Genomic DNA, 55,589 nt, shown 5'->3' with positions numbered 1-55,589 from the left:
CGGTGTGTAGCCATCGGGTGCGCGCTGGCGTAGAAACGGGGCGTAAGGCGGAACCGTTCGGTTACGCCCCGACGACGGGAACCGAGATGACCGATGAACCCCTGTTCTTTGCCTACGAGCGGGTGAGTACCGAGGAACAAGCCGAAAGCCGCAATGGCCTGGAATCCCAGCACTCAACCATTGACGCCGAAGCCACCCGCCGAGGCTGGACCGTGGAGCACTACGCCGACGAAGGCGCCAGCGGCAAATACATCAACCCCAAACTGCGGGAAGTCTTGGAACTCTTAGCAACCGGGCAAGGAGACGGTCTTATTGTCGCCAAGATGGACCGGCTTGCCCGCTCGATCATCAACGCCGCCAACATTATCGAAGCCGCACACGAGCAAGGGTGGTCGCTGGTCGTGCTGGACCTAGGCGTAGACCTCACGACCCCGGCAGGAGAGGCAATGGCACACATGATGGCGACCTTCGCCCAATTCGAGAGGCGGCTGATCTCAGAGAGGACCAAAGCGGCTCTTGCCGCTAAGAAGGCACGCAATGAGCCCATCGGCAGGCCACGACTCGCCAAGCCGGGTGTTATCCGTCGCATAGTGATGGACCGCACCGCAGGCCTTAGCTTCGCCAAGATCGCGACCGCCCTGGAAACCGAAGGCGTCCTGAGCCCCGCTGGTCGCCCGAACTGGCAGAGCAGCACCGTGCGCCGTATCTACCAAAGTGCCACAGCAGCAACAGAACTGGTGGTCACCGCATGACCGCTGAGATGGGTAACGGCACACGCGCACGCCGCCAACTACAGGACTACCACATACAGGAGATTGGCGACCTATACGCAACCGGCAACTGGACGCACGCAGAACTCGCCCATGTCTTTGATGTCGGCATGGCAGTTATTGGGCGTTCGCTCGACTACTACAACGCCCACCTCAAGCCCACAGAAGGCGACGACTGACATGGCGTACATACGGGCGCACAACACCACACAGAAGCGCAAGGGCAAGGCGATCAAGCGTTACGAGGTTGTCTGGCGTGAGCCGGTCACGGATGCGTTCGGCGTGCCTATCCCCGGTGAGTTCCGTTCGCAGCAGGAGACTTGCCATACCCGCGAAGAGGCCGAGACGCGCCGCGACGAGCTCAATGCGGCGAAGCGCACATGCGCCACTTCCGCCCTGGCGAAGGCCAAGGAGGCAGGCCAGCTCCCATTTGGGCAGTATGCGCGGCTATGGCTTGCAGCGCAACAGGTTCGGGTGGCCGATGGAAAGCTCAAGCAGTCCACCCTTGATGGCTATGAACGGCTGTTGCGGTGCTATGTGCTCGATGTATTCGGGCCGCGAGCCGTTGCGTCGATTGCGGCAAGCGATTGCGAAGAGTTCCGGGCACTCCTGGTCTCGCAGCCGTCGCGGCAAGGTGACCACAAGCCCCTCTCGCCTGCCACGCGTAAGCACGTGTGGAACGTGCTGCGCTGGGTACTGGCCTACGCGATGAAGCAGCACGGCGCAATTCCATCCAATCCAGCTGACGCGACAGACAGCCCCAGCGCTCGGGGCACGGGTGACCATGAGAAGTTTGAGCACCACCCGCTCACTGCTGAGCAAGTCGGCACGCTAAGCGCTGCTATCGCGGGCGAGCTACCGGGGCTACCCGAGTACCCGGTGTACGCACTCATGGTGGAGTTCTTGGCCTACAGTGGTTTACGTGCCGCAGAGAACAGCGGCCTTGAGATTGGCGACCTCGTGTTCTCGCCAGGGCCGAAGTGCGCGGTGAAGGTCCAGCGGACCAAGAAACGCAAAGACGGGCAATGGGTTACGAACACGCCCAAGTCCAAGAAGTCCCGGCGTACGGTCCCGGTACCGGACTGGCTCGCGGAGCGTCTGGCCGCGCACCTCGCGGAACACCCCCGCGCTGACGACCCGACTGCGCCCTTGTGGCCCTCACGGAAGAACGGGGGCGGTTATCGCGCAGCAGGGGAGCGATACGCGGTACCGCTGGACTGGTCCCAGCCGCTCGCAATGGGCGCGTTCTACGACACCATTTTTCGCCCAGCCTTGGAGGCAATCGGCCAGCCGGCCACCCGCCCGGCCACAAAAGACACGCCCGCGCTAAGCGGCGTGCGGCTACACGACCTCCGACACACATTCGCGGTGTTACTGCTTTCGGCGGGCGTCCACTTCATGCTGGTGTCCAAATGGCTAGGTCACAGCACCTTCACGCTCACGCTTGACGTGTACGGCGACTACATCCCCGAAGAGGATGGCGGAGCACTCAACACCCTGCCAGCACCACCGGCCCCGGCGAAGCAAGCCGACAACGAGCTACCGGATAACGTAGTCAGTCTGTTTGGGCGACAGGCGAATTAGATTGGTTCCTCGACCAGCTCGGATAGGTTTAATCTTTTCGCGGTCTGCTAACGTGTCGCCAGATGGAATGATCCAGTGCAGCCGCAGGCATATCCAGCCGCCCAGCAGCCTCGGTCACCACACGTGTCACATCTTTATCGCTGACCTTGCGGCCCAATGCTTCTGACGCAAATCGCGTTACAAGCGTGTCCGGCTTCACTCCGTCATACCCGACAAGCATCAGAAAATAGTCCCAGGTGACGGGGCCCAGCCCACGGGTACCGCAGTAGGCGCGACGTTGCTCTGCCGAGTTTCGATCAATGTCGGATGCATGGACTGCGCCGATGTCAGAGAGTCGCGCAGCAGCCGAGATGATTGCTTCAGCCTTCGTTACTCTGCCCGTCTTCTGCCGGTTGGCGAGTACCTCCTGGAGCCAAGCAGGCTCGGCACCGCCGAGCGCGGAGAGGTTATCCCAACCATTCCGACCGGAGTCACGCTTGTATCGCTTGATCGCACCGCGCACGCCGGTATCCGCGGATGTGCCATACACCGCGCGTATTGACAACACAGCATCGATCAGCGCGAGTTCTACGTTTCCTGGCCATCCGTCGGGAGCGCTGAACATCTTGGTGACATTCGACTGCACGCTGTCCACTAGTCGTTCGATATCTTCATCTGAGATCGAAGTACCCATTGAAACGCCCCTCGTCTTGCTGGTTTCACCGCTAGTCGGAGGGACCGTACCGCGCGCTACCGACAACAGGTGGGCACTTTGGTTTTAGGTTCGGCGCAACCACGGGTGCTCACCGCTTCACCCCGGCGAGACCCCGGCGACTGAGGGCGATATGGGGCCGTACCTAGGGCGTACCGATACCGTACTGGCAGCGGCCTAATATGATCTCCTACAGGGCTTTTGCTATCTTCCGCGACGGTGTTTCGCCTGGTCGCGCTAGGCGGCCCGTACGTTCTTAAAATCCGCCAAGTGTCGGTTCGAGTCCGACTGGGGGCACTCAGTAATAAGCGGTTGGGCGGGCTGGCCGCTTCATTGGCTGGCAGGCGCGGAATGGATTTACCGGCGTCGGGAGATGCGCAAGACTCTGACAGCTAACTCCCGTCCGCGCTGGCTACCGCGTATAGTTCCCGCTAGCAGGGGCGGGCATCGCTGCATCAGACTGATGAGGGGTTTTCGGGGTGACGGATCGGATTAAGGCCGATTTGGATGCGTTGGGGAAGCTACGTCCCCAGGTGCAAGAGCTTGCTCAGTCGGTTCAATCTGAGGCGTCGTCTGTCGGAGCGGCAGCCGGGGGCGCTGATCCGGCGTTGGCAGCGATTGCGTCCTTGACGGGCCGGACACTCCCAAACACTCAGAAGGTCGTTGCCAGTTGGATGAACGTATTCGGCGAGGTATGTGAGGCGGGTCGCCAGGGCTTGATTGCGAATGAAGAGCACGGGGTGGCGTTGATGAAAAGCGTTCCCACCCTGGGGCGCAAAGGCTGATCAGGGCACACCACGATGTCTCCGACCAAGCAGCTGATTCTGAGCACGGACCAAAACGCGTACTTGGCTCCTGTGCAGGGCTGGAAGCAGTCCGTGCAAAAGCTGGAGTCACGCACGGAAACCTTCAAGAGCTATGTGAACAAGCCGGGCGGCACCTACTGGGAGGGGCACTTCGCCGAGGCGGCCCAGCAGAACGCTGGCGATGGTCTGAAAACTGTTGGCTCCATTCGTGACACGGTCGATGCTCTTGCTGATCAAGTCACGTCCACAGTCACTTATGGCGTGTTGCCGCCGTTGACTGCCGCCAAGGCGATCATCAACCATGCCGAACAACAACAAGGTGTGATGGTCAACGACGATCTCTCGATGACCTACACCCCACCTAGCGGTATGAGTGATGAGGCGGTCGAAAAGAGTCGTCAGGCCGTGGCGACTATGGCTAAGGAGCTTAAAGACAACGCCGATAAGTGGTGGGCAGCAACACAAACTGTCAAAGGCCAGATAGAGGCAGGCGAAGGTAAGGTCGCGGGCGAGTTGAATCTTGCGGCCGCCACATTCAACGTCAACAACGCTGTCGCCCAGACGAAATCAGCCGACGTTCCGGGCGCCCAAAACGGCAATTTCTACAAGGACTGGTACCCACAGTCCGAGGCGCCAGGAGCCACTACAGCCGCCAACGCCGCTGTCGACCCGAACGCGCCCAAACTCGGCCCGCCGTCCCCAGGCGATAAGCCGCTTCAAGCCGACCCGCGAGCAGGCAGTTTAACCGGGAACTTGGGGGCGCTGGGCATCGCCGAACCGAAGAGTCCTTTGGAACAGCCACGCCCGGTCGATCCGCGCACCACGCTGGCACCCAAGCTGGACCCGAACAGTCCACAAGGCAAGGCCGCCATTGATCAAATGCGCAAGACCCTGCACGGCATGTATCCGCCCGCCGAAGCAGAGCAGCGGCTTCAGGACGCGATCAAGGGTGCGCAACAAGACCGGCCTATGGTTGCAGTGCCCGAGCCTGGTGCACCAGAGCGTGTCAGGGAGACCTTCGAAGACGCCTACCGTGCGAGCTGGGATGAGGGTATCAAAGGCATTCAAGACATGTTGGGCGCCAATGGGTTTGAAGATTTCAAGGACGCCTGGAAAGGCACAGGCGAGGGCCTGCTGCACGTGGCGAACCCGGTCAACGTCGCACCAGATGCCATTAACGAGTTCAAGTCATTCGTCGACAATCCTGAAGCGGCTCTGGGGCACAAATCCGCGGTAGTCACGCAGATGGTTCCAGGTCTAATTCTTGGTGGAGAAGGCGCAGCGGTCAGGGCCGGGCTGCCCGCCGAACTAGTCACCGAGGGCGGTGCACCAGCAGCGGTAATGCGTGGTTTGGACCCCAGCGGGGGAATGCCATGGAAAGACTTCGATTCCCAATACGGCTCAGCGGGTGCCCGTGATTGGCCCAAGAACGACGGATTCCCGCCTGGCTACACCCCCCAGCCAGCTCACTTGCCCGCGGGAACGATCATCGACCGATTCGGCGCCGAAACGGGCAGCTATCTTGCCCCAGACGGCGCACCTTTCGCGGACCGCGCACTGATGCCAGAATCGGTGGGCAGTCCATACCATCGCTACATGGTCACCGGCGAGACACTTCCTCCAGGCTTGCGGATTGTGGAAGGACCAGTCGCCCCCTGGTTTGGACAGACACCCTCGCCCGGAGCTACCCAGTACATGATCGTTGGCTCAGACGGGGCCGCCCCATCCGTTGAAGAGCTGATCCGCCGGGGATACTTGATCGAGGACGGGCCACCCCTTGGACGATAAAGCGCAAGCACTGCAATCCGAGATCGACCGATTGTCGGAATCTCTAGGAGTTGACACCGTCCCTGTTGGCCTACGGACAAACGACGGTCTCAACATCTACATGGACGACTCGGGTGCGTACCACTACACGTTCTTCGAGCGTGGCAAATTGAGCTTTGACAAGATAGGCGACCTAGATGATGTTCTGTATTGGTATTGCGGCGGGATCGTCTTCAGCATTGCTTCGAGATCGACTGGTAACAGGAAGGATCTCTTCTATGTCGAGTACGAAATACTGAGCAAGTTAAACCCCGAGTGGGGAAAGAGGCGGGTCCGTGAAACAGCGGCCATGTTCCGCAACGGGCAACCACAGGACATAGCACTACTGCCCGACATCGGCGAGCCTCTGTAACTATGGGGTACCTCAGCCGGCGGGTGTCGATGGGCAGAAGGCCCGCCCCGACTGACTATGTTTCGCGTGGTCCCTCGGGTAGGTCCGCGTTCCGGCCTGAGATCCGCCAAGTGCCGATTCGAGTCCGACTGGGGTCACAGAGAGTGAAGCGGTAAAGGCGCTGAGCTGACGGTCGTTTCGCTCCAGTCGCCAAAACCTATACAACGCGCTCGTCGCGGTCATACATTGAGCCCGTGGAGCCAAAACGGCTCACGAGCCGACCCACGAAGCTGATGCCAGCAGCGAAGGCGCCGTCGTTGCGGGTCCTGGTCGTCGGCGCCGGTGTCGGCGGAATCTCCATCGCGCGGGGGTTATTACGCGCCGGCCATGACGTCACCGTCTACGAGCAGCGCCCCGATGTACAGGCCGGTGGCGGTGCGGTGACCATCTGGTCTAACGGCGCGACGGTGCTAAGACAGCTGGGCGTGGACATGGACCGGGCCGGCCAGCAGCTGTCCACTGTGCGGGTCATGACGTCGACGGGGCGCCCACTGGCCACCTTGGACGTGGCCACGATCGCCGACCGGCTGGGCGAGCCGGTTCGGATGGTCCCGCGTCATGTCCTGCTTGAGCGGCTACTGAAAGATTTTCCAGCGGAACGTATTCGGTGTAATGCCCGGGCCGTCGGAGCGGTGGGCAACGGCGACGGGGCCCGGGTCGAGTTCGCAGACGGCAGCGTGGCGCAGGGAGACCTGGTGATCGGAGCCGACGGCAGGCATTCGATGGTCCGCGATGTTGTCGGTGCGGGGCGCGGGGAGCCGACGGGCTGGTGCAGTTGGCAGGGACTGACAACCCTCCCGGATGGCGCCGATGAGCGCGTCGCCTTCGTCATCATCGGTGAGCGCGGAAGCCTCGGCCTGTGGCCGGCCGGAGGCTCCGAGGTGCAGTGGTGGTTCGACCTGCCCTGGTCGTCCGGCTTTGTCCGGCCGGCACGCCCGATCGACATGATCCGGTCCACGTTCTCCGGGTGGTCCGAGCCCGTCGATCGAGTGCTTGCCACGCTCACCGACGACGATTTGGCCCATTCGCCCTATCCCCATTTCCGTCATCCCATTCCCCGACCGGGTCACGGCGCGCTGACCCTGCTCGGCGATGCGGCCCACACCATGCCGCCCACCCTGGCGCAAGGGGCCAACCAGGCACTGCTCGACACGATGGTGCTGTGCAAGGCAGTTTCGGAATTTCAGCGCGGCGCCAACACTGACCTGCCCGATGCGCTGCGCTGGTATGAGAAGACCCGCCGACGCCGTGCTGCGGCCGTGTCCCGGGTTGCCTCGCTTCAGGTTTCGCACGGTGAGGCCGTGCTGAGGACGGCGGCGATGGTCTCGGACCGTTTCATGACATGGGCGCTGGCGACGTTCTTACAGTCGGTGAGTCATCGCCGGATGGCCGCTGACATCAACCGGGGCCATGCCGCCGACACAGCTTGCCGGCCGTGATGGCCGTGCCGTCCGGCGCCGTCCGCGTGCGAGGCGCGATCGACGCGCCCTCGCGTTGGCTCTTTCTCGTCAAATGGTGCGTGCTGGCGGCCCCGCACTACCCCATATTGATCGTCCTCTATGTGGTGTATCCGGTGCTGACCGTCGTCGCCGGTATCGCGATCTTGTTCACCGGGCGATATCCGCGGAGCATCTTCGACTTCAACGTCGGGGTGCTGCGCTGGTCCTGGCGGGTGATGAACTACCGGTTTCCGATGAACAGCACAGATAGGTATCCGCCTTTCACGCTCGCCGCGCGACCCGACTATCCCGGCGAACTGGACGTCGACTATCCGGAACAACTCACCCGTTGGGCGGTGCTGGTGAAACTGCTGCTGGCACTGCCGCAGATCATCATCTGCTGGGCCATGGAGCCCCTGCTGCAGGTTCTGGCCGTAATTTCCGCGGTGCGGTTGTTGGCCAGAGGAACGGTGTCGCCAGGCATGTTTGACCTCCTCATGGGAATCGTGCGGTGGCGTTACCGGGTGGCGGTGTACGTCTCGTTGATGTGCGACGAATATCCTTCATTCCGAATGGATTTGGGTGGTGGTGACACGTGAAGCACCGTAATCCGTTGTTCCCATACGTATATCGGCTCGGCATGCCGATATTCGACCGACTGTTCTATCGACGATACCGGCGTGAGGCGATGAGTCATGCGACGGGCAGACTGCTGATCGTGGGCGTTGGCCCGGGAACCGACCTCATGTTCCTTCCGCCCGCGGTGACATCGGTCGCGGCGGTCGAGCCGGAGGCGGCGATGCGTCGGATGGCCGGCGCCCTTGCACGCCGCCGCGGCGTGGACGTCGAGATCCTGGATGGGGTCGGGGAGTCGATACCGTTCCCGGACAATAGTTTCGACTCGGTGCATGTCGGGCTGGTGCTGTGCTCGGTCGACGATGTGGCCGCAACCCTCGGCGAGATCCGGCGGGTGCTCGTCCCGGGAGGCAGGTTGGTGGTCCTCGAGCATGTCCGCGGGGACGGCGTGATGGGGCGATTCCAGGATCTGATCGCCACGCCATGGTCGTGGCTTGCCTCCGGGTGCGAGCCGAACCGCCGGACCGTCGAAGCGATTGCCGCCGCCGGATTCGATACCAGGGGACTGCGCAACGTTCGGCGAACCATGGTGCCGCCGCCGTGCACACCTCACCTGCAAGGCGTCGCTACCGTAGCCGAGGAGCGCTGTTCCACATAGTTATTCGACACTGACGGCCTCGATGATGTTGAGCCGCGCCGCGCGCCGTGCGGGTGGGACCGAGCCCAACAGGCTGATCGCCAGCGCGCCCACGGTGAAGACCATCGCCATCGGGCTCGTCCGGAAGGTGACGTTGAAGTTCATGACGGTGCCGCTGACGAGGCTGAACAGCCACTGATCGACCAGACCGACCAGCAGCCCCGAGGCACCGCCCACGACGCCGATGGCCGCGGCCTCGGCAAGAACCATGCACAAGGTGTACCGGCGGCTGGATCCCATGGCCCGCAGCACACCGATTTCCCGGCGTCGTTCGAGTACCGAAAGCGTCAGCGTGTTCAGCAGCGCGACCGCGGCGACGAACACCACGATGATCCACACGGCGTTGGCGATCAGCATGCTCTGGTGCAGTGGAGCTTCCAGACCGGCCAACGCCGCGCGGCCGTCGTACACGTAGTTCGGTGCGGGCACCACACCGCGGACGTCGGCCAGCAGCCGTCCCGGATCTGCGCCGTCGGCGGCGGTGATTTGGAGTGTCGTCGTGCCGGGGCGGTCAAACCATGCCCGCAGGTGATCCAGACTCATCCCGACGGTGCCGATGACCGTCGAGAAATAGGGCACCAGGGCCAGCACGGGCGTCCGCTGAGGGCCGTGGGGTGTTTGCAACTGCAATTCGTCGCCCACCTGGACGCCGAGAGTCTTACCCAGGTTCTGGGAGAGCACCACGCCCCGGCCGTCGAGCACGTCGTGGCGTACCCATTCGTCGAGCGCGCGAAAGAGCGGATCGTGGGTACCGGGGGAGAATCCATCGAGCATCACGCGTGTGCCGCCGACCACGGCGAATCCGGAGGCGCCTTCGGCGACGTTCGCGACACCCGGCACCGCTACCACCTTCTCGGTAAGACCTTGCGGCAGAACGTCGGTGGGATAGCGGTCGGGTGAGTTGGCGCTCACCCAGACATCGACATCGGCGACGGGTGCGAAGATGGCGCGCGCGGATCGGATCATGTCGTTGTTCGTCCCGGTGATCACCACGGTGGTGACCACGGCGATGAGCCCGGTCATCACGGTGGCCCAGACCCGCCGTGGCGCGCGCTGGACTGTCGGCGCCGCCAGCGCCCCGGGTGAACCGAACATTCGTGCCACGGTGGCTGTCGCGCTGACGATGGGTCCGGCGAGCGCGAAGCCCAGCGCGATCTCGGCGACGAACAGGGCGGCGATCGCGACGAAGGCGAGCGCCCCTGGTTGGTAGAGCACCGTCAGGAGCGATGCTGCCAACACCGCCACGGCCACGACTCCGCTGGCGATACGCAGCCAACGCGGCACGTTGTCGGCCACGGAAACTCCGACGGGTGCCAGCGCCTCGATCGGTGACACTTTGTATACCTGCCGCGCGGCCATCGCCGACGCGGCCACGCTGGTGAGTGCCGTCGCGGCGACGGCAGCCGGGATCGCGTAGTCGGGCAGCCAGTACTCGATGCGGGCTTCGAGCCCTTGGGTTACCGTCGGCGGCAAACGACCAATCGCCTTTTGGCCCAGCAGTATTCCGAGGGTTGAACCGATGGCGCCGCCGATCAGCCCGAGGATCGCGGCCTCGGCGAGCATGTCGCGCACGATCGTCACGCGGCGGCCGCCGATTGCGCGCAGCATAGAGATGACCGGGCGGCGTTGGGCAATCGCCATGGTCATCGTCGTGTAGATCAGGAAGGCCCCGACCACCAACGCGACGGCCGCGCCCATCAGGGCCATGTAGTTCATGAGCTTGACACCGTCGCCGGCTCGCACCGCCCGCAGGCTCGGATCGGCGACGATCGCCCGGCCGTTCACGGCGGCCGTGACCGCATCCCGGACCGCGGCCAGATCCGCACCCGGTGTCGTGGTGACCAGAATCGAATCGAGCTGACCGCGCCGTCCGGTGACCTCCTGCGCCAACGGCAGTGCGGCGAGCACATAGTGCCCGCCGTTGAGATCCGCGAGTTGCTTGCCCGTGAGCACCTCGGCGACGGTCACCGAACCTGAGCCAAGCCGGAATGTATCGCCCTTCGCGTGACCGACGGACGGCCCGATCTGCACACCGGCGGCCGTCCGCGAGGGTGCATCAACCTTGACTCCGACAGCATCTTTCAGGGCGCCTTCCAATGCGGCGCTGCGGTCGTCGGCGCCGAATAGCAGAACCGGTTCCGAATCTGTGGGTGCGGACATCCGGATCATCGGTGCCGCGGTCGCGACTCCGGGAATCTTGGCGACATCGGCCAAGACCGCTTCGGGGAACCCCGCATCGGTGATACCCGATACCTCGAGTGCGGCGACGCCGGCGACTCCGTCCGCCAACCGGTTGACCGATCCGGTGATCGACCCGAAGATTCCGAATATCGCGACGAGATACATTGCAGAAACTGCCATTACGGCGATCGAGGCTATGGTGCGTCGACGATGTACGGTCAATTCGCGCAGACTGAACACACGTAGCCTGCTCGCTGCGGCGGCGATGGTGGCTCCGGTGCCGTGCTGCTCCTGGCGTCCGCGGCCACTCACCCTGGCGCCACCGACATCTCGTCGGAACCGAGCCGACCGTCCTGCAGTGTGATGACCCGATCGGTTGCCGCGGCGGCGTCGGCGTTGTGGGTCACCATCACCACGAGGCGGCCGGAGCCTTCTTCATGGGCGACCTCGGCGAGGAGGGCCAGGATGGCGGTGCCCGTGTGGGAATCCAGGTTCCCGGTGGGTTCGTCGGCAAGGATCAGCGGTGGGTCCATCATCATGGCTCGCGCCACCGCGACGCGTTGCATCTCGCCACCGGACAGTTCGGCCGGGCGGTGTTCGGTCCGCTTACCGAGGCCGACCCGGTCCAGCAGTCGAACCGCGTCCGCTTTGACCTTGCCCAGCCGGATGCCGTCGAGCAGCTTCGGCACCGCCACGTTCTCCCACGCCGACAGCGTCGGCAGCAGGTTGAAGAACTGAAAGACAAACCCGACCCGATGATGGCGGAACTCCGACTGCTGCACGTCGCGGAGCCTGCCGATCTCCTCGCCGTCGAAGGTGATCGATCCCGAGTCGGGAGAGTCCAACGCCCCGAGTAGATGTAGCAGTGTGCTTTTCCCGGCCCCCGATGGCCCGATGACCGACACGAACTGGCCGCCGGACAGGCGCAGGCTGATCTCGTCGAGGGCGCGCACCGTCTGCCCACCAACCCTGTACTCGCGCACTACATTGCGCAGTTCGATGGTCAGTTCGCGCCGGGTCGTATCGGCGTTGTCCAGTCGTCTCAAGGTGGCCTCCCGCGAGACCGGGTTACCCGGCGCGCGGAGGCACGGTCGGGATATGCGGAGCCTACTCCCGGCGCCCTCGCCACATGGGCTTATGTGAGGTTCTTAGGTGAGCACCACAACCCGGTCGGCCAACCGTCGACCACCGGTTCATGCAAGATTGGTGCCATGCCGCAGGAGCTCACCGCCGAACAAGCCGCCGCACTGTTGGGGGCTACCGACACATTGGGAATCCCGCTGGGTCCCGGCCAACCACCGGCGTTCCTGCGTGCCCTCGGCGTGCGCACGGACTGGACGGATCTGCGCGTGTACGGCGCACTACTCGCGGTGGGTACCGAACTGTTCTCCCGCCCGGGCGTGCACTACCTGTCGGGCTTCTTCGGCCCGATCGAGCGCGCCCTGCGAGATATGGGCGCCGATATCGAATTCGCCGCCGCGGACTTCCGCCGGTTCGGCCCGCTGCTCGAGCGGCAGTCACCGCGAGTGATGACCACCGTCGCGACACCGCCCGATGCCGACGGCTGGTGCTCTCTGTCGCTGCACGCGGGCGGGACGATCGGCGAGTTGCGGCGCGCGGGCGCTGATCCGGAGCGACTGCTCATTGTCGAAGTCTCGGAAGGGTATCCGCGCACATTCGGGTTCGGGGAGCAGCACCGCCACGCGCTGCACGTCGATGAGATCGACATCCTGGTGCGCTCGACGGATGCCCCGCTGGCGCTGCCCGGCGGCGATGGGGGGCCGTCGGATATCGATCGGGCCATCGCCCAACACGCCGTGGCGTTCATCGGCTCAGGGTCGACATTGCAAACCGGAATCGGGGCTATTCCCAACCAGATTGCGACGCTGTTGGCCGAGGGGGAGGGCGGCAGCTACGGGCTGCACAGCGAGATGTTCACCGACGGCTGCATGCAACTGCACCGCGCCGGCAAGGTCACCAACACCGGTAAGGGGCAGTACGACGGCGTGAGTGTGACGACCTTCGCCTTCGGATCCCCGGATCTCTATGCGTGGCTGGACGGCAATCCCGATGTCGCGTTCCTGCCCGTCGAGATTGTCAACGCACCCGAGGTGATTGGCGCCAACAACGACATGATCTCGATCAACGGTGCGCTCGCGATCGACATCCAGGGGCAGGTTGTCGCCGACACCATCGCCGGAGGGCAATTCAGCGGGATCGGTGGTGCCGAGGACTTCGTGGCAGGGGCCGGCCTGGAGCTATCGGACCGTTCGCTGATCTGTCTGCCGTCGACATTCGAGAAGAACGGCGTGCTGCAGTCGCGCATCGTGCCGTGGTTTGGTCCCGGTGTCGTCGTCACCACGCCGCGTCACCAGGTCGACGTGATCGTCACCGAGTACGGCGCTGCGGAATTGGAGGGCAGGACGGTGCGAGAGCGCGGTGAGGCGCTGGCGGCCATCGCGCATCCGCAGTTCCGGGACGCCCTGCTGGAGGCTGCTGAGCGTGCGTCGAATGGCCGCTCACCGGTCAGTTGAGTACTGACTTCTCAGCCCTGCTCCACGGTGTTGTTATCGCCGGACTTGGAGACTTCCGGTTCCCCGGAGTGATACGTGACCTTGTTGTCGAAGCCTGAGGCGCCGATCGTGCGCGCGGCTTCCACGGTCACCGCGTTCTCGACACCCGATACCGTCAGGGTGTAGCAATTGCCCACGATGTCAACGGTATTGGACACTCCGCTAACGCTCACCGAGCAGCCGTCGCAGTTGACCGTTATCTGCTTGTGCGTACCGGAGACGCTGAAGGTTGAGCCGGGCGGCGCGTACGTGGGGCCGGGGGTTGACGTGGTCGACGGTGTCGCACTGGTCCGAGTCGGGAGCTTGACGACGGTTGACCTGACCGGACGTGGGGTTGATGGACCCGAGCTCGTCGGAACATTATGCGGGGCTGTGGGTTTGGCGGCGTAGAAGATAAGCCCGGCCACTCCCGCAGTGATCACGGCGAAGAACACCATGAATCGTCGGAGAAATTTAGGGGCGGGAGAACGGGTCGGATACGGCGTGCCATAGAGCGGCGGTGGATACGGACTCGATGTCGGCGGCGGATACGGGTTCGGGTCGGTGACGCCCAGTTCCGACCTCCGTGCCGTCTCGCTCAGTGAGCGTTCCAGCTCCCGGATTCGGGCTTCGGGGTCACCATCCGGCTCCACCTACAGATAGTCCCACACCGGGCCCACCGCGGCGGTAGCGTTTTGGCTATGGGCTCCACCGAGATTGTGGCCGCCGAACCACAGCTCTTCGTCACCGACTTCGAACGCGCCGTCGGCTTCTACGTCGACACGCTCGGATTTGAGCTGGCCTTCACCTACGGCGAGCCGGCGTTCTATGGCCAGGTGCGACGCGGCGGCGCGAGCCTGAATCTGCGCAAGGTCGCCGCCCCGGTGTTTGACCCTAATTTCCTTGCCACGGAACGTGATCCGATTTCCGCCACGCTCACGACGTATAAGCTGGGCCCGCTCCACGACGAGTACCAGGTGGCGGGTGTGGACTTCCATCAGCCATTGCAGACCGAGGAGTGGGGCAGCGTCACGTTCATCGTGAAGGACCCCGATGGGAACCTCCTGCTGTTCTCGGGCGCGGAGGCCTAAAAGAATCTCTCGCCAGCGGCGCCCTCGGCGACCACAATGGGCGGCATGCAATTGCCTACCTCATTTGACGGGCTCGGGACCGACGGCGGCAAGTCCATTGTGTACGGCGAGCCGTACACAACTGCTGACGGCACCATGGTCATCACGGTTGCCAGGGTGCGCGGCCGTGGCCGCGGCCCCGACGGCGAACCGCTGGAAACACTGGCCAGACCGGTGGGACTATTCGTCATCAAGGACGGGGACGCGCAATGGCGACCGGCCTTTAACGCTGACCGGGCCTCGACGTTGGGCATACTCACCGGCCTGATCGCCGCGGTGTTGGGACTCGTAGCCATCATCCGTCGGCCGCCGTGGCCGGATCTCACCTTGCCGGGTTGGTCGCCAGCGGAGAACCCGCACTGGTTCCGCGATAGGCGCTGATTGCTCAGCGCCCGTCGCGGCAGCCAATCGCTACTTCGGGGTGACGGTCTCCTTGAAGGTTCCGTCGCCCTGGTTCAGCCAGGTGATGGAGCCCTTCTGGAATTCGCCGATCCAGCCGCCCTTGGCGACATCGGGCCCGCCGGCAGTCTCGGCTTCGTCGGCGGTGGGGAAGCCGAGCGTGCCGCCCGCTCCACCCTGCTCGGTGTACACCTTCAGGATTTCGCCCTGTACGAGGTGTGCACCGGTGGCCGGCGAACTGAAAATGGTGCCCTTGGAGAATGCCTGCACCGTGCCGTCACCCACCTTTTCGGGCTGTCCGGTCGGCAGGCCGAGCTTGGCCTCGCCGCCGGCCTTGGTGTACGCCTCGGCAACCGTCGGCTCCAGCGTCACATCGCCGACACCCGGCACGTTGACGGTGGAGGGCGCCCCGGCGACGACGGAAGACACCGCACTGCTTGCCGACGATGCGGCACTCGATGCGGCGCTACCACCAGCGCTGATGGCCGAAGATGCCGCACTGGTCGCGCTGGATAGCGACTCCTTGGCGGCGTTTTTGTCGTCTTGAGAACACGCGACAACGACCGCCGCGGATAAGGCGACGATGGAAACCGCGCCTGCTGCTCGTTTCATCAGATTGGTGTCCATGATCCGAACGTAACAACATAAACGCGCCATTTAGGTGAGTTTGTCGATGTTCACCTTTTGGCCATTGAGTGATTTCGTTGCAAATACGGATGCTATTCGCCCGAAAATGCACCGAAATAGCGTCGCGGACTACGAAGCCGGAATCAGCTCGCAGACGTAGTCGCCGACATCAATGTGTACCTCGGCAGCATCCGGAACCGTGGGAGTGGGCACGACGTTCAGCTGGAACTGCTCGCGGCCGAAATCGTCGGTGGTTCCCGGCCACTGTTGCTGCAGGATGTCGCTGATCAGGCCCGTGACCGCGGGCTCGGTGACCCGGTAGGTCTCGGCCTGGCAGAACTTCGAGTACACCTCGGTGACCCGGATGCGCGCCTTTTCGATGGGCAGGGTGCCCAGGTCATCGCCGGTTTCGGGATCGCGGACAGCGGTTCCGGTGGCCCCGATGACCGAGAAGATCATCCCGACCTCGACGCCTGCGTCATCACCCTTATTGACCAGCACCGAGTAGCGGTCGACGATATCGGCGACCTTTCCGATGATGGGGTCGACGGGCTCTGGCTCCAGATCACCAGCCGATTGCTCCGCCGGTTTTGTCTCTTCAGGCATTGCCCACGCCGACGGTGTAGTTGTTGGGGCGCGCAGCGGTCTCGATCTTTTGCCGCTCTGGCTGTCCGGCGGTCTCGGCCGTGGCGAAATCGGTCTTGGCCTTGGCCACCGCGGTGCTCGAGACATTCTCCGACTCGCGCAGTGCCTGGAAGGCGTGGCGCAAAGTCAGACGGCTGATCGTCAGCGCGAGGTTCAGGGCGCTGGAGGCGGACTGCTTGTTGCCCTCGTTGAGATCGTTGGACGCGCTCGCAAGGTGCTTGTCCACGTCGATCATGCCCTGGAGCGTCACCATGGTGGAGTACGCCGACTGCCCGACATTGCGGTCAAGCTTGTTGCTCTGCTGAATGCGGTGATACAGATCGGCAATCAAGATTCCGGAGACGAGGGCGAGCAGCGGCGTGACGATGCCCTGCACGAATCGGGCGAGTTCGGTGTCACCCGCCGTGAAGCCGACAACCGCTGCGACGATGGTTGCGACAACTGCCGCTCCGACGATCGTCCAATGAACCAGCGTGGGCTTCGGGGGAAGCTGATCTGAATTCGCCAACGTCGTTACCGTCCGTTCGGTGAGTGGACACATTCGTTGCATCCGTGACCCCATGAGCACTGACCGGAGCATGCTAACACCGCGTGCGGGTTCGTCCAAGGTGAGGTTACGTGCATTACTCGATGTTTGCTGAGTGATGCGTTCGCGTCAGATTTTTCCGAATTCTGTTGAATCGCAAAGGAAATCGATGAGTGCCTTATCGGGCCGTGCTTAGCACTGCTGCTCGGCGGCGGCGTTCGTCGCCACGATCACCGCAGCTTGCCGGTCCGCGGGCAGCTCGTGCCAGGACTTATGAAAGGTCCCGGGGCCCACGTTCCCATTGGTCTGAATGGACTGCAGATACCCCTCGACGAGCTGGGCGGGGCCATCCTGCTTCCCGGTCATCCAGTCTGCCGCCGCGCGGCAGGCTTGGTAGTACTCCTCCTCCAAAGAGCTGGGCGCGGCGTCCACGGACGTCGTGACGCCCGCTGGGGACAGCCCAGAACCGGAGGCGGGGGGTTGGGCGGCGGGTTTCTCGATGGGTGCGGTGGTGCCGCCGGTGGGGGCGGGAGTCGCCTTGTCGTCGGATTTGGACGTGCATGCCGCACCGATCAACGGGACACAGAGGGCCATCAGGGTCGCGGCGATGCGGGTTGTGGCGGTCACCACTCCAAAGTAGCAAGTGCCTACCAGCGACAACATTTACTCACTCAGAGCTTTTGCTCGGAGGGGAAAACCGCTGGAAAACGCCGGTACCATTTCAGCTGTGATGGGACACAGGGGTTTTCAGGGGTGGTGTTGCGGCTAGCCGCCACCATCCCTGCCCCTGCCATCGATTGAGCCTTCATGACCACTGCATCTGTCCTGGATCTGCGCCGCCCGTCCTCCGCCGGATCCTCACCCACCCGACTGCGACTGCCGGATCTGCTCCGCATCACCGATGAGGGTGCCGACGACGCCCTGCACGGCCGCTTCGACCATCTGCTGCCCGCGGGCGGGCTTCCTGCCGACGAGCGCTGGGCCACCCGCATTCATGCCGACGACGAGCTGGACGTCTGGCTGATCAGCTGGGTGCCCGACAAGTCCACCGAATTGCACGACCACTGCGGGTCACTCGGCGCGCTGACCGTGCTCAGCGGTTCGCTACACGAATATCGCTGGGACGGAAGTCAACTGGTGCGCCGTCGGCTCGACGCGGGGGATCAGGCCGGATTCCCGCTGGGCTGGGTGCACGACGTGATGCGGGCACCCCTGAGATCCATCGAAGCACCGGCTCCTGCTGAAATCGGACCCACGCTGAGTGTGCACGCGTACTCGCCGCCGCTGACCGCGATGTCGTACTACGAAGTGACCCAGGCCAAGACGCTGCGACGGAGCCGCACCATCCTCACCGATGAGCCCGAAGGGCCGGCGGCATGACGATCCATGATCTGCTGGCCACGGCGCGCGGCCGCCTGCGCCGTCTGCCCGCCGACGAGGTGCCGACCGCGCTCGGCCGCGGCGCATTCCTCGTCGACATTCGCCCCGCCGCGCAGCGTGCCGAGGAGGGCGAAGTGGTCAATGCCCTCGTCATCGAGCGCAATGTTCTGGAGTGGCGCCTGGACCCGGAAAGTGACGCCCGGATCCCGGAGGCGGGCAATCACGACGTGGAATGGGTCATCCTGTGCCAGGAGGGCTATACGTCCAGCCTGGCTGCCGCCTCTCTGCAGGAGATCGGCCTCTACCGCGCCACCGACGTCATCGGCGGATACAAGGCCCTCAAGGACAACGGCATCCTGATCTAGGTATAGACGCGGGCACCACATGCGATAGGTCCAGGACGTCTGGCTTTAGCCGAAGTCACCGGCGTCGCGCCGCAGGTGCGTCAACACCGACACCAGGGTGCGGGTACGCGCGGGCGAGAGCCCGATCTGTGCGAACACTTTCGCGTTCAGGTCGGCCGTCGCCACCGAACCGAGATCGCGTCCGGCGCCGGTGATCTCCACCAGCGTGCCGCGACCGTCGGCGGGGTTGGGAACTCGGCGCACCAGTCCCGCCTCCTCCAGTCGGTCCACCGTGTTGGTCACCGATGTGGGGTGAACCTGAAGGCGGGCACTGGCTTTGGCCATGGGCATGGAGCCGGCCCGGCTGAACGACAGCAGCATCAACAGCTCGTACCGCGAGAAGGTCAGTCCGTGTGGGCGCAGCACATCTTCGACGCGCGCCAGCATGATCTGGTGAGTCCGCATCACCGATGTGACGGCGGCCATCCCGTCGGCGACCTCACCCCAGCCGTTCTCAACCCAATGGCGATGGGCATCGTCGACGGGATCGAACGGCAGGGTCATGATCCGACGAATCTCTACCGGTGAATGAAGTTGGCAGGACGCTTCTCGACGAATGCGGCCATGCCCTCTGACTGGTCAGCGGTTCCGAATGCCGAGTGGAAGATCCTGCGCTCGAACAACAATCCTTCGGTCAGGCTGGACTCGAAGGCCCGATGGACGGCTTCCTTGGCCATCATGGAGGCCGAGAGTGACATCTCCGAGATGGTCTTGGCGACGGCCTTGGCCTCGTCGAGCAGGCTTACGGTGGGGACCACACGCGACACCAGACCGCTGCGCTCGGCCTCGGCGGCATCCATGTTGCGCCCGGTGAGAATCATGTCCATGGCCTTCGCCTTGCCGATGGCGCGAGTGAGCCGCTGCGATCCACCCATGCCGGGCAGCACGCCCAGCTTGATCTCGGGCTGGCCGAACTTGGCGTTTTCGGCGGCGATGATCAGGTCGCACATCATGGCCAGCTCACATCCGCCGCCCAGGGCGTATCCGCTCACGGCCGCGATGGTCGGGGTGCGTACGGCGCCCAACTTGCCCCAGGCGGCGAAGAAGTCGGAGCCGAACATGTCGCTGAACGACTGGTCGGCCATTTCTTTGATATCCGCACCAGCCGCGAATGCCTTCTCGCTACCGGTGATGATGATCGCTCCGATGCCATGGTCGGCGTCGAATTCTGCTGCGGCGGTGGTGACCTCGTTCATTACCTGCGAGTTCAGCGCGTTGAGCGCCTTTGGCCGGTTCAGGGTGATGACGGCGACCCGGTCGATCTGCTCGGTGAGGATGGTTTCGAAAGTCATGACACTCCTTGAATTCGCGTGAAGATCGCCGAGAAGTCTAGGCCCGAGCCGCCCGAGGTATTGAAGTCGTCGTAGATGTGGGCTGCGGCGAGGCCGAGCTGCGCATCAACTCCGTTGGTGCGTACCGCATTGGCGGCCAGTCCCAAGTCCTTGGCCATCAGGGCGACGGCGAAGCCGGGCGTGTAGTCACGATTCGCGGGACTGGTGGGCACGGGGCCGGGCACGGGACAGTTCGACGTGAGCGCCCAACACTGACCGGAGGCGTTGGCGGCGACATCGAAAAGAGCCTGATGGCTCAGGCCGAGCTTCTCACCCAGCGCGAACGCCTCGCTGATCGCGATCATCGACACCCCGAGGATCATGTTGTTACAGATCTTCGCGGCCTGCCCCACGCCGGGGCCGCCACAGTGCACGACGCGCTTGCCCATGACTGTCAGGATCGGTTCGGCGTCGGCGAATACGGCGTCATCGGCACCCACCATGAACGTCAGCGTCGCCGCGGTGGCGCCGGGCACTCCGCCGGATACCGGAGCGTCGGCGAAGCGATGTCCCGCGGTGGTCGCCGCCTCATGTGCGGCGCGCGCATCGGCCACGTCGACGGTGGAGGAGTCGATGAACAGCGTGCCCGGACGCGCCGCGGGCAGCAGGTCCTGATACGCGGCGAGCACATGCTCGCCCTTGGGCAACATGGTGATCACCACATCGGCAGTCGCGGCAGCCGCCGCCCCCGATTCCGCCAGCGGCAGACCGGCCTCGGTGGCGGCTGCGCGTGCCTGCTCGGACAGGTCGAAGGCGGCCACGGTGTGCCCGGCCTTCGCGAGGTTGACCGCCATCGGTAACCCCATGTGGCCCAAGCCGATGAATGCAATATTCGTCATGACCACACCAAATCATCGCTGACTGGCTGGAAGAAGGCCTCGACATCGGCATCGGTAACCGCGGCGAGTGTCTTCGGGTCCCACTGTGGGTTGCGATCCTTGTCGACCAGCTGCGCCCTGATGCCCTCGACGAGATCGTGGGAACTCACCGATTGGCTGGACACCCGATACTCCTGGGTGAGCACTGCTTCCAGCGAGGGCAGTTCGCGGGCCCGTCGCACGGCGGCGAGCGTCACCGACAATGCGATGGGGGAGCGGGTCAGGATCTGATCGGCGGCCGCGCGGGCTCGCTCATCGCCGTGCGACTGCAGCGCCGCCACGATATCGGCGACGGTTTCCCGGGCGTAGCATTCGTCGATCCAGGTGCGTTGGGCCAAAAGGTCACTCGAAGGAGCTATGGCGCCGTGCACCGCGAGCGCGGTGGCGAGGTCGCTGTCGATGATGGCCCTGGTGAACTTTTCCAGCCGGTCATGTGGCACGTAGTGGTCGGCGAAGCCCAACGCGATGGCGTCGGCACCGGAGAACGGGGCGCCGGTGAGTCCGGCGTGCAGTCCAAGCTGACCCGGGGCGCGGGAGAGTAGATAGGTTCCGCCCACATCCGGGATGAATCCGATCCCGACCTCGGGCATGCCGACCTTGGAGGTGTCCGTGACGATGCGCGTGTTGGCATGCCCAGCCACTCCCACACCGCCACCCATCACGATGCCATCCATCAGCGCCACATACGGTTTCGGGAACCGGCCGACCTGGGCGTTGAGCTGGTACTCCTCGCGGAAGAACCGGCGGGCAACCACCCCGTCGATCTTGGCGCTGTTGTGGATCTCCACCACGTCGCCACCCGCACAGAGGCCGCGCTCCCCGGCGCCGGACAGCACCACCGCACGCACCGCGTCATCGGCCTCCCACTCGGACAGGGCCACCGACATCGCGGTGATCATGTCGTTGGTCAGCGAGTTGATGGCCTTGGGACGGTTGAGCGTCAGCAGGCCGACACCCTTTTCGACTCGCGTCTCGATCTGATCTGTCACGCCGGAAGCCCCTCTGTCATTAGCTTGCGGGACACAATGACTCGCATGATCTCGTTGGTTCCTTCCAGAATCTGGTGCACCCGTAGGTCACGCACGATCTTCTCGATACCGTATTCGGCCAGGTAGCCGTAGCCGCCGTGGAGCTGCAACGCCTCGTTGGCCACCGTGAAACCTACGTCAGTGGCAATGCGTTTGGCCATGGCGCACAGCTCGGCCGCGCGCGGATCGCCCTCATGTACCGCCGAGGCCGCACGCCAGACCATGGTGCGGGCCGCCTCCAGCTCCGTGGCCATGTCCGCGAGCCTGAACTGCAGCGCCTGGAACTTGATCAGCTCGTCGCCGAATGCCTTACGCGTGCGCAGGTACTCAATGGTCTTCTCCAGCGCCGAGCGGGCACCACCGAGCGAGCAGGACGCGATGTTGAGCCGGCCGCCGTTGAGTCCGCGCATCGCGATGGTGAATCCGATGCCTTCCTCGCCGATACGGTTGTCCACCGGAACCCGGACATCTTCGAAGACGACCTGTGCGGTGGGCTGAGCATGCCAACCCATCTTGCGTTCCGGGGGCCCGAAGGACAGCCCCGGAGTGTCCTTGGGCACCACGATGGTGGAGATGCCCCGTGGGCCGGGGCCCCCGGTGCGTGCCATTACCACGTAGAGGTCCGCGGCCCCGGCGCCCGAGATGAACTGTTTGACGCCGTTGAGCACATACTCGTCCCCCTGGCGAACCGCGCTGGTTCGCAAGGCCGATGCGTCACTTCCGCATTCGGGCTCGGTCAGGCAGTACGCCCCGAGCGTCTCCATGGTGCACATCGAGGGCAGCCACCGTTGCCGCTGCTCCTCATCGCCGAATTCGTCGATCATCCAGGCAGCCATGTTGTGAATGGAGATGAACGCGGACACGGCGGAGCACCCGGTGGCCATCGCCTCGAAGATCAACGAGGCATCCAGACGAGTGAGACCGGAGCCGCCGACTTCGGGATCGATGTAGATGCCGCCCATGCCCAATGCCGCGGCCTTGGGAAACACCTCGACCGGGAAGTATTTGTCGCGGTCCCATTCCAGGGCGTGGGGCGCGATGTGGATATCGGCGAATTCCCGTGCCGTATTCCAGATTTCACGCTGCTCGTCGGTGAGATTGAACATGGATAGCCCACTCAGTCCATGGTCGGAATCACGAAGGAGGCGCCTTCTTTGGTGCCCGAAGGCCAACGCTGGGTCACCGTCTTGGTCTTGGTGTAGAACCGGATCGAGTCGGGCCCGTGCTGGTTGAGGTCGCCGAATCCGGATCGCTTCCAGCCGCCAAACGTGTGGTACGCCACCGGAACCGGAATCGGCACGTTTACTCCGACCATTCCGGTGTTGACCTTGGCGCAGAAGTCGCGCGCGGTGTCGCCGTCGCGGGTGAAGATCGCGACACCGTTGCCGAACTCGTGCTCAGAGGGCAGCCGCACTGCCTCGTCGTAATCCTTGGCCCGCACCACCGACACCACCGGCCCAAAGATCTCTTCCTTGTAGATGCGCATCTCCGGCGTCACGTGGTCGAAAAGTGATGCGCCGATGAAGAACCCATCCTCGTGGCCGTCGACCGTGAGGTCGCGGCCATCCAGAACCAGCTGCGCACCTTCTGCGATACCGATGTCGATGTAGTCGCGCACTCGCTTGAGCGCGTCCGCGCCCACTAGCGGGCCGAAGTCGACGCCATCGTCCAGGGAGGGTCCGACCACCAATTCGCGGGCGCGCTTGGTCAGGCCGTCGACGAGCCGTTCGGCGGTGGATTCACCGACAGGTACCGCGACCGAGATCGCCATACAGCGCTCGCCGGCCGAGCCGTAGCCCGCACCGATCAGCGCATCGATGGCCTGGTCGATGTCGGCGTCCGGCATGATGATCATGTGGTTCTTGGCGCCGCCAAAGCACTGAGCCCGTTTGCCGTTGGCAGTCGCGGTCTCGTAGATGTACTGCGCGATCGGGGTGGATCCGACGAATCCGACGGCGGCGATGCGCGGATCGTGCAGCAGCGCGTCCACGGCAGTCTTGTCACCGTTGACGACGTTGAAGACGCCGGGCGGCAGGCCTGCTTCGAGGAACAGCTCGGCAAGGCGTAACGGCACTGAGGGATCGCGCTCGGAGGGCTTGAGCACGAAGGCATTTCCACACGCCAGTGCGGGGCCGGCCTTCCAGAGCGGAATCATGGCCGGGAAGTTGAACGGGGTGATGCCTGCGACCACGCCGAGGGGCTGGCGGATGGAGTACACGTCGATACCCGTGCCCGCTCCGCTGGTGTACTCACCCTTGATGAGGTGGGGGATGCCGGTGGCGAATTCGCACACCTCAAGCCCGCGTTCGATATCACCCTTGGCATCGGCGTGGGTCTTGCCGTGCTCCTGGGACAACATCGTGGCCAGCTCGTCGATCTCCGCACGGACCAGGTCGACAAACTTGGCGAGCACACGCCCGCGTTGCTGGGGGTTGCGGGCGGCCCAGCCGGGCTGAGCTTGCGCGGCGTTCGCGATGACCGCCTCGACTTCGGAAACGTCGGCCAGCGGCACCCGCCGTACCGGCTTGCCCAGCGTCGGGTCGTAGACATCGGCGAAGCGCTCGGACGTGCCGGGAACGCGCTCACCGCCGACGAAATGTGTCAATTTAGGCAGGGAATCAGGTAACGAACTCATGGTGTAGCCCCTTGGAAGCGGTTGGAAATCCGGGTGGTCGGCGCTTCTGAATCTAGTTGGACATCCATGTAATGTCTAGTAGGACTTCCAGTTAAAAATCCTACTGTTCACAGGGATCTCACAGGGATTTGCCACCACGGTGGGGTCTGGGCGGTAGTCTGAGTTCAGACGTGGCCGGACAGTCTCGCGGACCAGTGGCGTAAGCGCGGAACTCTTGCACTTTCCTGCTCGTTGAATCACCAGTTGACTTGTTAGATGTCATCTGCGGAGGCCGCACCTCGCGGTACCGCACTTCCAGGAGAGGATCACGACGGTGCGAACCACCAGCAATCCCATTCTTCGGACGCTGCCCGGAAAAGAGGGTGGCGGCTATGCGCAGTTCGGGGCGGGCGCGGCAGGTGCCGGTGCTATGGCGGCCCAGCAGATGCGGCAGGACCCGTACACCGCTTACCCGGAGGCTCAGGCCGGCGTATCCCGGCCGCTGACGATCGATGACGTGGTCACCAAGACCGGTATCACCCTCGGTGTCATTGTCGCCGTCGCCGCGGCGTCGTTCTTCCTGGTCAGTGCCAACAACGCGCTGGCGCTGCCTCTCCTCGCTATCGGTGGTCTTGGCGGCTTCATCATGGTGATGATCGCGAGCTTCGGGCGTAAGCAGGACAACCCGGCGATCGTGCTGAGCTATGCCGCGCTCGAGGGGCTCTTCGTCGGTGCCATCTCGTTCGTCATCCCGGCGAGCGTCGGTGTCGGCGGAGCCAGCGCCGGCGCTCTGATCGGCCAGGCGGTGCTCGGTACCGTCGGCGTGTTCATCGGCATGCTGTTCGTCTATCGCTCTGGTGCCATCCGCGTCACGCCCAAGTTTCAGCGGATGCTGCTGGCCGGTCTGGTCGGCGTGCTGGTGCTGGCGATCGGCAACATTGTGCTCGGATTGTTCGGCATCGACATGGGCTTGCGCAGCGGTGGACCGATCGCGATCATCTTCTCGCTCGTCTGCATCGGTCTGGCTGCGTTCAGCTTCCTGATCGACTTCGACGCCGCCGACCAGATGGTCCGTGCCGGTGCACCGGAGAAGGCCGCCTGGGGCATCGCCCTCGGCCTGGCCGTCACCCTGGTCTGGCTGTACGTCGAGATCCTGCGACTGCTGAGCTACTTCCAGAACGACTAGTACTCGACAAAAAAGGGGCGTCCCGCCAGGGGGCGCCCCTTTTTTCGTGTCAGTGAGAGACGCGGACCCGCTGTGCGGCCTCGGAGGCATTGCGTCGCGCGGTCTGCACGTCCTCGTCGTAGGCCAGGGCCACGCCCATGCGGCGGGTGACGAAGCTTTCCGGCTTGCCGAACAAGCGCAGATCGGTACGGGGCACGCGCAGGGCGGCCTCGACACCGTCGAATACGACGCCCGCCGCGTCGACCCCGCCGTAGATGACCGCGCTGGCGCCCGGGGTCTTCAACGTCGTGTCGACAGGAAGCCCGAGGATGGCGCGGGCGTGCAGTTCGAACTCGTTCTGCCACTGCGTGATCATGGTGACCATGCCGGTGTCGTGTGGGCGCGGGCTCACTTCGCTGAAATACACCTGGTCGCCCTTGACGAAGAGCTCGACGCCGAAAATACCCTGCCCGCCCAAGTTTTCGGTGACGGCTAGGGCTGTTCGCTGTGCACTGTCCAAGGCGGCATCCGACATGGGGTGCGGCTGCCAGCTCTCGACGTAGTCGCCGTTGGCCTGTCGATGCCCGATCGGCGCACAAAAGCTCGTCTCGATGTCCCCGCTTTCGCCCAGCGCCCGGACCGTCAACAACGTGATTTCATAGTCGAAGTCGACAAATCCCTCGACGATCACACGGCTATTGCTTACCCGGCTGCCTGCCATGGCGTAGTCCCAGGCGGCGCTCACATCGGCGGGTCCGTCCAGCTTGCTCTGCCCCTTACCGGAGCTGCTCATGAGCGGCTTCACGACGCACGGGTACCCGACACCGCCGTCGATCGCGGCCTGCAGCTCGGCGAGCGAGTCGCAGAATTGGTAAGGGCTGGTAGGCAATCCGAGTGTTTCCGCCGCCAGGCGGCGGATGCCTTCGCGATCCATGGTGAGCCGTGCGGCACGTGCGGTGGGGATCACCCGGACGGCGCCCTCGGCCTCCAGCGCTTCCAGCGTCGGGGTGGCGATCGCCTCGATCTCCGGTACGACGAGATCCGGTTTCTCCGCTTCGATCAATGCCCGCAGCTGCTCCGGGTCGGACATCGAGATGACGCGCGCATGGTGGGCGACCTGGTGGCCAGGGGCGTTCTGATAGCGGTCGACGGCGATGGTCTCGACGCCCAGACGTTGCAGGGCAATCAGCACCTCGCGGCCGAGCTCGCCGGAGCCGAGCAGCATGACCCGCGTCGCGCGCGGTGACAGGGGAGTTCCGATAGTGGTCATCGCGACTGAATCTTAGTGTCGCCGAGACCGAGGTTATGGCGGGAACGTGCGAGACGAACTCGCCACAACCTCGGTTTCGGCGCTGACGGGCTTGTTAGGCGAGCCGCTCGATGACCATCGCCATACCCTGGCCGCCGCCAACGCACATGGTCTCGACGCCGAAGGTCTTGTCGTAGGTGGTCAGGTTGTTGAGCAGCGTGGCGGTGATGCGCGCACCGGTCATGCCGAAGGGGTGACCCAGGGCGATCGCACCGCCGGACACGTTGAGCTTGTCCTCCTCGATGCCGAGCTCGCGAGCCGAACCCAGCACCTGCACCGCGAACGCCTCGTTGATCTCGAACAGGTCGATATCGCCGATCGACTTGCCCGCGTTCGCCAGTGCGCGCTTGACGGCCTCGATCGGTCCCAGACCCATGATCTCCGGGGAAAGACCGGACACGCCGGTGGACACGACGCGCGCCAGCGGGGTCAGACCCAGCTCCTTGGCGCGGGTGTCGCTCAGGATGACCAGAGCGGCCGCACCATCGTTGAGGGGGCAGGCGTTACCGGCGGTGATGGTGCCGTTGGGGCGGAACACCGGCTTCAGCTGGCTGATCGCCTCGTAGGTGGTGCCGGCGCGCGGGCCGTCGTCCTTGGATACGACGGTGCCGTCGGCCAGGGTCACCGGGGTGATCTCACGCTCGAAAAAGCCGTCGGCGATGGCCTTTTCGGCTCGGTTCTGGCTGCGCACGCCCCAGTGGTCCTGGTCCTCGCGGCTGATGCCGGTGTGCAGTGCCACGTTCTCGGCGGTCTGGCCCATCGCGATGTAGACATCGGGGGTCAGGTCGTCGTTGCGCGGGTCATGCCACTCGGTGGCGCCCTGCGCGGCAGTGACGGTGCGGGCCTCGGCATCGGCGTACAGCGGATTGTGGCTGTCCGGCCAGCCGTCGGAGGTGCCCTTCGGGAAATGCGAAACCGTCTCCACACCAGCGGAAATGAAGGCATGGCCCTCGCCGGCCTTGATGGCGTGGAAGGCCATCCGGGTGGTCTGCAGCGAGGACGAGCAGTAGCGGTTGACGGTGGTGCCGGGCAGGAAGTCGTAACCCAACTGCACCGCCACGGCGCGACCGATGTTGAAACCGGCCTCACCGCCGGGCTGACCGCAGCCCAGCATCAAATCGTCGATGTCCTTGGGGTCCAGTGCGGGCACCTTGTCGAGGGCGGCGCGCACCATCTGGGCGGCCAGGTCATCCGGCCGCATGCTCACCAGCGAGCCCTTGCCGGCGCGCCCGATGGGGGAGCGGGCGAGGGAAACGATCACGGCTTCGGGCATGAAAACTCCTGATATAGGGGAATTAGTACTGGTTCTACTCCCCTGGAATCTAATGCAGCGATGCGACGGGCAGATTGTCGGGCTGGCCGACCGCCACCCCGATCTCGGTAGCAGTGCGCCGCCAGATCCTTCCCAGGACGCGCATCCGGGCGCCCATGGTCTGCGACTCCGCGGCGGCGGACACCCATGGCAAATCTGGAATCGGCCCACCCGTCCATTCGCCGAGAGCATGCGCGACGGCCGGTAGCAACAGCCGCGCTGCCAGCGCATATCCCGCGGCCGACGGGTGGTAGTGGTCGTCGGCGAACATCTCCTCGGGAGCCTGCAGAAACTCCGGCGAGAGCAGATCAGCAAGCGGGACGGAGACGCCGCCGGCGGCCCGCACCGCCGCCGCCTGGAAATGGGCCAGGCGCAGCCCGCGGGAGCGCACCACGGCCCGCAGTGGCTGCGGTATGGCAGTGATTACCCCGAAATCGGGGCAGGTGCCCACCACTACTGCCGACCCGGCCGCGCGCAGACGCCGCACGGCCAGACCCAGGCGCTGTGCGGAGGCTCGTACGGCGTTGAGCGAGGTCACGTCGTTGGCGCCGATCATGATCACGGCGAGGTCCGGGGGCGGGCCGATGATCGACATAGCGTCGATCTGCGCGGCCAGCCCCTTGGATGTCGCGCCCGATATCGCCTTGGTGGACAGCCGGATTCGTTTCCCAGACTCTTCGGCCAAACCGCGCGCCAGCAGCACCCCGGGCACTTCGTCGGGTATGTGGCAGCCATAGCCGGTGGCGGTGGAGTCTCCGAAGATCGCCAGGTGCAGGTCGTACTGCAGGCCGCGGCTGTATCTGGTGACCGGACCGCCGCCGGGTTCGTACACGCCATCGGCAACCGGGGGAGCGTCGTGAGTCTTCGGAATCACCAGGCGAACCTGTCTGGCCTGCGCGTTCAGGAAGCTGTACGCGCCCCAGAGCCCGGTACCCATCGCCGCGCCCGCGGCCCCGGTGCTCAGGGCCGCCCAGATCGTCCGTCTGCGTGTGGCGAGGATGCTCACGGGGGCTATTTTCACGGAAGGCGACACACCGCGCCAGTCCCCTGACCAGCATCACGCGAAATGAGGCGTGGACGATGCGGTATCGAAAGCGGTTTGTTGCCTGTTGATAGGTATAGTCCATCGGGCGCTAGCTCCCAGCTAGCAGCCTGAGTAGAGCAGGACACTGGCTAGGCAAAGGAGCCTGAACAGATGACCGCACCGAAGCGCACCCCCGATTACGGGCATGCGGGATCTGCGGGATCCTCGCTGAACACGCTGGTACGCGCCCTTCCGATGAGCGACGGCGCCGCTGTCGAAGTGATCGAGGACGCGGCGAGTATGGCCGCGCGGCTGCTGGGATTCGGTGTCCGGATGACGGTGCGCACGGTGCTGCAGATTGGCAGCCATGCCCCCACACTTCCTTACCCGTTTGGCCTGATTGAAGAACTTGGCCGGGCGCTGGTTCCCCCGCGCGGCACGGTCAGGGCGACCGTCACGCTGGCGAACACCAACGCGCGCCTGGTTCGCGCCAAGGGTGTCGGACCGGTGGACGGCACGGGCCGGGTGGTGCTCTATCTGCATGGTGGCGCGTTCATCGTCGGCGGCCCAAACACCCACAGCGCCATGGTCTCCACGATTTCCCAGCACGCAGACGCGCCGTGTCTGGTGGTCGATTACCGCATGCCGCCCAAGGCCTCGCTGGATCAGGCTGTCGACGATTGCCTGGACGGGTACCGCTGGCTGCGCGCACAGGGATATGCGGCGGATCAGATTGTGCTGGCGGGTGATTCGGCCGGTGGATTTCTCTCGGTGGCAGTGACTGAACGCTTGCTGGCCGAGGACGGCGAAGCTCCGGCCGCGCTGGCACTCATCTCGCCGCTCATCGAGCTGGATCCCGCGCCCAAGGTCGCGCATGAAAACGCCAAGACCGACGTGATGTTGCCGCCCAACTGCTTTGAGGCACTGGAGAAGATTCTCACCAAGGCCGGTGGCGGTGTGCCGCCGCGGGAGATCATCGACAAGGTCGACGGCCGGATGCCACAGACGCTGGTGCATTGCTCCGGGTCGGAGGTGCTGCTGTACGACGCGCGCCTGCTGGGACAGCGCCTCGCCGAGCAGGGTGTGCCGGTGGAGATCAAGATCTGGCCCGGTCAGATGCACGTCTTCCAGGTGGCCGCCAAGATCGTGCCCGAGGCCAAGAGGTCGCTGGCGCAGATCGGCCAGTACATTCGTGACGCGGTGCCCGAGACTTCCTCGGCGGAGTTCGTCGCACCTGCGGCGGTTTGATCCCTCCGTTAGCTCCCCTGTGCGCGGGCCGGTCGCCGGTCTAATAGCGTTACGGGTATGCGCATCGCCCAGCATGTCTCCGATCTGATCGGTAACACCCCCCTCGTCCAGCTCAACTCGGTGGTGGCCAAGGGCAGCGGGGTGGTGGCCGCCAAGATCGAGTACCTCAATCCCGGCGGTAGCTCCAAAGACCGCATCGCCGTCAAGATGATCGAGGCTGCCGAGGAAGCGGGCCTGCTCAAGCCCGGTGGCACCATCGTCGAACCCACGTCGGGCAACACCGGCGTCGGGTTGGCGCTGGTGGCCCAGCGCAAGGGTTATCACTGCGTGTTCGTGTGCCCGGACAAGGTCAGCGAGGACAAGCGGAATGTGTTGCGTGCCTACGGGGCCGAGGTCGTCGTATGCCCCACGGCCGTGCCGCCGGAGCACCCGGACAGCTACTACAACGTCTCGGACTGTCTTGTGCGCGAGATCGATGGCGCCTGGAAGCCCGACCAGTACTCCAATCCGAACGGACCGGCCAGCCACTACGAGACCACCGGCCCGGAGATCTGGGCCGACACCGACGGCAAGATCACCCATTTCGTCGCCGGGGTGGGAACCGGCGGGACGATCACCGGTGCGGGCCGGTACCTCAAGGAGGTGTCCGGTGGCACGGTGAAGGTCGTCGGTGCGGATCCGGAGGGGTCCGTCTACTCCGGTGGCACCGGCCGCCCGTACCTTGTCGAGGGTGTGGGAGAGGACTTTTGGCCCACCGCGTACGACCCCAGCGTTGTCGACGAGGTGATCGCGGTATCCGATGCCGACTCGTTCGAGATGACACGCCGGCTGGCGCGCGAAGAGGGATTACTGGTCGGCGGATCCTGCGGGATGGCAGTGGTGGCGGCAATTCGATTGGCTGAGAAGGCCGGACCCGATGCCGTGATCGTGGTGCTGTTGCCCGACGGCGGCCGGGGATACCTGTCCAAGGTGTTCAACGACTCGTGGATGTCCTCCTACGGGTTCCTGCGTAGCCGCCTCGATGGCAGCAAGTCCGAGCCCACCGTCGGCGATGTACTGCGTGGAAAGTCCGGTGCGCTACCGGATTTGGTGCATACGCATCCGTCCGAGACGCTGCGCGACGCCATCGAGATCCTGCGCGAGTACGGGGTGTCGCAGATGCCGGTCGTCGGCGCCGAACCGCCGGTCATGGCCGGTGAGGTCGCCGGGTCGGTATCCGAAAGGGAGCTGCTGTCAGCGGTATTCGAGGGCCGGGCGCAATTGGCCGACGCCGTGTCCCAGCACATGAGTCCGCCGTTGCCGCTGGTCGGTGCTGGTGAGCCGCTGAGTACCGCGGGGTCCATGTTGCGCGACACCGATGCGGTGATGGTTATCGACGAGGGCAAGCCGGTCGGTGTCATTACCCGCCATGATCTGCTTGGATTCGTCTCCTCGGGTAGAGGCGTGCGGCACTGAATTTGGTCCCAAATCGTTTCCCGGAAGCCAACCTGTGGAAACGCTGAAAGCGTAATGTGCTCTGTTGCTCGACGCTGATGCGTGCCATACGAACTGGAGGACAACCGTGACTGAAGTTCCACCACCCTCGCCGCAGGATCCGGGCGGGTACCCGCCGCCTCCTCCGGCAGCTGGTGCACCAGCCCTGCCGGGTAGCAATTTTGAGATCTGGATCAAGCGTGTCGGTGCCTGGATCATCGACCTCATCCCCTACGTCGTTCTGGTCGGCATCGGCCAGCTGATCGCCGGTGCGACGATGACCTCCGACACGGAGTGCGTGGGCGAGGTGTACGGCGATCCCATGAGTGGTGGTGGGATGAGCTTCAGCAGCTGCAGCGCCGGGTACTCCGGACTGGGTATTGCCGCACTGGTCGTGTTCTGGCTCCTGGGCGTCGGATGGCTCGTCTGGAACTGGGGCCTGAAGCAGGGCACCACGGGTTCAAGCATCGGCAAGGGCGTGCTCGGCATCCAGGTGCTCGGCGAGGCCACCGGCCAGCCGATCGGGTTCGGTATGTCCGTCGTCCGTTCGCTGGCACACGTTCTCGACGCGATCATCTGTTACATCGGCTTCCTGCTGCCGTTGTTCACGCCGAAGCGCCAGACGATCGCCGACATGCTAGTGAAGACCGTCGTCGTTCCCAAGTAGAAGTAACCCGATTGGCGGCGCTGGGCTGTCTCACTCGCAACGGTCCGTATAGGCTCGGACCTGATGAGTGAGCAGCGCAGCGCCGCCGACGCGTCTCGGTGGCAAGGGTTTTCCACAAGAGCCATCCACGGTGGCTTCCATGCCGATCCGCAGACCGGTGCGGTCAACGTGCCGATCTACGCTAGCTCGACCTTCGCCCAGGACGGCGTCGGTCAGCTGCGCGGCGGTTTCGAGTACGCACGCACCGGCAATCCCACCCGGGCGGTTCTCGAATCCTCGCTGGCGGCATTGGAAGACGCCCATTTTGGTCGGGCATTCAGCTCGGGGATGGCGGCCACCGACTGCGTCCTGCGCGCGCTGTTACGCCCGGGTGATCATCTGATCATCCCCAACGATGCCTACGGCGGCACTTTTCGGCTGATCGACAAGGTGTTCTCTCAGTGGGGAGTTACCCACACTCCGGTCCCGGTGGCCGATGTCGACGCCATTCGTGCGGCGATCACCTCCAGCACCAAGCTGATCTGGCTCGAGACGCCCACCAACCCGTTGCTGAGCATCGCCGATATTGCGGCCGTCGCCCAGGTGGCAACTGAACATTCGGTGAAGCTTTTGGTGGATAACACATTCGCGTCGCCGGCGCTGCAACAACCGCTGAATCTCGGCGCCGATATCGCGTTGCACTCCACCACCAAATACATTGGCGGGCACTCCGATGTGGTGGGCGGCGCGCTGCTCACCAATGACGAGGAGTTGGACACCGCATTCGCCTTCTTGCAGAACGGGGCGGGCGCCGTGCCGGGTCCGTTCGACGCCTACCTGACCTATCGGGGCATCAAGACATTGGCGCTGCGCATGCAGCGGCACAGTGAGAACGCTCAAGCGGTGGCCGAGTTCCTGGCCGGTCATTCGGCGGTCGCGCACACTGTCTACCCGGGTCTGGACAGTCATCCCGGGCACGCGGTGGCCGCCAAGCAGATGCGTGGATTCGGCGGGATGGTCAGCGTGCGGTTGGCTGGAGGGCGTCAGGCCGCACTCGATTTGTGCTCGCGAACAGAGCTTTTCATTCTCGCTGAGTCCTTAGGCGGTGTGGAGTCGCTCATCGAGCATCCGGCTGCCATGACGCATGCGTCCACCGCTGGGTCGCTGCTGGAAGTGCCCGAGGATCTGGTGCGGCTGTCGGTGGGTATCGAAGAGGTGGGCGACCTGATCGGTGATCTCGAACAAGCCTTGCGGTAACCGCTAGTTCATCGAATGCAGGGCCGCCGAGATCACCGCGGCCGTCACCGCGAGATTGACCGCAGAGCCGCGATTGTCGCGGATCTGAGCCGACCATCCGCCGTCGGCGATTGTCTGCGACGATCGGGACACCTGCTGCTTGCCGACGGGGTCGAGACTCAAGATCGCGTCGAATCCGTTGACCCCGTGCAGCACTGCGATGATGGCGGCAGTGCTGGGAGCGGGCGGGGCGTAGTGGAACAACACATCGGTGACGCCCTGACGCACCGCGTTCGCACGCTCGTTGTTGGTCACCGGCCAGTACTTCTCCGGCAAGAGCCGGCTGCCCATGCGGACCGTGTGGATGTCCCCGGTGATCTCCAGCCTATGCAGCAGCTGGGAGTTCACGCCGCGGCCAACCTTGGCGATAGCCTCAACCGGGCTCATCGGTCGTCGTCGCAGCCGGTGCACCGCCCGGTCCAGCACCGGATCCCCGATATCCGGCGCCTGCAGCACCAGCAGATTTCCGGCCTTCGCCGGTTCGCCCTGCGTGGCCGGTCGGACGCGTTGCGCCAGAGCAAGATCCAGGATGATCGCGGCGGCAAGGGCTTGTGTGCGCCGATCCTTGTCCAGAAGGGGCCGTCCGGAGGCATTGTTCAGCAACAGAAGCAGGAGGTCCTCCGCAATCTGTGGCATGAGGGGACAATAGCGGCAGAACTGGTGACATGATGCCTGGCATGGGCATCCAGGCAGCGGGAGCAACAGGGTTGGTGACGGTCCAGGAGATCCAGGAGGTGGCCGAGCGGCTTGCTCCTGTGATGCGGCGCACACCGGTGGTGGCCTTCCGCGCGCTCAGTGAGCGCTGCGGGCACGAGGTGCGTCTCAAATGCGAAAACTTGCAACGCACAGGATCTTTCAAACCGCGCGGCGCCTACAACCGGATCAGTCTGCTGCCCGATGACCAACGGGTGAACGGGGTGGTGGCCGCCAGCGCGGGTAATCACGCCCAGGGCGTGGCCTGGGCGGCAACCACGCTGGGCATCCAGTCGACAGTGTTCATGCCGGTAGGGGCCGCGCTGCCCAAGATCGTCGCGACCCGCGCGTACGGCGCGACCGTGCACCTCACCGGCACCACCATCGATGATGCGCTGTTGGCCGCGACGGAGTTCGCGGCGGAGACCGGCGCGGTACTCATCCATCCCTTCGACCATCGGGACGTCGTGGCCGGGCAGGCCACCGTCGGGCTGGAGATTCTGGAGCAGCTTCCCGATGTCGGCACCATCGTGGTGCCCGCGGGCGGTGGCGGGCTTGTCGCGGGTATCGCCGCGGTGGTCAAGGCGGCGCGACCCGAGGTGCGGATCGTCGCGGTGCAGGCCGCGGGTGCTGCTGCCTGGCCGCTATCGCTGCAAGCCGGGCATCCGGTGGCACTGCAATCGATGGGCACCATGGCAGACGGCATCGCGGTCGGTAAGCCGGGAGCTGTGCCGTTCGAGCATGTGGCCGCCCTGGTCGACGACGTGGTCACGGTCAGTGAGGAGGCGCTGTCGCGCGGGCTGCTGCTGTGCCTGGAGCGGGCCAAGTTGGTGGTGGAACCTGCCGGTGCGGCCGCGGTGGCCGCGCTGCTCACGCTGTCCGCCGAGGAACTCCGTCTCAGCGGCCCGGTGTGTGCGGTGCTCTCGGGCGGAAACATCGACCCGCTGTTGCTCACCCATGTCATCACTCATGGTCTGCGGGCCGCCGGACGCTATCTGACGGTGCGGGTGACCATCGCGGACGCACCGGGTGGTCTCTCGGGTCTCCTCGACGTCTTTCGGGCATCAGGTGCCAGCGTCGTTGACGTCACTCACTGGCGTAACAGCGAGCGTCTGCGTCTCGGTGAGGTGGATGTGCTGGCGACCGTCGAAACACGGGGGCCAGAACACCGTCAGGCCGTCCTCGACGCAATCGTCGCGGCCGGCCTGACGGTTCAGGAAGAGCGGTAGACCCCCATACGAACGAGTGCGAGCCAGGCGCGGTTTTCGGCCTGGTTTTCCACGTGAGGCTCGCACTCGATCGGGCGGACGGGCTTGTCGGTCGTCGGTGCGATGCTGCGGGCCATGGGGGAGATTCCGTGGCCGTTCCGGTCCAGAGAGGTGCTTTCCACCGGAGCAATGACCGAGCACCACATGCGCACCCGATACCGGCAGCTGTATCCGGGCATCTACGTTCCGCGTGATGCGGAGGTGAGCGCGACACAGCGCGCACACGCGGCGTGGTTATGGACCGAGCGCGGCGGCGTGATCGCTGGGGTGGCGGCCTCGGCCGTTCATGGCGCCAAATGGGTCGACGCCGGTGTCACAGTCGACCTGATCCATCGTCACCACAAGACCGCGAGCGGCTTACGGATCCATCGGGATATGTTGATGGATAACGAGGTTGATCGTGTCGAGGGTCTCGCCGTCACGAGTCCCGCGCGCACCGCCTTCGATGTGGGTAGGTGGTTGCCGCAGGCGGCAGCCGTCGAGCGGATAGATGCCCTCATGGCGGCGACTGGTTTGGTAACTGCGCAGGTCGACGACGTCATGAAGATGCACAAAGGGGCCCGCGGCCTGACTCCGCTGAAGAGCACGTTGGCATTGGTCGACGGAGGTTCCGAATCGCCGCAGGAGACTAGAACCCGGCTTCTGTTGGTGAAATCGGGGTTTCCGCCGCCGCGGACGCAGATGCGGGTGTTCAACCGCTACGGCGATTTCATCGCTCGTATCGACATGGGGTGGGAGGACCTGAAGGTCGGTGTCGAATTCGATGGAGCTCAACATTGGTTGGATTCCCGCCAACGATCTCGTGACATCGATCGGGCCTCGGAGTTGACGGCCGAGGGTTGGGCAATCGTGCGGGTAAGTGCCGAGATGCTTCGTCACCGGGCCGGCACTGTGGTCGCACGCGTTGATGAGGCGCTCAGAAATGCCGGCAAGCCCACAACGAGGGCGAGCCTCACGCGGATTTCGGGTCAGATTTCCGCGTGAGGCTCGCTCTCAGTCGACGAACTCGTGAAGGAATCAGTCGTGGTACGGCTCGGCGCTGACGAGAGTCACCTTGACCTCTGCGCCGTTCGGCACGGTGTAGCTGCGAGTCTCGCCGACCTTGGCGTCGATGAGCGCGCCACCCAGCGGTGAGCTGGGGGAGTACACCTCGAGCTTGCCGTCCTTGACGCCCTCCTGGCGGGTGGCGATGAGGAAGGTCTCAGTGTCGTCCTTGTCGCCGTCGTAGTACACCTTGACGACCGAACCGGGCAGTGCGACACCGGACTGTGTCGGGACCTCACCCACCTTGGCGTTGTTGAGGAGCTCTTGTAGCTGACGAATGCGCGCCTCCTGCTGACCCTGCTCTTCGCGAGCGGCGTGGTAGCCGCCGTTCTCGCGCAGGTCTCCCTCTTCGCGGCGCTCGTTGATCTCTGCGGCGATGACGGGGCGGTTGGCGATCAGTTGGTCGAGTTCCGCCTTGAGCCGATCATGTGACTCCTGGGTCAGCCAGGTCACCTGGGTGTCGGTCATGGTGCAGGTACTCCTTGTCTCAGGCCAGCAACGTCCACTGGCGCTCCTCTATCGGGTGCCGGGGCGGGTGCATTGCTGCGGGATTCACTCTCCAGAATGCAGCAATACACGGTCCCAGCAGGGATCCGTGTATCCGCCCAGCATACCACTGTCGCTGTGATGTTCAGCCTATTTTTGGGCGAGGTTTGCCCGATGTGAACGTTGCCGACGTCTCTCTGGCGGCCCCCGGTGCAGTCCCATGGCACCGGGGCTCAGGAAATTGGGGTTAGGACGCGATCAGATACGGCGGAACTGCCAGGCTGCAGCCGTAAACGTCCCCGGTCACCGGCGGTCGAGTCGACTTCACCAGGGCTGTGACCGGCACGGATCGCTGTGAGGACGCTGGCACCAGCACCTCGCGCCGTCCGGTCTCGCTGCCGTCGATTGAACGCGCCCGCAGGATGCAGACCGCCGGCTTTGACGGGTCTTTCCGTTCCACCGAGGCGGTGACCGAAACCGTCGAAGAGTCCACGAGTTTGTACGCGGAAAGTTCGCCCTTGACATCTCCAGGGCCCAACCGGGCATATCCGATCGCGGCGATCCCGACCCCGGCCACGATGACCAACGCAGTCAGCCCCATCGCAATCCAGCGGCCGCGGCGGGGCTTGGCGGGCTTGGTCCCGTAACGGTCCTCTGGTCGCTGCACGGGTCAACGGTATGACGTGTATACCCGGGATGAAACGATGGGGGCGCGAGAGCAGTGACGGCTGACAGAAAGAGGCGGGCGCGCGGGTGACCGGATGGCGATTGATGGCGGTGCACGCCCACCCCGATGACGAGGCCAGCAAGGGTGCCGCCACCACGGCGCGGTACGCCGCCGAGGGCAACGACGTCATCGTGGTGACCCTGACGGGCGGGGAGCGCGGTGACATCCTCAACCCGGCGATGGACCGCCCCGAGGTCGCCGCGAACATCGGGACCATCCGTCGCGAAGAGATGGCCAAGGCCGCGGCCGAGCTGGGCGTGCAACACCGATGGCTCGGCTATGTGGACTCGGGGCTTCCGCAGGGCGACCCGCTGCCGCCGCTGCCGAGCGATTCTTTTGCCTTGGTGCCCATCGAAGAGCCGATCGCCAAGTTGGTCGCGGTGATCCGGGAATTCCGGCCTCATGTCATGACGACCTACGACGAGAACGGCGGCTATCCGCATCCGGATCACATTCGGTGCCACGAGGTGTCGATGGCTGCCTTCGAGGCCGCGGCAGACCCGGAGCAGTTCCCCGAGGCAGGTGAGCCGTGGACCGTCAGCAAGATCTACTACAACCATGGATTCATGCGCGCGCGTATGCAGTTGCTGAACGATGAGTGCAAGAAGCATGGATACAAGGGCCCGTTCGACGAATGGCTTGAGCGCTGGCCCGCCGATGACGACACCTTTGATCGCCGGGTGACCACCCGCGTGCCCTGCGCCGACTTTTTCGATGCCAGGGATGCCGCGCTGCGTGCGCATGCGTCTCAAATTCCCCCGGACAGTAGTTTTTTCGCAGTCCCGCGCGAGTTCGAGCGACGGCTGTGGCCCACCGAGGACTTCGAGCTCGCGAAGTCACGCGTGCCGACGGGCACCCCAGAGGACGACTTGTTCGCAGGAGTTGAAGCCAAATGATGTTGATGGACGCCGTGCTGGTACTCGCCGACGAGAAGAGCCCGACCAATGTCGGACCCGATTTCGGTAAGGCCGGCCCGTTCGGTTTGACGGTGGTGGTCCTGCTGCTGGTGGGCACCTTCTTCCTGGTTCGGTCGATGAATGCGCATCTGCGTAAGTTGCCGGAGACATTCGACCCCGAACACCCCGAGCCAGATCAGGCCGTCGACGATGGCACGGTCGGAACCTCCGCCGAGGAACCCGAGACGCCTTCGGGTTCCACCGATCAGCGGGGCGATGACCGTTAACCGGCTGGGCGAGGCCACCAGTCCTTATCTGCGCCAGCACGTCGACAACCCGGTGCACTGGCAGCAATGGACGTCAGAGGCGTTGCAGGAGGCACAGTCTCGCGATGTGCCCATTCTGCTGTCGATCGGGTACGCGGCCTGTCATTGGTGCCACGTGATGGCCCATGAGTCCTTCGAAGACGACGAGGTCGCCGCCGTCATGAACGCCGGGTTCGTCAACATCAAGGTCGACCGCGAGGAGCGTCCGGACTTGGACGCTGTCTACATGAATGCCACCGTCGCGATGAATGGGCAGGGCGGGTGGCCCATGACGTGCTTCCTCACCCCGGACGGGCGCCCCTTCTACACCGGGACCTACTACCCGAAACAGGGTTTTCTGCAGTTACTTTCGGCGGTCCGCGAAACCTGGGATCAGCGCCGAGATGAGGTGGAAGAGGCGGCCTCGAGCATCACCGGCCAGCTGCAGGCGATGTCCGGACGCCTGCCCGCCGGACCCGGGGTGGATATCGCGCTGTGCGATACCGCGATCGCCGCGATTCTGCCCGCGGAGGATATGCGCTTCGGGGGATTCGGTGGGGCGCCCAAGTTTCCGCCCTCGTCTCTGCTGGAGGCGCTGCTGCGCGGATACGAACGAACCGGAGACGCCGCGGTGCTCGGGGCGGTATCCCGGACCGCGACGGCGATGGCACGCGGCGGCATCTACGACCAGTTGGCCGGAGGCTTCGCGCGGTACAGCGTGGACGCGGCCTGGGTGGTGCCGCACTTCGAGAAGATGCTCTACGACAACGCACTCCTGCTGCGTGTCTACGCGCATTGGGCTCGCCGCACCGGCGATGCACTGGCGCGGCGAATCGCCTCCGAGTCGGCCGATTTCCTGCTGCGCGAGCTGCGGGTCGGTGACTTGTTCGTCTCGTCGCTGGACGCCGACGCCGACGGCTCCGAAGGCTCCACATATGTGTGGACACCCGAGCAGCTCGCCGAGGTCCTGGGTCCGCAAGACGGCGACTGGGCCGCAACGCTTTTCGAGGTGACGTCGACGGGAACCTTCGAGCACGGGAGCTCGGTGCTGCAGCTGTTGCGCGACCCCGAAGGCAACGCAGACGTGGACCGGTGGCGTCGTGTGCGCGAGGAGCTGCTGGCGGCGCGGCAGCATCGGGTGCAGCCCGGCCGCGACGACAAGGCAGTCACCGCATGGAACGGGTTGACGGTCACCGCGCTCGTCGAAGCCTCGATCGCACTGGACCGTAACGATCTATTGGATGCGGCTGCCGGTTGCGCCGCCGAGCTGCTGGATCTACATTTGCGCGACGGGCGCCTGCGGCGCGCAAGTCTGGGCGGGCAGGTGTCCGAGGGGGACGGTGTGCTCGAGGACTACGGCACGCTCGCGACGGGCCTGCTGTCCCTCTATCAGGTGACCGGTGAATGGCGCTGGCGTGAGGTCGCCGCGCAGCTGCTCGATACAGCGCTCGATCATTTCGCCGATCCGGAATCGCCCGGCGCCTGGTTCGACGTCGCCGACGATGCCGAGCAACTGGTGCTCAGGCCGAGCGATCCGCTGGACGGCGCGACCCCGTCCGGGGCGTCCTCGGTGACCGAGGCGCTGCTGATCGGCGGTTATCTGCTCGAGGACGCTCGCTACCGGGAAGCCGCGCACGCCTCGCTGTCGGCGGCCTCCATGGCGCTGGCGCGCGCACCACGATCGGCCGGCCACTGGCTGGCGGTGGCCGAGGCCGCGGTACGGGGTCCGATCCAGGTCGCGGTGGCCTGCGGCGCCGAGACCTCGCCACTGTTGCGAAGAGCCCGGCTGTCCGCACCCGGCGGCGCGATTGTGGTTGGTGGGGTTAAGGATTCGAGCGAGCTGTTGCGCGACAGGGGGCAGGTGGGCGACGTCGACGCCGCCTACGTGTGCCGGGGAACCGTCTGCGATGTCCCGGTGACCGGGACCGAACAATTAGACGCCGCGTTGGGTAGGTAGCGTCCGGGAGCATGACCGTAACCCGCGAAGATGTTCTCGCCGTCGTCCAGAGCTATTGCGACCTGCTCACCACAGGCACCGCAGCACAGATCGCCGACCTGTACGCCGATGACGCGACTGTCGAAGATCCGCTGGGCGCCGACGTGCTCAAGGGCCGTGAGGCGATCCAGGGCTTCTACGCCACCATCGAGCCGCTGGACCGTCATGGCGAGCTGAAGTTGGTGCGGGCCACGAACAACGAGGCCGCGTTCCACTTCGAGCTGACCATCAAGCACGAGAACGGTGGCATGGTCATCGCGCCGATCGACGTGATGACCTTCAACGACGAGGGCAAGATCAGCTCGATGCGGGCCTTCTGGACCCAGGACGACATCAAGCAGCTCTAACCCTCCCGGGGAGCCGCTACGAGAAGACGGCGAACCAGACCGCGATGTAGTGGCAGGTCGCGGCGATGACCGTCGCCGCATGGAAGAACTCGTGGTGGCCGAAGTGCAGCGGCCACGGGTTGGGCCATTTCACGGCGTACAGAATCGCGCCGACGCTGTAGAAGGCCCCGCCGACGATCAGCAGCACCAGTGCCGGCACTCCGGCGCCGTGTAGGAGGGTCGACGAGAAGCCGATCGCCACCCACCCCAGCAGCAGGTACAGCGGCACCCCCACCCAGCGCGGAGCCGTCGGCCAACACATCTTGAGGATCACTCCGGCGAGCGCGCCGCCCCATACGATGGCGAGCACCAGGTTGCCTTCTGCGGGCGGCATCGCCAGCATCGCGAACGGGGTATAGCTGCCCGCGATGAAGATGAAGATCATCGAATGATCCATCCGCTTCATCCAGGTGCGGGTGGTTTCGGATTTCCAGTTCACCCGGTGATAGGCGGCGCTGACCCCGAAGACGCCCAGCACCGTCAGGCTGTAGATGGCGGTGGCCAGGCCTGCTTGCAGTGAGCGCACCGACCAGGCGACCGACACCAACACAATGCCCGCGACCACGGCGGTGACACATGCGTAGAAATGGATCCAGCCACGCGCCTTGGGCTTGATCGGGAGAGTCTCGATACCGCCGACGAATGCGGCCATAGGTAGGGAATGCTCAGAACCTTGTGCTTCGGGTGCAAGCTGGGGGTCCGTCCCGCTTGCGGGGACCTCATCGGTCTGCATGCGTCACAGTATCCCTTCCCGTCCAGACCCTAATTGTGAACGTTCTGTGCAGATCCATATCTGCTGCTCCGGCGTGCGGTCGGCTCGCTAGGCTGGGTCTGTGGAGATTATCCCGCCGAGGCTGAAGGAACCGCTGTACAAGCTCTACGAAATGCGGCTCCGGCAGGAGTTGGCCAAGGCGTCGAAACCACGGCACATCGCCGTCCTGTGCGACGGGAACCGCCGCTGGGCCCGGTCGGCGGGGTACACCGATGTCAGCCATGGGTATCGGATGGGCGCCCGCAAGATCGGCGAGATGCTCGGCTGGTGTCAGGATGCCGGTGTCGAGATGGCCACCGTGTACCTGCTGTCGGCCGAGAATCTGACCCGCGACCCCGATCAGCTCGGCGAGCTGCTGGAGATCATTACCGACGTCGTCGAGGAGCTGTGTGCCCCACAGAACAGGTGGAGCGTGCGCAGCGTCGGCGATCTCGACCTGCTGCCCGACGAGGTAGCGGAGCGCATGCGCCAAGCGGTGAAATCCGCGCCTGCGGATGCGGCCTTCCATGTGAACGTGGCGGTCGGCTACGGGGGCCGGCAGGAGATCACTGATGCGGTGCGCACGCTGTTGAACAAAGAGCTGTCCAACGGGGCCAGCGCCGAGCAGCTGGTGCAGGCGGTGACCGTCGACGCCATCTCCGAGAACCTGTACACGTCCGGGCAGCCGGACCCGGATCTGGTCATCCGGACGTCGGGGGAGCAGCGGTTGTCAGGATTCCTGCTCTGGCAGAGCGCCTATTCCGAGATGTGGTTCACCGACGCGTACTGGCCCGAGTTCCGCCGCGTGGATTTCCTGCGCGCGTTGCGCGATTACGCCGCGAGAAATCGGCGGTTCGGGCAGTAGTTATCGATGGCCCATCAGCTCGTCGATCTCCTGGATCGACCACTGCGTGGATTCCGTGTGGTCGCGGTAGCCCAGCGGGGTGGGGACCTGTCGTGTGAAACGTCCGATGAATCCGCCTGCCGCGATGAATATTTGGCCGGTGATGCGTGCGGAGAGATCGCCGGCGAGATAGGCGTACAGCGGTGCTATGCACTCCGCCGGTGCGGGTTCGAGGGAAGCCCGCAGCGTCATTTCGTCGAGTAGTCCCCGTGCGTGTAGGTCGCGCAGGTGTGCGGTGTACTCCTCTCCTTCGGAGAGCCGGGTGCGGGCACCGGGGCAGATGACGTTCGCGCGCACACCGCTTTGCTTCAACTCGGCGGCGACGGCCAAGGTCAGTCCGTTGACGGCTGCTTTACCCGCCGGATACCCGGTTCCGCCGTAGATACCCAGGGAAGCAGTCGATCCGGTGTTGATGATGGTTCCGTGCTGCTGGGCGGCCATGAGCGGTGCGGCGATGCGGCAGGTGTGGAACACGGTGCCCAGATGCGCATCGATCAGCCGTTGAAACTCATCCGGGGCGATGGTCAGGATGGAGGACCCGGCGGGCTCAGGTATGCCCGCGCAGTTGATCAATGCGTCGATGCCGCCAAACTCGTTGCGGCAGGTGTTGATCAGATCCGTGGCTGTCCGCTCGTTGTCGGGCGATCCGACAAAAGCGACCGCAGTGCCGCCGCTGGATGTGATCGCGTGGACCGTTTCTTCGACCGCATCGGCATGCCGACCGTTGACAACGACATGGGCGCCGAGCTCGCCGAGGAGCTCTGCTGCCGCGCGCCCGATTCCGCGGCTACCGCCGACTACAACGCAACTGGTCATCAGGGCGTCAATGGGAGACGGGGCAATAGTCCGTGTCGAACTTCTTGATGCCGTTGATCCAGCCCGAATGGAATCGGGGCGCATCCCCGATCCGCGAGATGTCCGGCATGCGATCGGCGATCTTATTGAAGATGATCTCCAGCTCGACCTTCGCGAGGTTGGCGCCCAGGCAGTAGTGGGCTCCCGTGCCGCCGAAGCCCAGATGCGGGTTCGGATCGCGGCTGATGTCGAAGGTATGCGGGTTCTCGAACACTTCCTCGTCGAAGTTGGCCGATGGGTAGAGCATGACCAGTCGTTCACCGGCCTTGATGGACACGCCACCGATCATGGTGTCCTGTAACGCGGTTCGCTGTTGAGAGATCAGCGGTGAGGTGTACCGGACTATCTCGTCGACGGCGGAGGCCGGCCTGCCCTTTTTGAACAGTTCCCATTGGTCGGGGTGTTCCAGGAAGGCCATCATGCCCATGGTGGTGGCATTGCGGGTGGTTTCGTTCCCGGCCACCGACAGCATCACGACAAAGAATCCAAACTGTTCCGGGGTGAGTTGTTCACCGTCCACCGTCCCGGTCAGCAGGCGGGAAACCACGTCATTGCCCGGACAGTCGCGGCGCCGCTCGGCGAGCTGATATGAGTACCCGAGGATCTGGGCGGCGCCGACACGTGGGTCGATCTCAACATCGGCCTCGTCGTACCCCGTCATCTGGTTGCTCCACTCGAAGAGCTTGACGCGGTCTTCCTCGGGAACGCCGATCAATTCGGCGATGGCCTGCATAGGCAGCTCGCTGGCCACCTCACGCACGAACTCACCATGCCCACCTTCGAGGGCTGCCCGGACGATCCGCTCCGCCCGGTCCTCCAGCGTGATGCGCAACGCCGCGATGGAGCGTGGGGTGAACATGCGAGACACCAGTCCACGCAGTTGGGTGTGTTCGGGGGCGTCCTTGTTGATGAGGACGGACAGCGTGGCCTGGAATTCCTCCGGGCTGATGTGATCTTCGAGGCGCGGGATGGCACCCTTGCGGCCCGATGAAAAGACGTCGGTGTGCAACGAAACCTCGCGTACATCGCGGTGTTTGGAAATCACCCAGTAGCCGTCATCGGCGAATCCACCCACCGTGCGCGGCTGCGGGTTCCACCAGACTGGCGCCTCGCGACGCAGGGTCGCAAACTCTTCGTGTGGCATTCGTTCCCCGTACAACCCGGGATCGGTGAAATCGAATCCTTCCGGAAGGCCCAGCTCCGCAGCGCTTTTCATGGCGGTCACCAGAGGGGCACCGGAGTCTTGCCCAGGGGGTAGTAGCCGGGCACCTTCTCGCCCGAGAGGCCCCGCTGGATGCGTCTCTGCATTCCCTCGCTGAGCCTGCCCGCCTTGATCAGGTCCATGTAGAGGGCGGACACATGACCGAAGTCGAAGAAGTCGCGTTGCCAGTTCCATTGGCCGTTACCGCCATACCGGAACCAGCTGCCGCCGATACCGTAGATCTCGGACTCACCGCCGTTGGAGTCCGTGGCGATTTGCTTCCAGAACCCGATGACCTCACCCTGTTTGTCGTCGACGATCACCTTCTGATACGGGTATGTCCAGCCCTCCAGGCCCTCCATCTCCTGGCCGAGGGCGATATCCCGTATCTCGTCTATACCGACGCACATCACGTCTTCCTTGGGGCCGATGTTCCAGCCGTAGGTGGCATCGTCGGTGTAGAAGCGCGCCAATGGTTTCCAGTCACCGGCCTTTTCAGCGTCCAGATTGGCCTGTAGCCAGTCCGCGACAACGTCATCGAGTTCTTGGCGGGGGAATTCGGGCACAGTTGGCACTCCTAAAACTTTTCTGTGATGAATAGGGCTCTGGCGGGACATTCCTCGACGGCCCGCTCGATCTCGTCGCGAGCGTCGTCAGGCGGTTCTGGGTTCAGGATTTCGACGGTGCTGCGTTTGGGAACGCGGAAGTAGTCCGGGGCCTCCAGCTCGCACATGGCGTGCCCCTGGCATAGATCCCGGTCGACATCGATTCGGTAGGACATCAGGCACTCCGGCGGCGGTAACGAACTTTGGCCGGCTGGGCTAGCTGCACCACCATCTTGGAATGGTCGTTGTGGTACGAGTCGGCAGGCTGTGCCATCTCGAACTCATACTCGCGCAACAACACCGAGAAGATGGCCTTGATCTGCATGGTGGCGAACGCGGCGCCGACGCAGCGGTGCCGACCTGCGCCGAACGGTATCCAGGTCCAGCGATTGACGATGTCTTCCTGCCGCGGCTTTTCGTAGCGGTCCGGTACGAACCCGTCGGGGTTGGGGAAGTCCTCGGCGATTCGGTTCGACACGGCGGGGGAGGCCGCCACCATGTCTCCGTCGTGGATCGGGAACCCGCCAACCTCGAATTCGCCCTTGGCGACCCGCATCAGGATGATCAAGGGCGGGTGCAGTCGCAGCGTCTCCTTGAGCACATTTTCCAGCTTCGGGATCTGGCGCAGTGCGTGGAAACTCACCTCGCTGCCATCGGCATACAGCTCGTTCAGCTCGTCAACGACCTGTGTCTGGATATCGGGGTGGCGCAGCAGTTCGATGAGCACCCACGAGGCAGTGCCCGAACTCGTATGGTGCCCGGCGAACATCATGGAGATGAACATCCCGGTGATCTCGTCGGCGGTGAAGCGAGGATTGCCCTCCTCGTCCTTGATCATGATCAGCACGTCGAGCATGTCGCGCTGACTCTTATCCGTCGGCGGGTTCGCGATCCGGTTGTTCATGATCTCTTGAACTAGCGCCACCAAGCCTTTTCGCGCTTCATCGCGCTGGCGGAAGCTCTCGATCTCCAGGTACGGGTCCACGTAGCACAACGGATCGGTGCCCTGCTCAAGCTGGTGGTATAGGTGGGCGAACCTGCCGTCTAGCTCGTCACGGAATTTCTTGCCAATCAGGCAGGCCGAGGACGTGTAGATGGTCAACTCGGCGAAGAAGTCGAGAAGGTCGATTTCACCGCTTTCTCCCCAGCGCGAGATCATCTGCCGGACTTCGTTTTCGATGGTGGTCGCGTGCCCCTTCATCTGTTCGCCGCGCAGCGCCGCGTTGTGCAGCATCTCCTTGCGGCGCTCCGGGTCGGCGTCGAATACCACCCCCTTGCCGAAGATCGGTGTCATGAACGGGTACGCCTCGGCCTGGTCCAGATCTTCGTCGCTGGACCGGAAGAAGAACTCGTTGGCTTCAGCTCCGGAGAGGAATACCACCTGTTTGTCGGCGAGTTGGAACGTGCCGACATTTCCGCACTCGTCCCGGATGCGTTTCATCAGCGCGATGGGATCGGTGCGGAATTCCTCCAGATGGCCGTACTGGTCCTCGCCGCCGGAGACGCGTGGAACGGTTGGGGTAGTCATGACGGCATGCCCTCCTCGCCGAGTTCAAGCTTCTGTTTGTCAGCCGGGGCGTTCCTCAACGGCGCCTCCGGCTGCACTTCCATTTCCGCGATATGTGCGCCCCTAGGGGTTTCGGCGACAAAGGTGACTGCACGCGCGATATCGGAGGGACGCAGAAAGTAGGAGTGCCGTGCCTGTCCCCAGGCTTTCCAGTCCTCCAGCATGGGGCCGACCTGTTCGGCGGAAAGCTGCCAGCCCATCGCGGTCAATGTCGGGCCGGGGTGCACAATCGAGGCCCGAACGCCGGTGCCCTCCAGCTCCATGCGCATGGTGTTCACCATGGCGAGCAATGCCGCCTTCGCTGCGCCATACGCGCCCATGTGCGGACGCTGGTGCAGCGCGACGTCGGACCCGATGAACACCACATCGCCGCGCTGCCGAGTCACCATGTCGGGGACGATCGCCGTGGCAAGCCGATTGGCACCCAACAGGTGCACCTGAATCTGCGCGGCGAAGGTGTCTGCGCTCATTTCATGGACCCGGCCCGGGTACATGTCGCCTGCGCCAGACACCAGCAGATCAATCTCACCCAGGGCATCAACACTCTCCGCGACAAAGGATTTCACGGAGTCGGCATCGGTGACGTCGAGAGGAAAGGCCACGGCCTCGCCGCCGTCGACCCGGATCTTCTCGACGAGCTCGGTCAGCTTGTCGACACGACGGGCGCCGAGCGCGACCGGAAATCCACGGCCCGCGAGCTCGATCGCCGTCGCCGCACCGATGCCCGAAGATGCTCCGCTGATGATTGATGGGCGCCGACGCGGGTGAGGCTCGAAACGGGGCATCAGCAGACCTCCACGGTGATGGGCAGATAGGCGAATCCACGGACATTGCTGGAATGCACACGTACGGCGGTACTCTCGTCGATCTCGTAGCGCTTGATCCGGGTGAACAGCTCGGTCAGGGCGACCTTGGCCTCCATGCGTGCCAGGTGCGCGCCGAGGCAGAAATGGGCACCGCTGCCGAAGCTCACGAGTTTGGCGCCGATCTCGCGTCCGATGCGATAGTCGTCGGCATCCTCGAACACCCGGTCGTCGCGGTTGGCAGAACCAGGAAGCAGCAGCAGGATGTCACCGGCGGGGATGGTCGTGTCGTACAACGTCATATCCTCGGCCACGGTGCGCGCGAGAATCTGGCTGGAGGTGTCATAGCGCAGCGATTCCTCAACCCACAGCGGTATCCGCTCGTGGTCTGCGTAGACGCCGGCGAGCTGATCGGGATTGCGGTGGCCCCAGTACACGGCGTTGGCCAGCAGCTTGGTGGTGGTCTCGTTGCCCGCGATCACCATGAGGAACAGGAAGGCGATCACTTCCTCGTCGGTGAGACGGTCGCCGTCGATTTCCGCCTGCAGCAGAGCGGACGTCAGATCGTTGGAGGGCTGACGTCTGCGCTCTTTGACCATGTCGATGTAGTAGGTCATGAGGTCGATCGAGGCCTGAATGGCCTTCTGTGGCACGTCGGCGACGCCATCCTCGCGATGCATGACGCCGTCGGCCAGTTCCCGGATGCGGGTGCGGTCGGGCTCGGGCACGCCCATCAGCTCAGAGATGACGTCCATGGGCAGCTTGCCGGCGTAATCGGCGATGAAGTCGAAGCTCTTGTGCTGCAAGGCCCTGTCCAAGTGCATGCGTGCCAGCGCGACGACCCGGTCCTCGAGTTCACGGATTCGCCGGGGAGTAAACCCCTTCGATACCAGCGTGCGCAGTCGAAGGTGCTCGGGGTCGTCCATCGCCAGGAACGACATCACCAGTTTGGCATGCGGCCCGAAGGAGGCCTTGTCCATCGAGACGCCGTTCGCATTTGACAGAGCCTCGCTGTTCCTGAAGCCCTGCAACACATCCTGGTGTCGCGACAGTGCCCAGAAGTTCAGCTCGTCGTTGCGATACAGCGGTGCCTCGTCACGCAATCGCCGGTAGTACGGGTACGGGTCTTCGTGGAATTCGTAGTCGTACGGGTCGAACACCAATGAGGACATAGAGGCGGCTGTCATTCGTTCTTTCCCAGCATGAGATCCACCACGAAGGTGAGCTTGTCGGCGATCTCGTGATAGGTGAAGGTGCCGCTGCCCGCGTGCATGAGGGCGCCGAAGAAGGTCATCTCGAGGGCCGACACCACGCGTGGATCTGCGTCGGGTCCCATCGCCGAGCGGATCCTGCGGTGTATTTCCAGCCCGATCTTGTCGCGGACGGCGCGCACGGCTTCGTCGTTGTTGCTCAGTAGTGCGGTCGTGCATCCCGTCGCGATCTCGGGCTCGTCGGCAACCACCAATGCCAGGCTCCGCAGCGTCTTGGTGACTCGCGCGGACTGGCCGTCGTTGACGTCGGTGAAGTAGGGCGCTTCATGGATGAGATCGAGGTAGATCTCGGCGACGAGATGACTCTTGGAGGAGAAGTACGTGTAGGCGGTCGCGGGGGCGACCTTGGCGCGGGCCGCCACACCGCGGATCGTCAGATCCGAGTAGGTGGTCTCGCCGAGCATCTCCCGGCCCGCGGTGACGATCTTGCGAATCGTCTCCTCCTGGCGCCGGTTTCGGGGCGATTCACTTGTGAGGGTCACCACAGCTTCACTGGACACGTGTCCAGATTAGCGCCCGCGCCTCGCCTGGGCAAGATGCCTTGTGAAAAATGCTGTCCACCAATAATTTCTAAGCCTTCCCTGGCTCCGGTCTTGCCATGGTGGGATTTTGATGGTTATGGTTCACGGGTAGGGAATGGACAAGTGTCCAGATTCTTGGGATGAGGTGACATGGTGCTCCTGGCCGATGGCGACAGTGATCTGTTCATCGACGGAAAGTTGATTCCCGGAGGTGCCGGGCGGTTCCCGACGGTGAACCCGGCCACGGAAGAGGTGCTCGGCACCGCGGCCGACGCCGACATCGACGACATGAGTCATGCCATCGAGGCAGCGCGCCGTGCGTTCGACGAGACCGGCTGGTCACGGGATGTGGCTCTGCGCGTGCAGTGTCTCCGTCAGCTGCGCGATGGCATGAGAGCTCACATCGAGGAATTGCGAGAGCTGACCATCGCCGAGGTGGGGGCGCCTCGAATGCTGACCGCCGGTGCACAGCTCGAGGGGCCGGTGGACGATCTGCGATTCGCCGCAGATACCGCGGAATCCTTCGATTGGAACACCGATCTCGGTATCGCCGCGCCCATGGGCATCAAGACTCAACGCACTCTCGCGCGTGAAGCCGTCGGGGTGGTCGGGGCGGTGACACCGTGGAACTTTCCTCATCAGATCAACCTCGCCAAGGTGGGCCCGGCGCTGGCCGCCGGCAACACCCTGATACTCAAGCCGGCGCCGGATACCCCGTGGTGCGCAGCGGTGTTAGGTCGAATAATCGCCGAGCACACCGACTTTCCACCGGGCGTCTTCAACATCGTCACCTCCAGCGACCACCGCATCGGTGCGCAGCTGTCGACGGATCCCCGGGTGGACATGGTGTCGTTCACCGGCTCCACGGCGACCGGGCGTGCGGTCATGACCGACGCCGCCGCCACCGTCAAGAAGGTATTCCTGGAACTCGGCGGCAAATCGGCGTTCGTCGTGCTCGATGACGCCGACCTCGCTGCGGCCTGCTCGGTCTCCGCATTCACCGCGGCCATGCATGCGGGCCAGGGATGTGCCATCACCACCCGGCTTGTCGTACCGCGCACACGATACGACGAGGCGGTGCAAGCGGCCGCCGCGACGATGGGCTCGCTCAAGCCGGGGGATCCCACCAAACCGGGAACGATCTGTGGGCCGGTGATCTCGGCCCGCCAGCGTGACAGGGTCCAGTCCTACCTGGATCTTGCTGTCGCCGAGGGCGGCTCATTTGCCTGCGGAGGCGGACGGCCAGAGGGCAGGGACCGTGGATTCTTCATCGAACCCACCGTCGTCACCGGGCTGACCAACGACGCACGTGTGGCGCGCGAAGAGATCTTCGGTCCGGTGCTCGTGGTGATCGCCCATGACGGCGACGACGACGCCGTGCGGATCGCCAACGATTCACCGTACGGACTGTCCGGGACGGTGTTCAGTGGAGACGACGAGCGCGCGGCGCGAGTGGCATCCCGGCTGCGAGTAGGAACGGTGAATGTCAACGGCGGCGTCTGGTACTCCGCCGACGCGCCCTTCGGCGGCTACAAGCAATCGGGTAACGGCAGGGAAATGGGCGTCGCCGGTTTCGAGGAGTACCTGGAAACCAAAGTCATTGCAACGGCAGTGAAGTAGGAAGGATCACAACGTGAGTTCGACTGGGCAGTTCGAGGGCAAGGTCGCCATCGTCACCGGTGCCGCGCAGGGCATCGGTGAGGCGTACGCGCATGCGCTGGCACGCGAAGGTGCGGCGGTGGTGGTCGCCGATATCAACGCCGAATTGGGTGAGGGCGTCGCCAAGCAAATCGTCGCCGACGGTGGCAAGGCCATCTTCGCGAGTGTCGACGTCTCCGATCCTGATTCGGCAATAGCCATGGCGGACAAGGCAGTCACCGAGTTTGGTGGCATTGACTATCTGGTGAACAACGCGGCGATCTACGGCGGTATGAAGCTCGATCTGCTGCTGTCGGTCCCGTGGGATTACTACAAAAAGTTCATGAGCGTGAACCAGGACGGGGCGCTGGTGTGTACCCGGGCCGTGTACAAGCACATCGCCAAGCGCGGAGGTGGCGCCATCGTCAACCAATCCTCCACGGCGGCTTGGCTGTACTCGGGCTTTTACGGGTTGGCGAAGGTGGGCATCAACGGTCTGACGCAGCAGCTCTCGCGTGAGCTGGGTGGTCAGAAGATTCGCATCAACGCCATCGCGCCAGGGCCTACTGACACCGAGGCGACCCGCGGTACCGTGCCGGAGCAGTTCCGCAGCGAGCTCGTCAAGAACATCCCGCTGAGCCGCATGGGCACCGTCGACGACATGGTGGGCATGTGCCTTTTCCTGTTGTCAGATAAGGCTTCCTGGATCACCGGCCAGGTGTTCAACGTCGACGGTGGACAGATCATCCGGTCATGACGCAATCTGCCCTCACACTGGGGTACATCGGTCTGGGCAATATGGGTGCGCCCATGGCCCAGCGACTTGTCGACTGGCCCGGCGGTCTGACGGTCTTCGATCTGCGGACTGAGACCATGGCGCCGCTCGTCGAGGCCGGCGCACGCGCCGCGGACAACCTGGCCGATATCGCCGCTGCCGACCTCATCAGCGTCACCGTGCTGGACGACGCGCAGGTGCGTGAGGTGGTTGGGGAACTCGCGCCGAGAGTCAAGCCGGGCACCATCATCGCCATCCACTCCACCATCAGTGACACGACTGCGGTGCAGCTCGCCAAGGAACTGGCGCCCCAACGGATTCACGTCATCGACGCACCGGTGAGCGGTGGCGCCCCCGGCGCCCACAAGGGCGAGCTCGCCACCATGGTCGGCGCCGACGACGAGACGTTCGCACGGGTCAAGGAGCCCTTCTCAAAGTGGGCGTCGCTGGTGATTCATGCCGGTGCCCCGGGTGCGGGCACCCGAATGAAGCTGGCGCGCAACCTCCTACATTTCGTTGCCTTCACCGCGGCAGGGGAGGCGCAGCGCCTGGCCGAAGGTTGTGGCCTGGATATCACCGATCTGGGCAAGGTGGTGCGTCACACGGACGCCATCACCGGTGGGCCGGGCGCCATCATGTTGCGGGATACCACCGAACCGGTGACAGCGGACAGCTTCTGGCACCCGATCTTCACGCATGTGCGCGGTCTCGGTGAAAAGGATCTGAGCCTGGCCCTGGCGCTGGGCGAAGAGCAGTCCGTCCAGCTACCGCTGGCCTCGTTGGCCCGTGAGCGACTGGCCGCGAGTCTTGGTGTGCCACATGAGGAAGGGGCAAGTAATGGATGAGCTGCGCCGCAAGGGCCTGGACAAGATGAAAGAGGTCTACGGCTGGGACATGCCCGACCTGCCCGGCGACTACTTCAAGTACACCGCCGAGCATCTCTTCGGCACTATTTGGGATCGCCCGGAGCTGTCGATGCGTGATCGTCGACTGCTGCTCCTGGGCGCGGTAAGCGCCCTGGGGCTCGACGAGATTCTGGAGATCCAGACGGGTGCCGCGCTCAAGAACGGTGAGCTCACCGATGGCGAGCTGCGTGAGGTCGCGCTGTTCATCACGCACTACGTGGGGTGGCCACTCGGGCAACGGGTCAATAAGCATGTCGAGATGGCCATCGCCAAACGCGCGAAAGAGTCAAAGGGTGACTAGCCGATTCGCCTCGCTATCCCAGGGCCAGTTGGCGGTCCTGGTTCCGGAGCTACTGCTCATCGGTCAGCTGATCGATCGATCTGGAATGGCCTATTGCATACAGCATTTCGGGCGGGAGGAGATGCTGCAGGTCGCCATCGAGGAGTGGGCGTCATCGAGTCCGATCTACACCCGTCGCATGCAGAAGGCACTGCGGTTCGAGGGCAACGATGTGATCACCATCTTCAAGGGTATGCAGCTCGACATCGGGGCTCCGCCACAGTTCATGGACTTCCGTTACACCGTGCATGACAGGTGGCACGGGGAGTTTCACCTTGACCACTGCGGTGCGCTGCTCGACGTCGAACCGCTCGGACCCGATTACGTGACGGGCATGTGCCACGACATCGAAGACCCCACCTTCGATGCGACGGCCTTTGCCACCAATCCGCATGCGCAGGTGCGCCCGATTCACCGGCCGCCACGCACGCCCGCAGACCGGCATCCGCATTGCGCGTGGACGGTGACCATCGACGAGTCGTATCCGGCGGTGTCCGGAATCCCGGCCCTGCACGTCGTCGGGGCATCGATAGCTGCCGGTTGGGAATTGGGCGGAATCGATCCGGCCGACGTGGGAGCCTCCGACTACGCCGGACCGCTGCTGTCCGACCTGGACTTCGGGGCGTTCTCACATTCGGCACTGGTGCGGATAGCCGACGAGATCTGCCTGCAAATGCATCTGCTGTTTCTGGGGTTCTCCATCGCGGTGCGTAAGCGGGCGTCCGATGCGGAGCTGGCCCGCACCGTGTGCACCCAGCAGCTCATCGGGCTCGCGGGCGTCGCGGCCGCGCGGATCAAGCACGCGTTGCAGATGCCGGACGGCATCGAGGGTGTGCTGCGGGTGCTGGAACTGCATCCGTTGTTGAGTCCCGTCGGATATGTGAACGCCGAGATCTCCGGCGGCCAGCTTCATGTGTGGCCGTCGCCCGCGCACGAGGATGCTGCCTGGATCTCGCTGTGTGGCCCCTCCGAAGTCAGGCCGTTGCAGGCCATTGCGACGGCGGTCGATCCGCATATCGGTGTGCAGGTGGCGGGAGACGCAGCGGATTGGGTGGCCTCGTTCGTCGAGCATGAGGGCGTTGACAAGCAACTGCCCGAGGTGATGATCGCCAATGTCAGCGGGGGGTCACGGTTCGTCTTCGAGCCGCGCAAGTCGCTGCCCCTGACGGTGGTCTGAGGCGCCGATGGCAAAGATCTCGAAAGGCGCCGCCCGGGTTCCGGTGCGGGTGCAGACCGCGAACGGCGTGGTGGAGGGCTTCCGCGATACCGGTGTGCATCGCTTTCGCGCCATACCGTACGCCGAGCCCCCGGTGGGTGCATTGCGTCTGCGCAGCCCGGCGCCCGCGCAACCCTGGGCTGGGGTGCTGCCCTGCGATTCCTGGAAATCGGCGTCCCCGCAGAAACGTATCTACGTACCGCTCTCGATCAATAGGTTCCAGGCGGTCAGCGAGGACTGTCTGACGGTGAACGTCACCGTCCCGGATGAGACCTTCGGGGAGGCTCTGCCGGTGATGTTCTACATCCACGGCGGCGCCTATGTTTTGGGCAGTTCCGCGTTGGCCTTATACGACGGCGCCGATCTTGCGCGGCGCGGCTGTGTTTTCGTCTCGGTGAACTATCGGGTAGGGGCCTACGGGGCCATCGACCTGTCCTCGCTGTCGGATGATCGGCACACCATCGACAGCAATCTGTACTTGCGCGAT

The 55,589-nt window shown here is 64.3% G+C and carries 61 protein-coding genes (1 of these 61 only partly in view); 31 read left to right on the top strand and 30 right to left on the bottom strand.

The features are described from left to right. Window positions 1-86: 86 nt before the first annotated feature. The 3 genes from B4383_RS20080 to B4383_RS20070 are packed head-to-tail and all read left to right on the top strand — an operon-like array spanning window position 87 to window position 2,354. Entirely contained in the window at window positions 87-752 is a 666-nt protein-coding gene (locus tag B4383_RS20080; protein WP_078292946.1) for a recombinase family protein, read from the top strand. After that, entirely contained in the window at window positions 749-949 is a 201-nt protein-coding gene (locus B4383_RS20075) for a hypothetical protein (RefSeq protein ID WP_078292945.1), read from the top strand. The genes B4383_RS20080 and B4383_RS20075 overlap by 4 nt, the downstream gene beginning before the upstream one ends. Window position 950: 1 nt before the next feature. Continuing rightward, complete coding sequence (locus B4383_RS20070) at window positions 951-2,354, top strand: tyrosine-type recombinase/integrase (protein WP_078292944.1); 1,404 nt, start codon at window positions 951-953, stop codon at window positions 2,352-2,354. Between the two features lie 28 nt (window positions 2,355-2,382). Here B4383_RS20070 and B4383_RS20065 read toward each other — a convergent pair whose 3' ends face one another. Continuing rightward, complete coding sequence (locus B4383_RS20065; protein ID WP_078292943.1) at window positions 2,383-3,027, bottom strand: hypothetical protein; 645 nt, start codon at window positions 3,025-3,027, stop codon at window positions 2,383-2,385. 896 nt (window positions 3,028-3,923) lie between these two features. Between B4383_RS20065 and B4383_RS26415 the strand changes: the two genes are divergently transcribed. The 5 genes from B4383_RS26415 (at window position 3,924) to B4383_RS20040 (ending at window position 8,742) form a co-directional block, all read left to right on the top strand. Then, window positions 3,924-5,639 (top strand): TNT domain-containing protein, encoded by a 1,716-nt coding sequence (locus B4383_RS26415; protein ID WP_286143749.1) that lies wholly within the window; start codon window positions 3,924-3,926, stop codon window positions 5,637-5,639. Beyond that, entirely contained in the window at window positions 5,629-6,030 is a 402-nt protein-coding gene (locus tag B4383_RS26410) for a hypothetical protein (protein ID WP_139360915.1), read from the top strand. Before B4383_RS26415 ends, B4383_RS26410 begins: the two co-directional genes overlap by 11 nt. A gap of 272 nt (window positions 6,031-6,302) precedes the next feature. Beyond that, window positions 6,303-7,508, top strand: a complete 1,206-nt coding sequence (locus B4383_RS20050) for an NAD(P)/FAD-dependent oxidoreductase (RefSeq protein WP_078292941.1) — start codon at window positions 6,303-6,305, stop codon at window positions 7,506-7,508. A 26-nt stretch (window positions 7,509-7,534) separates the two neighbouring features. Then, on the top strand, window positions 7,535-8,107 hold the full coding sequence (locus tag B4383_RS20045; RefSeq protein WP_078292973.1) for a DUF4389 domain-containing protein: 573 nt from the start codon (window positions 7,535-7,537) through the stop codon (window positions 8,105-8,107). Next, window positions 8,104-8,742: a class I SAM-dependent methyltransferase gene (locus tag B4383_RS20040; RefSeq protein ID WP_139360914.1), complete on the top strand. Its 639-nt coding sequence runs from the start codon at window positions 8,104-8,106 to the stop codon at window positions 8,740-8,742. The genes B4383_RS20045 and B4383_RS20040 overlap by 4 nt, the downstream gene beginning before the upstream one ends. Here B4383_RS20040 and B4383_RS20035 read toward each other — a convergent pair whose 3' ends face one another. Beyond that, entirely contained in the window at window positions 8,743-11,142 is a 2,400-nt protein-coding gene (locus tag B4383_RS20035; RefSeq protein ID WP_286150686.1) for an ABC transporter permease, read from the bottom strand. It abuts the gene before it with no gap. Window positions 11,143-11,270: 128 nt separating this feature from the next. Further along, window positions 11,271-11,969 (bottom strand): ABC transporter ATP-binding protein, encoded by a 699-nt coding sequence (locus B4383_RS20030; protein WP_078292970.1) that lies wholly within the window; start codon window positions 11,967-11,969, stop codon window positions 11,271-11,273. Window positions 11,970-12,173: 204 nt separating this feature from the next. Here B4383_RS20030 and B4383_RS20025 point away from each other — a divergent pair, with 204 nt between their 5' ends. Then, a complete protein-coding gene (locus tag B4383_RS20025; protein ID WP_078292940.1) occupies window positions 12,174-13,496 on the top strand; it encodes an acetyl-CoA hydrolase/transferase C-terminal domain-containing protein in 1,323 nt (440 codons plus the stop codon). A gap of 11 nt (window positions 13,497-13,507) precedes the next feature. Here the strand turns inward: B4383_RS20025 and B4383_RS20020 are convergent, their stop codons facing one another. Further along, window positions 13,508-14,167 (bottom strand): DUF3060 domain-containing protein, encoded by a 660-nt coding sequence (locus tag B4383_RS20020; protein ID WP_078292939.1) that lies wholly within the window; start codon window positions 14,165-14,167, stop codon window positions 13,508-13,510. Between the two features lie 48 nt (window positions 14,168-14,215). On the opposite strand from B4383_RS20020, the gene B4383_RS20015 reads away from it, so the two are divergent. Then, complete coding sequence (locus tag B4383_RS20015) at window positions 14,216-14,605, top strand: VOC family protein (protein ID WP_078292938.1); 390 nt, start codon at window positions 14,216-14,218, stop codon at window positions 14,603-14,605. Between the two features lie 36 nt (window positions 14,606-14,641). Next, a complete protein-coding gene (locus B4383_RS20010; protein WP_078292937.1) occupies window positions 14,642-15,025 on the top strand; it encodes a hypothetical protein in 384 nt (127 codons plus the stop codon). A 30-nt stretch (window positions 15,026-15,055) separates the two neighbouring features. Here the strand turns inward: B4383_RS20010 and B4383_RS27470 are convergent, their stop codons facing one another. The 4 genes from B4383_RS27470 to B4383_RS26400 all read right to left on the bottom strand — a co-directional run bounded on the left by B4383_RS27470 (window position 15,056) and on the right by B4383_RS26400 (window position 17,504). Beyond that, window positions 15,056-15,670 carry a hypothetical protein gene (locus B4383_RS27470; RefSeq protein WP_139360912.1) on the bottom strand — a complete coding sequence of 205 codons (615 nt, stop codon included), beginning with the start codon at window positions 15,668-15,670 and terminating at the stop codon, window positions 15,056-15,058. A 129-nt stretch (window positions 15,671-15,799) separates the two neighbouring features. After that, a complete protein-coding gene (locus B4383_RS19995) occupies window positions 15,800-16,276 on the bottom strand; it encodes a hypothetical protein (protein WP_078292936.1) in 477 nt (158 codons plus the stop codon). Further along, a complete protein-coding gene (locus B4383_RS19990) occupies window positions 16,269-16,856 on the bottom strand; it encodes a hypothetical protein (RefSeq protein ID WP_078292935.1) in 588 nt (195 codons plus the stop codon). The genes B4383_RS19995 and B4383_RS19990 overlap by 8 nt, the downstream gene beginning before the upstream one ends. Window positions 16,857-17,033: 177 nt before the next feature. Beyond that, a complete protein-coding gene (locus B4383_RS26400) occupies window positions 17,034-17,504 on the bottom strand; it encodes a lipoprotein LpqV (protein WP_139360911.1) in 471 nt (156 codons plus the stop codon). Window positions 17,505-17,648: 144 nt separating this feature from the next. Here B4383_RS26400 and B4383_RS19980 point away from each other — a divergent pair, with 144 nt between their 5' ends. Together B4383_RS19980 and B4383_RS19975 are read left to right on the top strand one after the other, a co-directional pair. Then, window positions 17,649-18,221, top strand: a complete 573-nt coding sequence (locus B4383_RS19980) for a cysteine dioxygenase family protein (protein WP_078292933.1) — start codon at window positions 17,649-17,651, stop codon at window positions 18,219-18,221. Continuing rightward, window positions 18,218-18,586, top strand: coding sequence for a rhodanese-like domain-containing protein (locus B4383_RS19975; protein ID WP_078292932.1), 369 nt, complete (start codon window positions 18,218-18,220; stop codon window positions 18,584-18,586). The genes B4383_RS19980 and B4383_RS19975 overlap by 4 nt, the downstream gene beginning before the upstream one ends. Window positions 18,587-18,631: 45 nt before the next feature. On the opposite strand, the gene B4383_RS19970 is transcribed toward B4383_RS19975, so the two are convergent. The 6 genes from B4383_RS19970 to B4383_RS19945 are packed head-to-tail and all read right to left on the bottom strand — an operon-like array spanning window position 18,632 to window position 24,497. Beyond that, window positions 18,632-19,129 (bottom strand): MarR family transcriptional regulator, encoded by a 498-nt coding sequence (locus tag B4383_RS19970; RefSeq protein ID WP_078292931.1) that lies wholly within the window; start codon window positions 19,127-19,129, stop codon window positions 18,632-18,634. A gap of 14 nt (window positions 19,130-19,143) precedes the next feature. Beyond that, window positions 19,144-19,917 (bottom strand): enoyl-CoA hydratase, encoded by a 774-nt coding sequence (locus tag B4383_RS19965; RefSeq protein ID WP_078292930.1) that lies wholly within the window; start codon window positions 19,915-19,917, stop codon window positions 19,144-19,146. After that, entirely contained in the window at window positions 19,914-20,795 is an 882-nt protein-coding gene (gene mmsB, locus B4383_RS19960) for a 3-hydroxyisobutyrate dehydrogenase (protein ID WP_078292929.1), read from the bottom strand. Before mmsB ends, B4383_RS19965 begins: the two co-directional genes overlap by 4 nt. Continuing rightward, complete coding sequence (locus tag B4383_RS19955) at window positions 20,792-21,823, bottom strand: enoyl-CoA hydratase/isomerase family protein (protein WP_078292928.1); 1,032 nt, start codon at window positions 21,821-21,823, stop codon at window positions 20,792-20,794. The genes mmsB and B4383_RS19955 overlap by 4 nt, the downstream gene beginning before the upstream one ends. Beyond that, window positions 21,820-22,968 (bottom strand): isobutyryl-CoA dehydrogenase, encoded by a 1,149-nt coding sequence (locus tag B4383_RS19950; protein WP_078292927.1) that lies wholly within the window; start codon window positions 22,966-22,968, stop codon window positions 21,820-21,822. Before B4383_RS19950 ends, B4383_RS19955 begins: the two co-directional genes overlap by 4 nt. 11 nt (window positions 22,969-22,979) lie before the next feature. Next, entirely contained in the window at window positions 22,980-24,497 is a 1,518-nt protein-coding gene (locus tag B4383_RS19945; RefSeq protein WP_078292926.1) for a CoA-acylating methylmalonate-semialdehyde dehydrogenase, read from the bottom strand. Between the two features lie 313 nt (window positions 24,498-24,810). Here B4383_RS19945 and B4383_RS19940 point away from each other — a divergent pair, with 313 nt between their 5' ends. Beyond that, window positions 24,811-25,662, top strand: a complete 852-nt coding sequence (locus B4383_RS19940) for a Bax inhibitor-1/YccA family protein (protein WP_078292925.1) — start codon at window positions 24,811-24,813, stop codon at window positions 25,660-25,662. A gap of 49 nt (window positions 25,663-25,711) precedes the next feature. On the opposite strand, the gene purT is transcribed toward B4383_RS19940, so the two are convergent. The 3 genes from purT to B4383_RS19925 all read right to left on the bottom strand — a co-directional run bounded on the left by purT (window position 25,712) and on the right by B4383_RS19925 (window position 29,268). Further along, window positions 25,712-26,911, bottom strand: coding sequence for a formate-dependent phosphoribosylglycinamide formyltransferase (gene purT / locus B4383_RS19935; protein ID WP_078292924.1), 1,200 nt, complete (start codon window positions 26,909-26,911; stop codon window positions 25,712-25,714). Window positions 26,912-27,005: 94 nt separating this feature from the next. After that, window positions 27,006-28,223: an acetyl-CoA C-acetyltransferase gene (locus tag B4383_RS19930; RefSeq protein WP_078292923.1), complete on the bottom strand. Its 1,218-nt coding sequence runs from the start codon at window positions 28,221-28,223 to the stop codon at window positions 27,006-27,008. 49 nt (window positions 28,224-28,272) lie between these two features. After that, window positions 28,273-29,268, bottom strand: coding sequence for an SGNH/GDSL hydrolase family protein (locus B4383_RS19925; RefSeq protein ID WP_078292922.1), 996 nt, complete (start codon window positions 29,266-29,268; stop codon window positions 28,273-28,275). 189 nt (window positions 29,269-29,457) lie between these two features. Here B4383_RS19925 and B4383_RS19920 point away from each other — a divergent pair, with 189 nt between their 5' ends. The 4 genes from B4383_RS19920 to B4383_RS19905 all read left to right on the top strand — a co-directional run bounded on the left by B4383_RS19920 (window position 29,458) and on the right by B4383_RS19905 (window position 33,910). Then, window positions 29,458-30,534 (top strand): alpha/beta hydrolase, encoded by a 1,077-nt coding sequence (locus B4383_RS19920; RefSeq protein ID WP_078292921.1) that lies wholly within the window; start codon window positions 29,458-29,460, stop codon window positions 30,532-30,534. A gap of 57 nt (window positions 30,535-30,591) precedes the next feature. Continuing rightward, window positions 30,592-31,989, top strand: coding sequence for a cystathionine beta-synthase (locus B4383_RS19915; protein WP_078292920.1), 1,398 nt, complete (start codon window positions 30,592-30,594; stop codon window positions 31,987-31,989). Window positions 31,990-32,095: 106 nt separating this feature from the next. Continuing rightward, complete coding sequence (locus B4383_RS19910) at window positions 32,096-32,674, top strand: RDD family protein (protein WP_078292919.1); 579 nt, start codon at window positions 32,096-32,098, stop codon at window positions 32,672-32,674. 63 nt (window positions 32,675-32,737) lie between these two features. Then, the gene (locus B4383_RS19905; protein ID WP_078292918.1) at window positions 32,738-33,910 is read left to right on the top strand and encodes a cystathionine gamma-synthase; all 1,173 of its coding nucleotides are present in this window, start codon (window positions 32,738-32,740) and stop codon (window positions 33,908-33,910) included. A 3-nt stretch (window positions 33,911-33,913) separates the two neighbouring features. Here the strand turns inward: B4383_RS19905 and B4383_RS19900 are convergent, their stop codons facing one another. Beyond that, window positions 33,914-34,585, bottom strand: a complete 672-nt coding sequence (locus tag B4383_RS19900) for a GPP34 family phosphoprotein (protein ID WP_078292917.1) — start codon at window positions 34,583-34,585, stop codon at window positions 33,914-33,916. Further along, a complete protein-coding gene (locus B4383_RS27230) occupies window positions 34,546-34,761 on the bottom strand; it encodes a hypothetical protein (protein ID WP_286143743.1) in 216 nt (71 codons plus the stop codon). The genes B4383_RS19900 and B4383_RS27230 overlap by 40 nt, the downstream gene beginning before the upstream one ends. Here B4383_RS27230 and ilvA point away from each other — a divergent pair. Together ilvA and B4383_RS19890 are read left to right on the top strand one after the other, a co-directional pair. Continuing rightward, complete coding sequence (ilvA, locus tag B4383_RS19895) at window positions 34,723-35,871, top strand: threonine ammonia-lyase (protein ID WP_286143742.1); 1,149 nt, start codon at window positions 34,723-34,725, stop codon at window positions 35,869-35,871. The genes B4383_RS27230 and ilvA overlap by 39 nt on opposite strands. A 114-nt stretch (window positions 35,872-35,985) precedes the next feature. Then, window positions 35,986-36,894, top strand: a complete 909-nt coding sequence (locus B4383_RS19890; protein ID WP_139360910.1) for a DUF559 domain-containing protein — start codon at window positions 35,986-35,988, stop codon at window positions 36,892-36,894. Between the two features lie 33 nt (window positions 36,895-36,927). On the opposite strand, the gene greA is transcribed toward B4383_RS19890, so the two are convergent. Then, entirely contained in the window at window positions 36,928-37,422 is a 495-nt protein-coding gene (greA, locus tag B4383_RS19885; RefSeq protein ID WP_057967215.1) for a transcription elongation factor GreA, read from the bottom strand. 265 nt (window positions 37,423-37,687) lie between these two features. Next, the gene (locus B4383_RS19880; RefSeq protein WP_078292914.1) at window positions 37,688-38,107 is read right to left on the bottom strand and encodes a DUF4307 domain-containing protein; all 420 of its coding nucleotides are present in this window, start codon (window positions 38,105-38,107) and stop codon (window positions 37,688-37,690) included. Window positions 38,108-38,193: 86 nt separating this feature from the next. Between B4383_RS19880 and mca the strand changes: the two genes are divergently transcribed. From mca to B4383_RS19860, 4 genes are read left to right on the top strand one after another with little or no spacing between them, the layout of a single operon-like run. Then, window positions 38,194-39,063, top strand: a complete 870-nt coding sequence (gene mca, locus B4383_RS19875) for a mycothiol conjugate amidase Mca (protein ID WP_078292913.1) — start codon at window positions 38,194-38,196, stop codon at window positions 39,061-39,063. Continuing rightward, window positions 39,060-39,350 (top strand): hypothetical protein, encoded by a 291-nt coding sequence (locus tag B4383_RS19870; protein WP_078292912.1) that lies wholly within the window; start codon window positions 39,060-39,062, stop codon window positions 39,348-39,350. The genes mca and B4383_RS19870 overlap by 4 nt, the downstream gene beginning before the upstream one ends. Next, window positions 39,340-41,325, top strand: coding sequence for a thioredoxin domain-containing protein (locus tag B4383_RS19865; protein WP_078292911.1), 1,986 nt, complete (start codon window positions 39,340-39,342; stop codon window positions 41,323-41,325). Before B4383_RS19870 ends, B4383_RS19865 begins: the two co-directional genes overlap by 11 nt. 11 nt (window positions 41,326-41,336) lie before the next feature. Further along, window positions 41,337-41,711: a nuclear transport factor 2 family protein gene (locus B4383_RS19860; RefSeq protein WP_078292910.1), complete on the top strand. Its 375-nt coding sequence runs from the start codon at window positions 41,337-41,339 to the stop codon at window positions 41,709-41,711. A 16-nt stretch (window positions 41,712-41,727) separates the two neighbouring features. On the opposite strand, the gene B4383_RS19855 is transcribed toward B4383_RS19860, so the two are convergent. Further along, window positions 41,728-42,483: a hemolysin III family protein gene (locus B4383_RS19855; protein ID WP_078292909.1), complete on the bottom strand. Its 756-nt coding sequence runs from the start codon at window positions 42,481-42,483 to the stop codon at window positions 41,728-41,730. Window positions 42,484-42,583: 100 nt separating this feature from the next. Here B4383_RS19855 and B4383_RS19850 point away from each other — a divergent pair, with 100 nt between their 5' ends. Beyond that, complete coding sequence (locus B4383_RS19850; RefSeq protein ID WP_078292908.1) at window positions 42,584-43,366, top strand: isoprenyl transferase; 783 nt, start codon at window positions 42,584-42,586, stop codon at window positions 43,364-43,366. On the opposite strand, the gene B4383_RS19845 is transcribed toward B4383_RS19850, so the two are convergent. Genes B4383_RS19845 through B4383_RS19810 form a run of 8 tightly spaced genes read right to left on the bottom strand, consistent with a single transcriptional unit; the run spans window position 43,367 to window position 50,207 of the window. Further along, window positions 43,367-44,221 carry an SDR family oxidoreductase gene (locus B4383_RS19845; protein ID WP_078292907.1) on the bottom strand — a complete coding sequence of 285 codons (855 nt, stop codon included), beginning with the start codon at window positions 44,219-44,221 and terminating at the stop codon, window positions 43,367-43,369. It lies immediately after the preceding gene. Window positions 44,222-44,228: 7 nt separating this feature from the next. Further along, window positions 44,229-45,476 (bottom strand): cytochrome P450, encoded by a 1,248-nt coding sequence (locus B4383_RS19840; RefSeq protein ID WP_078292968.1) that lies wholly within the window; start codon window positions 45,474-45,476, stop codon window positions 44,229-44,231. 5 nt (window positions 45,477-45,481) lie between these two features. After that, window positions 45,482-46,027 (bottom strand): nuclear transport factor 2 family protein, encoded by a 546-nt coding sequence (locus B4383_RS19835; RefSeq protein WP_078292906.1) that lies wholly within the window; start codon window positions 46,025-46,027, stop codon window positions 45,482-45,484. An 11-nt stretch (window positions 46,028-46,038) separates the two neighbouring features. Beyond that, on the bottom strand, window positions 46,039-46,242 hold the full coding sequence (locus tag B4383_RS19830) for a ferredoxin (RefSeq protein WP_078292905.1): 204 nt from the start codon (window positions 46,240-46,242) through the stop codon (window positions 46,039-46,041). Then, entirely contained in the window at window positions 46,242-47,594 is a 1,353-nt protein-coding gene (locus B4383_RS19825) for a cytochrome P450 (protein ID WP_078292904.1), read from the bottom strand. Before B4383_RS19825 ends, B4383_RS19830 begins: the two co-directional genes overlap by 1 nt. Next, window positions 47,591-48,418 carry an SDR family oxidoreductase gene (locus B4383_RS19820; protein WP_078292903.1) on the bottom strand — a complete coding sequence of 276 codons (828 nt, stop codon included), beginning with the start codon at window positions 48,416-48,418 and terminating at the stop codon, window positions 47,591-47,593. The genes B4383_RS19825 and B4383_RS19820 overlap by 4 nt, the downstream gene beginning before the upstream one ends. Next, window positions 48,418-49,623 carry a cytochrome P450 gene (locus tag B4383_RS19815; protein WP_078292902.1) on the bottom strand — a complete coding sequence of 402 codons (1,206 nt, stop codon included), beginning with the start codon at window positions 49,621-49,623 and terminating at the stop codon, window positions 48,418-48,420. The genes B4383_RS19820 and B4383_RS19815 overlap by 1 nt, the downstream gene beginning before the upstream one ends. Then, on the bottom strand, window positions 49,620-50,207 hold the full coding sequence (locus tag B4383_RS19810) for a TetR/AcrR family transcriptional regulator (RefSeq protein WP_078292901.1): 588 nt from the start codon (window positions 50,205-50,207) through the stop codon (window positions 49,620-49,622). The genes B4383_RS19815 and B4383_RS19810 overlap by 4 nt, the downstream gene beginning before the upstream one ends. A 171-nt stretch (window positions 50,208-50,378) precedes the next feature. Between B4383_RS19810 and B4383_RS19805 the strand changes: the two genes are divergently transcribed. The 6 genes in view from B4383_RS19805 to B4383_RS19780 are tightly spaced (at most 43 nt apart) and all read left to right on the top strand, a layout consistent with a single transcriptional unit that may run on beyond the window. Beyond that, complete coding sequence (locus tag B4383_RS19805; protein ID WP_078292900.1) at window positions 50,379-51,848, top strand: aldehyde dehydrogenase; 1,470 nt, start codon at window positions 50,379-50,381, stop codon at window positions 51,846-51,848. 13 nt (window positions 51,849-51,861) lie between these two features. After that, window positions 51,862-52,623 (top strand): SDR family oxidoreductase, encoded by a 762-nt coding sequence (locus tag B4383_RS19800; RefSeq protein ID WP_078292899.1) that lies wholly within the window; start codon window positions 51,862-51,864, stop codon window positions 52,621-52,623. Next, window positions 52,620-53,486 (top strand): NAD(P)-dependent oxidoreductase, encoded by an 867-nt coding sequence (locus tag B4383_RS19795; RefSeq protein WP_078292898.1) that lies wholly within the window; start codon window positions 52,620-52,622, stop codon window positions 53,484-53,486. The genes B4383_RS19800 and B4383_RS19795 overlap by 4 nt, the downstream gene beginning before the upstream one ends. Then, the gene (locus B4383_RS19790; protein WP_078292897.1) at window positions 53,479-53,847 is read left to right on the top strand and encodes a carboxymuconolactone decarboxylase family protein; all 369 of its coding nucleotides are present in this window, start codon (window positions 53,479-53,481) and stop codon (window positions 53,845-53,847) included. Before B4383_RS19795 ends, B4383_RS19790 begins: the two co-directional genes overlap by 8 nt. Continuing rightward, window positions 53,840-55,063 carry a hypothetical protein gene (locus B4383_RS19785; RefSeq protein ID WP_176126701.1) on the top strand — a complete coding sequence of 408 codons (1,224 nt, stop codon included), beginning with the start codon at window positions 53,840-53,842 and terminating at the stop codon, window positions 55,061-55,063. The genes B4383_RS19790 and B4383_RS19785 overlap by 8 nt, the downstream gene beginning before the upstream one ends. A gap of 43 nt (window positions 55,064-55,106) precedes the next feature. Then, window positions 55,107-55,589, top strand: the 5' end (the start) of a protein-coding gene (locus B4383_RS19780; protein WP_078292967.1) for a carboxylesterase/lipase family protein. Its footprint extends 1,014 nt past the window's final position; 483 of the gene's 1,497 nt are visible here — the first part of the coding sequence; its start codon is at window positions 55,107-55,109; its stop codon lies beyond the right edge, outside the window.

Source organism: Mycobacterium sp. D16R24, assembly GCF_002013385.1.
GTDB lineage: Bacteria > Actinomycetota > Actinomycetes > Mycobacteriales > Mycobacteriaceae > Mycobacterium.
Note: the sequence above shows the minus strand (reverse complement) of the source record. Positions and strands in the feature narration are given on the sequence as shown.

What these genes read in the sequence shown, in the direction of transcription:
- B4383_RS19900 (WP_078292917.1), bottom strand. Translation starts at nt 34,585, where the DNA reads ATGCCACAGATTGCGGAGGACCTCCTGCTTCTGTTGCTGAACAATGCC.
- B4383_RS19945 (WP_078292926.1), bottom strand. Translation starts at nt 24,497, where the DNA reads ATGAGTTCGTTACCTGATTCCCTGCCTAAATTGACACATTTCGTCGGC.
- greA (WP_057967215.1), bottom strand. Translation starts at nt 37,422, where the DNA reads ATGACCGACACCCAGGTGACCTGGCTGACCCAGGAGTCACATGATCGG.
- B4383_RS19805 (WP_078292900.1), top strand. Translation starts at nt 50,379, where the DNA reads ATGGTGCTCCTGGCCGATGGCGACAGTGATCTGTTCATCGACGGAAAG.
- B4383_RS19795 (WP_078292898.1), top strand. Translation starts at nt 52,620, where the DNA reads ATGACGCAATCTGCCCTCACACTGGGGTACATCGGTCTGGGCAATATG.
- B4383_RS19915 (WP_078292920.1), top strand. Translation starts at nt 30,592, where the DNA reads ATGCGCATCGCCCAGCATGTCTCCGATCTGATCGGTAACACCCCCCTC.
- mmsB (WP_078292929.1), bottom strand. Translation starts at nt 20,795, where the DNA reads ATGACGAATATTGCATTCATCGGCTTGGGCCACATGGGGTTACCGATG.
- purT (WP_078292924.1), bottom strand. Translation starts at nt 26,911, where the DNA reads ATGACCACTATCGGAACTCCCCTGTCACCGCGCGCGACGCGGGTCATG.
- B4383_RS20015 (WP_078292938.1), top strand. Translation starts at nt 14,216, where the DNA reads ATGGGCTCCACCGAGATTGTGGCCGCCGAACCACAGCTCTTCGTCACC.
- B4383_RS20050 (WP_078292941.1), top strand. Translation starts at nt 6,303, where the DNA reads ATGCCAGCAGCGAAGGCGCCGTCGTTGCGGGTCCTGGTCGTCGGCGCC.
- B4383_RS20080 (WP_078292946.1), top strand. Translation starts at nt 87, where the DNA reads ATGACCGATGAACCCCTGTTCTTTGCCTACGAGCGGGTGAGTACCGAG.
- B4383_RS19980 (WP_078292933.1), top strand. Translation starts at nt 17,649, where the DNA reads ATGACCACTGCATCTGTCCTGGATCTGCGCCGCCCGTCCTCCGCCGGA.
- B4383_RS20065 (WP_078292943.1), bottom strand. Translation starts at nt 3,027, where the DNA reads ATGGGTACTTCGATCTCAGATGAAGATATCGAACGACTAGTGGACAGC.
- B4383_RS20010 (WP_078292937.1), top strand. Translation starts at nt 14,642, where the DNA reads ATGGGCGGCATGCAATTGCCTACCTCATTTGACGGGCTCGGGACCGAC.
- B4383_RS19865 (WP_078292911.1), top strand. Translation starts at nt 39,340, where the DNA reads ATGACCGTTAACCGGCTGGGCGAGGCCACCAGTCCTTATCTGCGCCAG.
- B4383_RS19905 (WP_078292918.1), top strand. Translation starts at nt 32,738, where the DNA reads ATGAGTGAGCAGCGCAGCGCCGCCGACGCGTCTCGGTGGCAAGGGTTT.
- B4383_RS19920 (WP_078292921.1), top strand. Translation starts at nt 29,458, where the DNA reads ATGACCGCACCGAAGCGCACCCCCGATTACGGGCATGCGGGATCTGCG.
- B4383_RS20035 (WP_286150686.1), bottom strand. Translation starts at nt 11,142, where the DNA reads ATGGCAGTTTCTGCAATGTATCTCGTCGCGATATTCGGAATCTTCGGG.
- B4383_RS19790 (WP_078292897.1), top strand. Translation starts at nt 53,479, where the DNA reads ATGGATGAGCTGCGCCGCAAGGGCCTGGACAAGATGAAAGAGGTCTAC.
- B4383_RS19825 (WP_078292904.1), bottom strand. Translation starts at nt 47,594, where the DNA reads ATGACTACCCCAACCGTTCCACGCGTCTCCGGCGGCGAGGACCAGTAC.
- B4383_RS20070 (WP_078292944.1), top strand. Translation starts at nt 951, where the DNA reads ATGGCGTACATACGGGCGCACAACACCACACAGAAGCGCAAGGGCAAG.
- B4383_RS19970 (WP_078292931.1), bottom strand. Translation starts at nt 19,129, where the DNA reads ATGACCCTGCCGTTCGATCCCGTCGACGATGCCCATCGCCATTGGGTT.
- B4383_RS19975 (WP_078292932.1), top strand. Translation starts at nt 18,218, where the DNA reads ATGACGATCCATGATCTGCTGGCCACGGCGCGCGGCCGCCTGCGCCGT.
- B4383_RS19990 (WP_078292935.1), bottom strand. Translation starts at nt 16,856, where the DNA reads ATGTGTCCACTCACCGAACGGACGGTAACGACGTTGGCGAATTCAGAT.
- B4383_RS19815 (WP_078292902.1), bottom strand. Translation starts at nt 49,623, where the DNA reads ATGACAGCCGCCTCTATGTCCTCATTGGTGTTCGACCCGTACGACTAC.
- B4383_RS19860 (WP_078292910.1), top strand. Translation starts at nt 41,337, where the DNA reads ATGACCGTAACCCGCGAAGATGTTCTCGCCGTCGTCCAGAGCTATTGC.
- B4383_RS19820 (WP_078292903.1), bottom strand. Translation starts at nt 48,418, where the DNA reads ATGCCCCGTTTCGAGCCTCACCCGCGTCGGCGCCCATCAATCATCAGC.
- B4383_RS20075 (WP_078292945.1), top strand. Translation starts at nt 749, where the DNA reads ATGACCGCTGAGATGGGTAACGGCACACGCGCACGCCGCCAACTACAG.
- B4383_RS19950 (WP_078292927.1), bottom strand. Translation starts at nt 22,968, where the DNA reads ATGTTCAATCTCACCGACGAGCAGCGTGAAATCTGGAATACGGCACGG.
- B4383_RS27470 (WP_139360912.1), bottom strand. Translation starts at nt 15,670, where the DNA reads ATGGACACCAATCTGATGAAACGAGCAGCAGGCGCGGTTTCCATCGTC.
- B4383_RS19830 (WP_078292905.1), bottom strand. Translation starts at nt 46,242, where the DNA reads ATGTCCTACCGAATCGATGTCGACCGGGATCTATGCCAGGGGCACGCC.
- B4383_RS20025 (WP_078292940.1), top strand. Translation starts at nt 12,174, where the DNA reads ATGCCGCAGGAGCTCACCGCCGAACAAGCCGCCGCACTGTTGGGGGCT.
- B4383_RS19855 (WP_078292909.1), bottom strand. Translation starts at nt 42,483, where the DNA reads ATGCAGACCGATGAGGTCCCCGCAAGCGGGACGGACCCCCAGCTTGCA.
- B4383_RS19995 (WP_078292936.1), bottom strand. Translation starts at nt 16,276, where the DNA reads ATGCCTGAAGAGACAAAACCGGCGGAGCAATCGGCTGGTGATCTGGAG.
- B4383_RS19840 (WP_078292968.1), bottom strand. Translation starts at nt 45,476, where the DNA reads ATGAAAAGCGCTGCGGAGCTGGGCCTTCCGGAAGGATTCGATTTCACC.
- B4383_RS19845 (WP_078292907.1), bottom strand. Translation starts at nt 44,221, where the DNA reads ATGACCAGTTGCGTTGTAGTCGGCGGTAGCCGCGGAATCGGGCGCGCG.
- B4383_RS19890 (WP_139360910.1), top strand. Translation starts at nt 35,986, where the DNA reads ATGGGGGAGATTCCGTGGCCGTTCCGGTCCAGAGAGGTGCTTTCCACC.
- B4383_RS19965 (WP_078292930.1), bottom strand. Translation starts at nt 19,917, where the DNA reads ATGACTTTCGAAACCATCCTCACCGAGCAGATCGACCGGGTCGCCGTC.
- B4383_RS19930 (WP_078292923.1), bottom strand. Translation starts at nt 28,223, where the DNA reads ATGCCCGAAGCCGTGATCGTTTCCCTCGCCCGCTCCCCCATCGGGCGC.
- B4383_RS26400 (WP_139360911.1), bottom strand. Translation starts at nt 17,504, where the DNA reads ATGTTGTCGCTGGTAGGCACTTGCTACTTTGGAGTGGTGACCGCCACA.
- B4383_RS19870 (WP_078292912.1), top strand. Translation starts at nt 39,060, where the DNA reads ATGATGTTGATGGACGCCGTGCTGGTACTCGCCGACGAGAAGAGCCCG.